Source organism: Bordetella ansorpii (assembly GCF_900078315.1).
GTDB classification, from domain to species: domain Bacteria; phylum Pseudomonadota; class Gammaproteobacteria; order Burkholderiales; family Burkholderiaceae_B; genus Bordetella; species Bordetella ansorpii.
In genome coordinates this window covers 41460-99130 of sequence record NZ_FKBS01000012.1, presented here as the reverse complement: position 1 = coordinate 99130, position 57671 = coordinate 41460, and the positions used below count along the sequence as shown (strand labels likewise).

Below are 57671 nucleotides of genomic sequence, written 5' to 3'. Positions count from 1 at the left end.
GGGTCTGATAGTTATAGCTCTGCACGTCCTTGCCGGTGCGCAGGACCACCTTGATGAGATACGGCTCGAGTATCGGCCCGCCGGCCCGGTTGATGGCATCGAGCAACGTCAGCGGCCCCTGCAACGCGGAAAACCGGCCAGGCGCCTTCACGGCGCCCGCCACCAGCACCGAACCGGAAAGATCACCGACCATCTCGATATGCACCTGAGGGGCAGCCGCCCAGCCCTTGACCCCCTGGCGGATCGTGGCCTCAACCTCGCGCAACGTGGCGCCCTTCACCGCCTTGATGCCGACATAAGGCAGCGAAATCGTGCCATCGGCCATGACTCGGACCTGCTCGAACACCGTGCCCCCCTGCGCCAGCGGCGAAAACACCGTTTTCTCGCCATTGCTGTCATCGGAGATCATGACCTTGAGCACATCCCCGGGCACCAGCCGAATCTCGGGAATCTCAGGTTGAGCGACCTTCTTGAGCAACGCCGCGTCGGCGGGCCTCATGTAAGGCGCGATGTTGGATGGCGACAGATCGATGAGGTCGTACGGATAGTCAGGATTCGCCGTGCTGCTTTCCGAAGTGATCGCGGAAATGCCGGGTCCACTACCCGACAGCAAGGCGCAACCGCTCAGCGAGAGCGCCCCACTGAGCATCATTGCGAGCCGCAGCGGGCGGAGAAATTCCATCGTGGCGGAGCCGGAAGAATATTTATTCTGCATGGTCGTGCTCTGAATGTCTTCTTAGTCCTGGTGGTCCCTGACCGTCGCAATGGCGAAACGGGCAATGCCATAAATCAACAGCAGGATGATCAGCGTCGTTGCCAGACTGTATCCACGGCGGGGATACAGCGCCTCGTCCGGCTCATTCGCGCTGACGATGACGGAAAGACTGCGCATCTTCTTGGTCGCCTCGATCCGCGCAGACTCCAATGAATTGACCGTCGACTTGTAGCTGGCCTCGGCGATTCCGGCGTCCACTTCGAGGGCACGATACTTCGATGCAATGACGTTCAACTGACTGCTGCTGCTCGCCGCGACCAACTTTTTCTCTTCGACCGCGATCTGGTTCTCCAGGGCGCGGATGGTCCGCTCCTGCTGCTGGACCTGCGGACTATTCTTGTTGAGCGTCTCTTTCATGGCGCGCAGGCTGGCGTGGGCCGTGACCAGATTCGACTGCAACGTCGCGATGACCTCGTTGCGAGCGGCCGCGCTCTGCTCGGCGTCCAGAAGGTTGTGAACCGCCTGGAAATCGAGCATAGCCGTACGCTTCTCCTCGTAGTTATGACGGGCACGCTCAAGCTCACCTTGCGCGAAATCAACCTGGTCTCGAGCAAGCTTGTGGGACAGTTCGTTCACGAAGCGATCGCTTTCGGCAACGATCGTATCGAGCGTGCGCTTGGCGAACTCCTTGTCAAAGGACTGCACCTGGATCGTCAGCAATCCGTTGGTTTCATCGAACGTCGTCGTGACCATGCGCTGGTAGAACTTCAGGATATCTTCCTGCGTGGCATCTTCCGGCAGATAAAACCAGAAATCATGCCAGTTACCTGCATACTGCTCGCTCCAACGCAATTTCGACTGCAGAATGTTCAGCATGTCCTGCGAAGACACATACGTACTGACGTAGAGCGTTTCCTCCAGCGACGAGGCGTTGCCCGCGCCCAGCAGCATCGACAGGCCCTGCATCTGCTGCGCCGCCGCGGCGCTGCCGCCCTGCCCGCCCAGAGAGCGGACCACCACGGTGGACCGGCTGACGTATCGGTCCATCGACAGCGATACGAAATAGGCGATGGCCACGATCATGGGCACCACTACGATGCCGAGAAAAAGCCCGTGTTTCTTTAGAATTTTGACCATCATCTTGTCGTGGTGTAAGGATTCCGTCGCGTCTGGCGAACCTGAGCCATAACTGCCTGTCCCAGAACCCGACTCGCTCAGCCAGTCCGCCGGTGCACGGACGCGACATGGGCGCCTCGCCAGGGACAGCAGACGGAAGGGGTGGAACTCAGGGAAAAGTCGGCCTGCAGATAATTGAGGTTGGGATTGTAGAAGGGGTCATGCAGCATTTCACGCCGCCAACGCTTGCGCATATAGCGGATCTCGGATTTGGCGCGACGCAATTGTGCCGGAGTTTCGTCTTTGCCTCTCGTGGCGGACTCATGGTGGTACAGCAACGCGTGGGGCGTCCAGACGACCCTCAGGCCTGCTTCCCTGACCCGCAGGCAGTAGTCGACATCGTTGAACGCCACCGGCAGCCTCTTTTCCTCGAGCCCGCCCAGCGCCTGATAGAGCGATTTTCTGGTCAGCAGGCAGGCGGCGGTCACCGCCGACAGATCCTGGGCCACCAGCGCCCTGCCCGCATAGCCCGGGTCATCGCGGCCGATACCCACATGCAGATGGTTCGCGCACCCACCGGGGCCTACAGTATCGCCGGCATGTTGCACGCGGCCATCACCATACAGCAGTTTCGCGCCCACCACCCCAATATCGCTGCGGGAAATCTGGCCCACCATCTCGTCCAGCCAGTCGGGCGAGATGACTTCCGTATCATTGTTCAGCAGGCAGACCAGTTCGCCCTGGGCGTGCCCGACCGCCATATTGTTGATGCTCGAGTAGTTGAAGGCTCGATCGAAAGGCAGGACCCGCACGTTGGGCAATTGCCGGATCTGGCCGAGATAGGCCAGCGTCTGCGGCTCCATGCTCTGGTTGTCGATGACAAGGATCTCGTAGAACGCATAGGCGGTCCTGCCGATCAGGCTGTCGATGCAGCGCCTCAGGTGGTGCAAGCCGTCCCGCGTCGGGATGACGATGCTGACCAGAGGCCGCGCGGATGGCAGCGTGTATCGAACCCGGCAACGGCCGGCCCCGGCATCGACCACGTCGGCAACCACGCCGAGGCGTTGAAGATGCGCGCGCACGATCTCGGACGTGCCGGTGGCCGGCGCGGAATCGGGGACGTGCCAAAGCGGCGCGGCCACATGCAGGACTGGCAGGTCCAGTGCGCCCAGTTCCAGCAGGAGCGCATGGCGGGAAGACGCGGCGAGGCCGGCCAGTCTCGCCGTGTACTGCGCGTTGCAGGCGAAGGCCTCGCCTATATAGTTTGTCGCGCGCAGCATCTCCGGCGACCAGTCAGGCTTGAAAACCGGCGAATGAAGCCGCCCATCCGGATCCAGCTGGTCATGATCCGCATAGACCAGCGCGGCGCCGGGCGTCTTGACGATGGCCTCGGCCAGGCAGAATAGCGCCTGCTCGGCCAGACGCACACCTGCGCGCACCGTGACCTGCCATATCCCCTGGGTCTGCTCGCCGGAAGGCGTCGGTGCGGCCGCGAACGCACCCTCCTCCACCTTGACCTGAAAATGGGGATAGATCTGGGCTTGCAAACTCGCCGATGTTGTATCGATATCTGCCTGCATGCTGTCGCCCTTCCGCAGCAACACGATATGGAAGACAGGAGGATGGGACCAGTTGGCAGCCATGGCCGCCATAAGCGGACGATCATCCGCGGCCAAGCCATAGAACTCGTGGTACCAGTCGCAGTACTGCCCCGTGCGTACGTTCGCCCGGAGCCGGCACGCAATGTCGTAGGCATGATCCAGGTCGAACAACACTGCCTTGAGGGTCAAGCCTGTGCGCGTACGATTCTCGGCAGGTTGGCGCAGCAACGCCTGGGATGCCCGCCAGAACTGACGCAACTTGTGCTCGGCCGCGCCCAGCCGCCTGGCCGCCAGGCGCACTACGGCGAAAAGTTCGCCATCTCCCTGACTCAGCCGAAGGGTACGCACGCCGACCGGCAGGCGGACCATTTCCTGGATACGTCCTTTGCGGCTGACCAGTACTTTCAGTGGATGCGTACGGCCGTCCTGCAACTCAAGCAGCAGATCGGTCACGCAGGCCCGTGCGTTGTTCAGCACCAGGCCTTCTATCAAGTAGTCCATGCCAACCTGATCGACGCCAAAAGCGCTATCGGATGCCATGCCGGAACGCTCATGGCCGATCCATCGACCACACTTCCGGAACGAGCGCGCGATGCGCAGGTGATGAAAGTGATTATTTTCCACTCCTGGAATGACAGCGGCATGCGTTTACACCATCGCCTCGTCATGCTTCGCGGAACAACCGGGCAATCCAGTGCCGCCAGCGCGGCACTCCGGGCGTGGCTCGCCACTCTATCAGTTCCCGCAGGACCTGCTCCGCAGTCGTGTAACGATTTGTCACGCGACTGACATAAGTGGGGTAGAGGATCAAGGCAGCAGCCACCAGTTCGTCCAGTGCAAGGGTACGTCCCCGGCGCTGCCGCACCGCCGCTTCCAGGCGTGTATCGCAGCTCAAGCCCCAACCCGCGTAAAACGGCTGACCGTAGGTGACCACGGGCACGTTGCGCAACATGGCCTCGAATCCCGCCAGGGAGGTCAGGACATGGACTTCATCCACGCATGCCAGCAGTCGAGAAAACGGCACCGCCCCCAGCATCTCGTCGCACCACTCGAATGCGTGGCACTCGCCACGGCCGGCTTTCCTGAGACCGGCAAGCACGTCCGGGTGCGGTTTGTACACCAAGTATGCGCCAGGGTTTTCGCGCCGCACGGCCCGCAACAATTCCAGATTGCAGCGGATATCCGCTGCGCCGTACCTTATGGAAGCATCGCTTTCAACCTGCCCCGGCACCAAGATCACATGGCGTCCCGGCGGCGCGGACCAATCGGCGCCGCCCTCGAGGTTGTATTTGGTGATGCCAGCCGAGCAGATCGCCTGGCGCAGCAAAGCCGCTCGCGCCACCAACGCTTCGGAAAATGCCGTCTCGCGCAATAACTGCTCGAGGCGGGAGGGCCGGGTCGCATCGTAATAGATGCCGATGTCGTCCTGCACCCACGACAAAGGGCGGGTCAGGTCAGCGCCCAGTCCCACCGACCGCAGAAAACCATCTTCCACGCGAACGACCGCCCCATGTCCAGGAGTTCTCTCAACGCGCTCGTCCTGATTGCATCCCCACACAGCGATCAGCCCTTCTCGAACACGGCGGGGACGACGCAGGAACCGGACCGATGTCCCGGCGAAGTAATCCCGAACATAGCCGCGTTTCCAGCCCGAAAACCCCACGGCATCGACAACCGGAGCGAAGCGTTCGCGCATGCGGCGCTGCAGCCCCATCCAGGCCAGCACGGTTTCGACTTCACAACGCAGTCCCGTCTCAGGGTTCACGTAGCGGCAGTAATCGATCAGGACGCCGTGCACCAACTGCAGCAAGGACAAGGCGCACCGCCGCGCGGGAGCTGCAAGCTCATCGAGCGTCAGGCCCCAGCCCGCATAGAACGGCATGCCGAACACGCGGACAGGCACGTCCCATAGCAACGCCTCAAAACCCAGCTGCGAGGTCACCGTGTATACGGCACGCACCCTTTCCAGCAGACTGACGGGATGTGCGTCCGAATCCAGTATGTGCACCCGCGGCATCGACCGAAGTGTGGCAAGATCGTAATGGCCTTGCTTGCGTCCGGCGATAACGTCGGGGTGCACTTTCAGCAGGATCGTGCTTTGGGGATACTCGCGCAGCGCGGCATCGAGCATGCGCGTGAAGCTGGCGGCGTCAGCCCCCCCATACTCGATGGACGCATCGCCCCTGGTCTGATCGACCACCAGAACACTGTCATGCGGCAACTCGCCTGAAAAGTCGCGGCTGTGGTTGTACTTGGAAACCCTGGCATGGCGCCAGGAGCGCACCAGCGCGCACGCCCGGCGCTGTTCCGCGCCATTCAGACACTGGCGAATCAACGCCTCGAGGCGCGATGGCCTGCCGGCATCCAGATAAAGGCCCTGGTCGTCCAGCACGATCGACAAGGGAGGATCGTCCCTGCCCAGCCCAACCGAACGCAAAAAGCCGTCTTCGATATGAAGCACCCGCAGGCCGCGCTGCTTTGCGTAACGCTGCGCCCGCAGCGCGCTGGGGCGCATGCCCCACGCCAGGACGGATTCGTGCGATGCCGGCCTGCCTGCGGGACGGTACAGCACGTCGTAGTCGTCCAGCAACGCACGCAGGGTGGCAATGCGATTGACGCCCGGCGCAAGCGCGTAGACCCGGCGCGACGGCAATGCCATCAACGAATCGCCGCAGCCTTGGGTTCGCCGGTCAGTCAAGTCATTCGAAGACATCTGCCTGGGCGAACGAGCCGGCCTGAGCATCCTTTTCGGACAGGACAGGCTCGATGTCCGCTGGCCATTCGATGTTCAATTGGGGGTCGTCCCATTTGATGGAACGCTCCAGGTCCTTGAACCAGTAGTCGGTGGTCTTATAGAGGAAATCGGCCGTTTCGGACAACACGACGAACGCGTGAGCAAAGCCTTCCGGCACCCAGAACTGTCGTTTATTTTCAGCCGTCAGCAAAACGCCGACGGACTTTCCGAACGTGGGCGAGCTGCGGCGGATGTCCACCGCAACGTCATAGACCTCGCCGCTGGTGACGCGCACCAGCTTGCCCTGCGGATGCGGCGGCAACTGGTAATGCAGGCCGCGCAGCACCCCGCGCGATGAGCGCGAGTGGTTGTCCTGCACGAAATGCACGCTGCGGCCGACAGCCTGGTCGAATTTCTGCTGGTTGAAGCTCTCGAAGAAAAAACCGCGCGCGTCGCCGAAGACGGCCGGCTCGATGATCTTCACGTCGGGAATTGCGGTGTCCACGATCTTCACTACCGCGGCTCCTCGGCAAGAATGCGTTTCAGGTATTGGCCGTAGCCGTTCTTCAGCATGGGATCGGCGAGCTGCGCGATCCTGGCGGCGTCGATGTAACCCAGCCGGTAGGCGATCTCTTCCAGGCACGCGACCTTCAGGCCCTGGCGGGCCTCGATAGTGGCAATGAACTGCCCAGCCTCCAGCATGGACTCATGCGTACCCGTGTCGAGCCAGGCGTAGCCACGGCTCATGGTGACGACATTCAGCCCGCCCCGATCGAGATAGAGGCGATTCAGATCGGTGATCTCGAGCTCGCCGCGCGCCGACGGCCGAACGGACTTGGCGAAATCGACAACGCGGTCGTCGTAGAAGTACAGCCCGGTGACAGCGTAATGCGAACGCGGAGTGGTAGGTTTTTCTTCCAGGCTCAGGACCCGGCCGTTGGCATCGAACTCCACGACACCGTAGCGTTCGGGATCCTGCACATGGTAGGCGAACACCGTAGCGCCACGGTCTTGTTGGGACGCGCCGGCAACCAGCTTGGCCAAGTCGTGCCCGTAGAAGATGTTGTCGCCAAGGATCAATGCCGCCGGAGCGCCATCCAGGAACTGCTCGCCGATGAGGAAAGCCTGGGCCAGACCGTCGGGACTGGGTTGCACTGCGTATTGCAGATTGATGCCCCAGGCGCTTCCGTCCCCCAGCAATTGTTCGAATCGCGGCGTATCCTGGGGGGTGGAGATGATCAGGACGTCCCGGATGCCCGCCAGCATCAGCACGCTGAGCGGATAATAAATCATCGGTTTGTCGTAGACCGGCAGCAACTGTTTGGATACCGCCAGTGTCGCGGGATAGAGGCGTGTTCCCGACCCTCCGGCCAGGATAATACCCTTGCGATTTTTCAAATTAGCCTTCCTTGGACGCTTTCAATAAAGCGATACGCCGTTGATGCATATGGCCTATTCAAATGCTGCGGAGCAGCATGCAATATCGGCAACAAATACCCGCTTTAACCAGCGAAATCGCGACATATGCAAACCTGCAATATCTGGAATTTTTTGTGCAGCAACGTCGCGCATTTGCCGCAAAGCTGCCGTGTCTGCAGGATCTCCACACACGCACGAAGTGTAGCAATGGAAGGTAAAATCTACAAACGGGAATTATTCGCAACAAGCTGAAAATCTTTACGTTTCGATAAAATACTCATGCTGCGCGGCAGCACATGCACCGTAATTGGTGAAGCGATTCTAGCCTGATGCTACGAAAATTATTACGCCTGAAACCTTTGGTTGTGCCTGCAACATTCCAACAAACTACGCAACGTTGGTTGGTGCTGCATCAGGGCGGGGACAGCCCCTCCACGGATTATTATGTCCGGCCATATCTTCAAGGGCTCGGCCAACCCGTGGCTTATCGGAATCTGGATACCGTCCGCCCAAGCCTGCAAGACCTGGCGCCGGGCACCGGCGTCGTCATCGTCCGCTATCTGAATCCCGCCTGGGCGCGCTTCCTGGCCGCGCATCGGGCACAGTTGACGTGTGTCGCCTACTTCATGGACGACGACCTGCTGCACCGCCAGGCTTGGCAGGGCCTGCCGCGCCCTTACGTGAAAAAGCTGAACAAGTACTGCCACGCCCGCGCTTCGGACATCCGCGCCCTGGCCTCGCATTACTGGTTCTCGACGGACGCCCTACGCGACCGCTACCCCCATTTATCGGCTGAACTGATGCCAGCGCGCCCGCTCCTGGCGGACCTGGCCGCTGGCTCTCGCCCACTGCAGCCGCTATTGCCCAACGCACCGCTCCAGGTGTTCTACCACGGCACCTCGGCCCATCAGACGGAGTTGGCATGGCTGCATCCCGTGATGTCGCAGGTGCTGGAACGCTGCCCGAACGTGCATTTCGAGGTCATCGGTGGGCATGACGTCAACAGCCGGTACCGCAGCCTGCCGCGCACGCGCGTGCTGCATCCCATGAGCTGGGCCAACTACCAGGCCCATTGCCGTACCCTGAACGGCCATATCGGCCTGGTCCCGCTACTACCTTCTGTGTTCAACACAGGCCGCTCTTACGTCAAGGCGTATGACATCGCTCGCTGCGGTGCGGCCGGACTGTATTCGGCGCAAGGGCCGTACCGGCAGGTGATTCAGCATGGGCACAACGGTCTGCTGCTGGACAATGACCCGCAGGCCTGGGTGACTGAACTGTGCCGCCTGGCCGCCGACCCGGCACGGGTCGACAACCTGCGCCTGACCGCCGCGCGGCTACTGGAGCCATTGAGCGCCGAGCCGCCCACTATTCATACCCCAGCCGGCGCAGGAACCACCCTGATACTGCCGGATGGATACCGGCCAACAGGAAGCAGCCCAGATTCAACGGAAACGGAAAGCTGATCCGCGCCCGATTGGCACGCAAGCCCATGCGGATGACGCGCGCGGCTTTCGGCGCCTTCCAGAGAAACGGCTTGGGGCCCGGCATGTCCGCGCACATCTGCGATTCCACATACCCAGGCATCACGACGTTGATACGCACGCCCTCGCCCGCCAGCCCGTCGCGCATGGCCTCTCCATAAGCCTTGACCGCCGCCTTGCTGGCGCTGTAGCTGGGCGTCTCGGGCAGGCCGCGCCAGGCCGCCAGCGAACTGATCAGGGCGATCTGCCCGCTGCGCCGCGCCCGCATGGCCGGCAGCGATGCCTGAACCGTGGCCATGACCGCCTTGACGTTGACGTCGAACAGGCGGTGCATGTCGTCCCACTGCTCTCCTTCATGCGCCGGGCCGGTGTTGATGTTGACGCCCGCATTGGCGATGACCAGGTCGGGCGCCTCTTCTTCGCCCATGCGTCGCAGCCAGTCCATCAGAAGCTGATGATCCCGCACGTCGAACGCCGCGGTGACCACGCGCGCACCCAGGCCGCCGCACAGGGCTGCCAGCTCATCCAGGCGCTGCGTGTTGCGGCCCTGCAGGATCAGCGTGGCCGTGCCGGCGTGGGCATACTCTTCAGCCAGCGCCCCGCCGATACCGCCGGAGGCGCCGGTGATCAGCACGCAGCGCGGAACGCCGGTGACACGTTTATCGAGGGGATTCATGCGGACGACCTCTCTGCCCAGGCCCGCGCTGCGGCCCGAGGCACGATAAAAAAGACGGCCTCCGCGCAGGGAGGCCGCCATCAGAACGCACTCAGGCCACCGCGGCGGCCCGGGCAGGATTTACTGCAGCAGGCTGCGCAGCATCCACGCATTCTTTTCGTGCACGTCCAGGCGCTGCGTGAGCAGGTCGGCCGTGGGCTGGTCGTTGGCGGCGTCAGCCTTGTCGAAGGCGGCGCGCGCGGTCTTGGCGACGGCTTCATTGCCTTCGACCAGGATGCGGACCATTTCCAGGGCCTCGGGCACGGTCTTGGGCTCTTCGATGGACGTGAGCTTGCCGTATTCGCGATACGTGCCCGGCGCGTAGTGGCCCAGGGCGCGGATGCGTTCGGCGATGCTGTCCAGCGCGGTCCACTCTTCGGTGTACTGCGTCATGAACATGTTGTGCAGCGTGTTGAACAGCGGGCCGGTGACGTTCCAGTGGAAGTTGTGGGTCGTCAGGTACAGCGTGTACGAGTCGGCCAGCAGCTTGGAGAGTTCACCCGCGACCGCGGCGCGATCCTTGTCGGAAATGCCGATGTTGATGCGCGGCGCCGTGGTGGCGGCGGTGCTCTTGGAAGTCTTTGCCATGTGAATGCTCCTTCTTAGCGGGACGGAAACAGGGGAAGGATACCACCGCTGGGGGACAGATTCGGCGAAATAAATGCATCGCCATGATAGGCAAAAACAAGCGTTCGGCGCCCCCGGAATTGCAAAGATCACCCGTCTTGGGCAAAGATCACGCAAATCTGTTGCAATATAGGCCGTTCCAACAGGAACAACCCTGGGCACGACCCGGGATTTTCCCTTCAAAAATTCCTCTTTCAGGAGAACCCCCAAGATGAAGAAGACGCTGCTCGCTGCCTCCCTAGCCATGATTTGCGCGGGTGTGGCACATGCAGATACGTCGGTCACGCTTTATGGACTTATCGACACCGGTATCGGCTACAACAAGGTCAAGGGTGCGGGCTACGACGCCAGCCGCTTGGGTATGATCAACGGCATCGAAGGCGGCTCGCGCTGGGGCCTGCGCGGCGCGGAAGACCTGGGCGACGGCCTGCGCGCGGAGTTCGTGCTGGAAAGCGGCTTCGACTCCAGCACCGGCGACCGCTCGCAGGGCGGACGCCTGTTCGGCCGCCAGGCCACGATCGGGCTGGCGAACGACGCCTGGGGCCGCGTCAACTTCGGGCGCCAGGTGGGCGTCTCGTCGAAGTGGCTCGCGGACATCGACCCGTTCTACACCAGCTACACCCAGTCCAACCTGGGCCTGGGCTTCAGCGCCTCGAACACGAACCGCTGGGACAACGTGGTCATGTACGAGACCCCCACCGTCGCCGGCTTCCAGGCCGCCGTGGGCTACTCGTTCAACGTGGACGCCAACGATGCCTCGCAAAGCGGCTTCGCCACGGCGGACAATGCGCGCGGCATCACCGCCGGCGTGCGCTACCTGAACGGCCCGCTGAACGTCACCCTGACTTTCGACCAACTGAACCCCAGCAACGCCTCGGACGCGGGCGGCGCCAAGCCGCGCCAGTACGCCATCGGCGCCAGCTACGACTTCGAAGTGCTGAAGGTTGCGGCGGCCTACGGACGTACGACCGACGGCTGGTTCATCGGCCAGGACCTGCCCGCGGGTACGCCCTTCAGCTCCGCGCTGGGCACCAACCGTTATGTCGACGGGTTCAAGGCCAATGCCTACATGGTGGGCGCGACCGTCCCCGTGAGCGCGGCCTCCAGCGTCTTCTTCTCGTGGCAGAACGTCAACCCGAACAACGACCAGTTGACCGGTGACGACGAGACCATGAACTCGTACAGCGTGGGCTATACCTACGACCTGTCCAAGCGCACCAACGTGTACGCCTACGGTTCTTATGCGACGGACTATGCGTTCGTCGACGGGCTGAAGAGCACGGCGGGCGGCGTGGGCATCATGCACCGCTTCTGATCGTGACCCCGGCATACGGGGCGGCGCTTGCCTGGCCGCCCCGTATGTTTTTTGCGCTTGCGCATCCGGCCCCTTAATTGGATGCGCATAAGTCACACCTTGACGGGCAAATAGCGCCCGTGCGCCAGTAGAATTCCTGAGTCGCGTTGCATCCAGGGAGTTTCTCATGGTCGACACATCGCCCGCCTTGCAAGAAACCGTGCGCCCCTGGCGTAGCGGCGACGTCACCGTCATCGACAACACCAAGCTCAAGAAAGCCGTGACGGCCGCCGCCCTGGGCAACGCGATGGAGTGGTTCGATTTCGGCGTCTACGGCTTCGTGGCCCACGCCTTGGGCAAAGTGTTCTTCCCCGACGCATCGCCGGCCGTGCAGACCATCGCCGCGCTGGGCACGTTCTCGGTGCCCTTCCTGGTGCGGCCCCTGGGCGGCGTATTCTTCGGCCTGATGGGCGACAAGTTCGGGCGGCAGAAAGTGCTGTCGCTGACCATCATCATCATGGCCATCAGCACGTTCTGCATCGGGCTGATTCCCTCTTATGAAACCATCGGCCTGTGGGCGCCGCTGTTGCTGCTGCTGTGCAAGCTGGCGCAGGGCTTCTCGGTGGGCGGCGAATACACCGGCGCGGCCATCTTCGTGGCCGAGTACGCGCCCGACCGCCAACGCGGGTTCCTGGGCAGTTGGCTGGATTTCGGCTCGATCGCGGGCTTCGTGCTGGGCGCCGGACTGGTGGTGCTGCTGCAGGCGGTGATGAGCGACCAGAGCTTCCTGGACTGGGGCTGGCGTGCGCCGTTCTTCATCGCCGGCCCGCTGGGCCTGCTGGGCCTGTACCTGCGGCACGCCGCGGAGGAAACGCCGGCCTTCACGCAGCAGTTGGAGAAGATGGAGCAGGAAGACCGCGACGCCGTGCAGGAGCGGCCCACCGTGTCGGTACGCGAGATCTTCGCCAAGTACCGGCGCGCCCTGCTGGTCTGCATCGGCATGGTGCTGACGACCAACATCACGTATTACATGCAGCTGACCTACATGCCGACGTACCTGTCGGGCAGCCTGAACTACTCGGAGCAGCACGGCGTGCTGATCATCGTGGTGGTCATGGTAGGCATGCTGTTCGTGCAGCCAGTGGTGGGGTTCATCAGCGACAAGATCGGCCGCAAGCCGTTCTTCACGGCGGGCTGCATCGGACTGTTCCTGGTTGCCATCCCGGCCTACAAGCTGGTGGGCATCGACAACATCGGACTGATCTTCCTGGGGCTGCTGCTGATCGCGATCGTGCTGAACTGCATGATCGGGGTGATGGCGGCCACCCTGCCCGCGCTGTTTCCCACCCGCATCCGCTACAGCGCGCTGGCGGCGTCCTTCAATGTGGCCATCATCGTCGCGGGCCTGACGCCTACCGTGGCGGCGTGGATCGTGGAAGAGACCGACAACCTGATGATGCCCGCGTACTACCTGATGGCCGCGGCGGTGGTGGGGCTGATCACGGCGATCTTCATGCCCGAGACCGCCAACCGGCCGCTGCGTGGCGACACGCCCAACGCCTCCAGCAAGGCGGAAGTGAAGGCCCTGCTGCAACAGGCCTATGACCGGATCGAACAGAGCGTGCAGGACATGGACGCCGAGATTGCCGACATGGAAGAGAAGCTGGAGGCGCTGAAGCAGAAGCGGCAGCGGCTGGCGGATCGGCATCCGGATATCGACTGATCGCAGGTCCTAGACGGCAGCGTCGCCGAACAGGCCCTGGAGCGACTCGGCGATCAGGATGCGGCGGCCCAGGGCGCGTAGCTGTTCGGGATCGGCCTGGTCCAGGCGTTGGCCCACCCAGTCGGGGCTGGGGCCGAATTTTTGCTCGATCATGTCCTGCAGCAGGGCCGCCTGGCCACGCTTCAGGCCGATGGCAATGCCTTGCTTGGTAAAAACACGTTCATGGGTCATGACAAAGGCCATGCGGGACTCCTGTTCGATCTGCACCAGCATGCGTGCGTAGGATTCTTGCTGAGCGGCTGGCAACGCGAGCAGCCAATCGATCAGTCTCAGCAAGCTTATAGATTCTTCCGGCGCATAACCTTTCGCGATCAATTTTCGGACCAGTCCGACCTTGCATGACAGCCGATCAGCTCGAGGATGCCGATGCGCCAGCAGTTGAGCCATGTTGACCATGGCGAACGGATTGGCCTGCGCGAGCGTTTCCAGGTCCCGCCAGCGCGCGAGCCACCGTCCCAGATATACCGCCTGATATCGCAATGGCTGCGCGTTCTGCAACGCCTGGTGCTCGGCCGTCAGCCAATCGGGACCGCTTGCGCCCCGGGTGAATATGACCAGGGAGTAGACCGTTGTCGACGGCGGCTCGATGCTCTGCATGCCCGGCTGCAGCACGTAGCGATCATGAATTCGATAGTCGTACTGCTGCAATCGCAAGGAGGCCAGGCGCCGCATGGCCACGGACGGATGGCGGCTTTCCACTTCCACATGCAGCAGCAGCGCGACATAGCGGCCGCAGGCAAGCTTCAGGCGCGCCAGCTTGTCGACCTGGCGCCGGTGCCGCACGCCCGGCGCGATGCCCTGGAATTCCTTGTCGAGAAAAACCGGCGGCTGGCTCCAGTCGACACGGTCGTGCAGCTCGGGCGCGAATATCGCCAGCGACTGCGGCAAGAATCGCTCGAGCGCCTCTTTCCACGGAGAGTCGAAGTCCTCGCGGAGCGGCTTTCCTGATGAGCGATGCGGCATGATGCGGTTTCCGAAACAGCGGGAAATCGCACTGTGGCGCAGACGGGCATGGCTCGCCAGATCGGAGAATACGGACGGACGAAAGCATCACCCCGCTCGGGAACCGTCCATTCGAGCAGCCATCCGGATGGCCCGCGGGACGCCTACGCGTCGCTGCGCGCCTCGTCCGCCAGCATCGCCACGCCCGGCAGGCCGCACGCATACACCGCATCGGCCAGCGCCTCGATGGCGGCCAGGCGCGGAAAGCTGCGGCGCCAGGCCAGCACCACGCGGCGTTCGGGCGGCTTGCCGGTGAACGGCACGTAGCTCAGCAGGCTGCGGGCCGGCGGATGTTCGGGCACCGCCGTGACCGGCAGGACCGTCACCCCGATGCCGGCGGCCACCATGTGCCGGATGGTTTCCAGCGACGAGCCCTCGAACGTGCGCTGGATGCCGTCGCTGGCCGCCGAGAAACGCGACAGCTCGGGACAGACCTCCAGCACCTGATCCCGGAAGCAATGGCCGCTGCCCAGCAGCAGCATGGTCTGCTGCTTCAGGTCCTGGGCGTCGACGGACTCGGCGTTCGCCCATTCGTGATCCTGGGGCACGGCGACCAGGAAGGGTTCGTCGTACAGCGGCTGCGTGACCAGGCCGGCCTCGGGCAGCGGCAGCGCCATGATGGCGCAGTCGATCTCGCCCTGGCGCAGCAGCTCGACCAGGCGCACGGTGAAGTTCTCCTGCAGCAACAGCGGCATCTGCGGCGTGCGTTCGATCTGCGTGGGCACCAGGCGCGGCAGCAGATAGGGGCCGATGGTGTGGATGATGCCCACGCGCAGCGGCCCGGCCAGCGGGTCATGGCCCTGGCGCGCGATTTCCTTGATGCTGGCGCTTTCCTCCAGCACCTTCTGCGCCTGCGCGACGATGCGCTGGCCGATGGGCGTCACGCCCACCTCGTTGCCGCCGCGTTCGAACAGCGTCACGCCCAGTTCGTCCTCGAGCTTGCGGATGGCCACCGACAGCGTCGGCTGGCTGACGAAACAGGCCTCGGCCGCACGGCCGAAATGGCGCTCGCGGGCCACGGCGACGATGTACTTGAGTTCGGTGAGGGTCATGGCAAGGTCCGCCAGGGAAAAAGAGTGGAACGACAACACCCGCCAACGCGGCGGACGGCAGAAGGATTACCTTTCGGACTGCGCGGATGGGATGGGGTCGGCATGGTCAGGTCCGCAGGAAGTCTTCACGGCCACGCATCCAGCGCGCCAGATGGGCCTCGACCACGTCGGGATGGTCGCGCCGCAGCACCGCGGCGGCGTCGCGCGCCTGCTCGGCCAGCTCGGCGTCGGCATCCAGGTCGGCGAAGCGCAGCAGCGCCATGCCCGACTGGCGCTTGCCCAGGAATTCGCCCGGGCCGCGCTGCTCCAGGTCGCGGCGCGCGATCTCGAAGCCGTCGTTGGTCTCGAACATGGCGCGCAAGCGCTCGCGCGCCACCTGCGACAGCGGCATCTGGTAGAGCAGCACGCAAACGGATTCGGCGCTGCCCCGCCCGACCCGCCCGCGCAACTGATGCAACTGCGCCAGGCCGAAGCGCTCGGCATGCTCGATCACCATCAACGAGGCGTTGGGCACGTCCACGCCGACTTCGATGACGGTGGTGGCCACCAGCAGATCGATCTGCCCGTCGCGGAAGGCCTGCATCACCGCGGCCTTATCGGCCTGCGGCAGCCGGCCGTGAACCAGGCCGATACGCAGATCGGGCAGGTCGGCCTGCATGCCTTCGTAGGTGTCCACGGCGGTCTGCAATTCCAGCGCCTCGCTCTCCTCCACCAGCGGACAGACCCAGTAGGCCTGCTGCCCCTGGCGCGCGGCCTGCGCGATGTGGCCGATGATTTCCTCGCGCCGCGCGTCGGAGAACAGCTTGGTGACCACGGGCGTGCGGCCCGGCGGCAACTCGTCGATGACGGACACGTCCAGGTCGGCGAAGAACGTCATGGCCAGGGTGCGCGGAATGGGCGTCGCGCTCATGTGCAGTTGATGCGGGGCCAGCTCGTCCTCGATCTCGCCCTTGCGGCTGAGCGCCAGACGCTGGCCCACGCCGAAGCGGTGCTGCTCGTCGACGATGGACAGGCCCAGGCGATGAAAGGAGACGTGGTCCTGCACCAGCGCCTGCGTGCCCACCACCAGATCCACCGAGCCCTCGGCCGCGGCGGCGGCGGCTTCGCGGCGGGCCTTCGCGGGCAGGCTACCGCTGAGCCAGGCCACGCCCACGCCCAGCGGTTCGAGCCAGGACACCAGCTTGCGGAAATGCTGCTCGGCCAGCAGTTCGGTGGGCGCCATCATGGCGACCTGCGCCCCACAGGAAATGGCCTGGGCGGCCGCCACGGCGGCCACCACGGTCTTGCCGCTGCCCACGTCGCCCTGCAGCAGGCGGTGCATGGGATACGGTTGGTCGAGATCGATGGCGATCTCGTCGACCACGCGTTGCTGCGCGCCGGTCAGCGCGAACGGCAAGGCGGCGTACAGACGTTCGACCAGATTGCCCGGTTGGGTAGGCTTGGGCAGCCTGTCGGCGCGCTTGCTGCGCCGCCCCGCGCGGGCCGCGGCCAGCGACAGTTGCTGGGCCAGCAGTTCGTCGAACTTGATGCGGCGCCAGGCGGGATGCGCACGTTCGGCCAGTTCGTGGCCGGACACGCCCGGCGGCGGCGCGTGCAGCAGGCGGATGGCCGGCTCGAACGGCATCAGGTCGTAGCGCCCGCGCACGCTGTCGGGCAGCGTGTCGCCCAGATCCGCCTGTTCGAGCGCCTGGGTGACGGCGCGGCGCAAGGTGGGCTGCGGCAGGCCATCGGTACTGGGGTAGACAGGCGTGAGGGCCTCGGGCAGCGCGGTGTCCGCGTTGCTCATGCGCGGATGCACCATTTCGCGGCCGAACAAGCCGCCGCGCACGTCGCCGCGCGCGCGCAGGCGGCGGCCCTTCTCAAGCTGTTTTTGCTGGCTGGGGTAGAAATTGAGCCAGCGCAACTGCAACTCGCCACTGTCGTCGGCCAGCACGGCCGTCAGTTGGCGGCGTGGGCGATACATGACTTCGGAGCGCAGCACCTCGCCTTCGACCTGTGCGGGGTAGCCGGGCCGCAGGCTGCCGATGGGCACGACGCGGGTTTCGTCCTCGTAGCGCAGGGGCAGATGCAGCAGGAAATCTTCGGGGCCGTAGAGACCCAGCGACTGGAGCTTGCGCTCGACCAGGCTGGCCGCGCTGCGGACTTCCTTGGGGCGTGACTCGACCGGCGCCTTGCGGCGCGGCCGGGTTGCCGCGACGGGTTTGTCGGCCGCGGCTTGGCGGGATGCCATGGGCGTGTCTGAAGTAGACAGAACCGTACTGCCGCGAGGCCTTACAGCACCAGGATGGCTTCCACTTCGAACTGCGCGCCCTTGGGCAGGCTGGACACGCCGACGGTGGAACGCGCCGGGAACGGCTGCGGGATGATCTCGGCCATGATCGCGTTGGCGGCGGTGAACTTGCTGAGATCGGTCAGGAACAGCGTGAGCTTGACGATGCTGTCCAGCGTGCCGCCGGCCGCCGTGATGACGGCCTGCATGTTGGCGAAGGCCTGACGCACCTGGGCGTCGAAATTCTCGGACACCAGTTCGCCGGTGCCGGGCTCCAGGCCGATCTGGCCGGACAGGAACACGGTCTTGCCGGTGGCGGCCACTGCTTGCGAGTACGGGCCGACCGCGGCGGGGGCGTCGTCGGTATGGATGATCTGCTTGCTCATGGCGGGAATCCTGGGGAAATTACGGCGGTTAGGACTATCGGAGTGTAGCCAGCAATAGTCCTTCGTGAAAGGGATATTTGGCGCATCGCCGGGCGTCGGCGCACGGCATGGATCAGGCCAGGCCGGCGCGATGCGCCATCAGCAGATCATAGAAGGTCTGCGCGGCCACCGACAGGCCGCGCCCCTTGCGCCTGACCAGGAACAGCGGCCGCGTCAGCGCACGCCCCTGCAAGGGCTTGATGACCAGTTCGGGCCGCTGGAAATGGAACAGGGTCATGGCAGGCACCACGCTGACGCCCATGCCCGCCAGCACCAGGCCGGTGACGGTGGCCAGGTGCTCGACCTCGAGCACGGGGGTGAAGGCTTCGGCGCCCAGGGCCTCGTCCAGCCGCTGGCGCACGCTGCTGCCGCGCGCCAGTTGGATGACGGGCCACTGCGCCACGTCGCGCAGCCGCACCTGGCGCTGCGATGCCAGCGCATGGTCTTCGCGGCACACCAGGAAGTAGCGGTCGGCATGCAGGAAGGTGCTGTCCAGCCCGCTCATGTCAGCGCGGCGCGCGGCCACGGCGAAGTCGACCTCGCCGTTCTGAACCATGTCCAGGCAGGGATCGAGCAAGGCATCGCGCAGTTGCAGGACGATGCCCGGGTAGTCGGCATGGAACTGCGCCAGCAGGCCCGGCAACCAGCCCGCGGCCAGCGAGGGCAACGCCGCCACCGACACCCGGCCGCGGCGCCGTTCGGCGTGGTCGCGCAGGTCTTCCATGGCCAGTTCGAGCTCTCCCAGCAGGCGCTGCGCCGTGCTTTCCAGCACGCGGCCCTCGATGGTGAGTTCGACCCGGCGCGTATTGCGGTCGAACAGGCGCACGCCGGCGGCCTCTTCCAGCGTACGGATCAGGGCGCTGAATGCAGGCTGCGTCAGGTGGCAGCGCTGGGCGGCGCGGGTGAAGTGCTTCTCTTCGGCCAGGGCCACGAAAGCGCGCAATTGCCGGGTGGACAGATTCATACAAACCTTGGATAAATCAATCTCATATTTCTATTTTACGTATGAAGCCGGCATGCCTATAGTGGCCGTCATCAATCGCGACATCGGGCGCATCGCACGCCCTGGAGACAACGCAATGCCTGCCCAGCCCTCCCCCTGCCTGGTCGGATGCGCGACCGGCTTTTCCGGAGACCGCACCGATGGCGCGCTACCCGTGGTGCGCACGCTGGCGCGCCAGGGCGGCGGCACCCTGATCTTCGAAACCCTGGCCGAACGCACGCTGGCGCTGGCGCAACTGGCGCGCAACCAGGACCCGGACGCCGGCTACGAGCCGCTGCTGGACGATCTGGTCGGACCGGTGCTGCAGGACTGCCTGCGGCATGGCATCGACATCGTCAGCAACTTCGGCGCGGCCAATCCCCCGGCGGCGGCACGGCGCATCGCCGCGCTGGCGGCCGCGCAGGGCCTGCCCGCACCGCGCATCGCCACCGTGCATGGCGACGAACTGAACCGCCCCGAACAGCGCGCGCTGCTGCGCGAAAAGCTCGGCCCCGTGCTGGACACGCTGGACGTGGTCAGCGCCAATGCCTATCTGGGCGCCACCGAGATCGCCGAGGCCTTGCGCGCCGGCGCGCAGATCGTGGTGGCCGGCCGCGTGGCCGATCCCTCGCTGACGGTCGGCCCCGCGCTGGCCCACTACGGCTGGGCGCCGGACGACTGGGCGCGCATCGGCCGCGCCACCATCGCCGGCCACCTGCTGGAATGCGGCACGCAGGTCACGGGCGGCTATTTCAGCGTGCCGGGCCTGAAGGACGTGCCCGGCGGCCTGGCCGACACGGGCTTTCCGATCGCCGAGATCGACGCGGACGGCGGCTTCGTGGTGGGCAAGGCGGACGGCACCGGCGGCATGGTCGATGCCCGCACGGTGAAGGAACAACTGCTGTACGAAGTGCATGATCCCGCGCGCTACCTGACCCCCGACGTGATTGCCGATCTGAGCGGCGCCACGGTGCGGGAACTGGGCGGCGACCGCGTGGCGGTGCACGGCGTGACCGGCCATGTGCGGCCGGACGAGCTGAAGGTCAACGTCTGCTATCGCGGCGGCTGGCTGGCCGAGGCCGAGATCTCGTACGCCGGGGTGCAGGCGGAAGCCCGCGCGCGCCTGGCGGGCGAGACCGTGGCGCGCCGCATCGGCTCGGCGCTGAAACTGCGCATCGACCTGATCGGCGCGCTGAGCATCCTGGCCGACGATGGCGGCGCCATGCGCGACGCTCGCGCACCCGGCCACGGCCGCGACGTGCGCCTGCGCGTGGCGGGGGAACACGCCGACCGCGCCGTGGCCGAACGCGTGCTGCGCGAAGTGATGGCGCTGTACTGCTGCGGCCCGGCGGGCGGCGGCGGGGTGCGCACCTCGCTGCGTCCACGCCTGAACATGCTGTCCTGCACCGTGCCGCGCGAGGCCGTGGCGGCGGGCTGGAGCATGCACGATACCGGCGCTCGCCAATAAGGATCGCAACCATGACGAACACCGTGGAAGTACCGCTGTACCGGCTGGCGCACAGCCGCTCGGGCGACAAGGGCGACATCTCGAACCTGAGCCTGATCGCCTGGGACGCCGAGTGCCATGCCGTCCTGCTGGACCAGGTGACCGAGGCGCGCGTCGCCGAATGGTTCGCCTACCGCCGGCCGGCGCGCGTGACGCGCTATGTGCTGACCGGCCTGCAAGCCATGAATTTCGTGCTGGAAGGCGTGCTGGATGGCGGCGTCAACGACGCGCTGAACCTGGACGCGCACGGCAAGGGCCTGTCTTTCCATCTGCTGGACCTGCCTGTCGCCGTGCCCGCGGCGCTGGCGGCGCGCCTGCCCGACGTGCCGGGCTGAGGGGCGCTTTTTTCCTTCTTTACCTTCGCGTTCATAACGACATCCCACAGGAGACAACCATGCGATTTTTCACCCTGACCCGACTGGCCGCCTGGTGTGCCGTCGCCGCGCTGCCGCTGGCCGCCAATGCGCAAGACTTCCCGAACAAGCCCATCACCTTCGTCGTACCGTTCGCGGCCGGCAGCGCCACCGACCAGATCGGCCGCGCCATCGCGCAAGGCGTCACCGAGCAGACGGGCCAGGCCGTAGTCATCGAGAACAAGCCGGGCGCCAGCGCCATGATCGGCGCGCAGGACGTGGCCCGCGCCGCGCCGGACGGCTACCGCGTGCTGATCACCACCAACACCACGCATGCGGCCAACGAGCACCTGTACAAGACGCTGCAGTACAACCCCGTGAAGGACTACGCCCCCATCACCCTGCTGGGCAAGGGCGGCCAGATCATGGTGGTGAATCCGGCCTCGCAGGCCAGGAGCGTGGGCGATTTCCTGGAAATGGCCAAGAAAAATCCGGGCAAGATGAGTTTCGGCAGCGGCAGCTCCAGCAGCCGCATCGCGGGCGAACTGCTGCAGCAGATGGCCGGCGTGCAATTGCTGCACGTGCCGTACAAGAGCAATCCGCCGGCCGTGACCGACCTGATGGGCGGCCAGATCGACATGATGATCACCGATACGGCCACCGGCCTGCCCCAGGTGAAGGCCGGCAAGCTGCGCGCCCTGGGCGTGACAGGCCTGAAGCGCTCGCCGCTGGCCCCGGACGTGCCCACCATCGACGAGGCCGGCGTGAAGGGCTATGAGATGGGCTACTGGTTCGCGGCCTATGCGCCGGCCGGCACGCCTCCGGCGGTGGTCAAGCGCCTGAACGAGCTGATGGTGAAGGCCACCGAAAGCAACGCCGCCAAGCAGTTCTATGCCAACACGGGCACCGCCCCCGCCACCTCCACGCCCGACGAACTGACGCAATTCCAGGCGGCCGAATCGACCAAGTGGGGCGAGATCATCAAGAAGGCCGGCATCCAGCCGGAATAAGGACCCGGCGGACGCCTCGCATGGCGTCCGCCTTCGAGGCCCGACCGGCGCATCCCCGCGCCGGATAAATAAAAACCAGACGTACCCCCCTGCCCTCGGCGCACCCCGCCGCGGGTGCGGGACGTCGCCCGTACGGGACGCTCGCTCCGGGGGTCAACCCAAGAGGAGACGAAGATGAGACCTGTACGTTTCAGTGCCTTTCCGCGCGCCTGCGCAGTGTCCGTTCTGGCGGCCATGTTGGCTGCCTGCGGCGGCAATGGCGACGACGATGACGAGAGTAGCCCTCCGCCCACGCCGCCCACCCAACCCACCCCGCGGGCATGCAGCACGGACGCGTTCGCCGACGTTCAACTGGCGGGCGCCCGCATCTCGTCGGCCGAGCCGGTCGCCGCGGGGGACTACACCCCGCCCGGTACCCGCCAGACGTTGCCGGATCTGCCCGCCTTCTGCCGCATCGATGCCGTGGCCACGCCGTCGGCCAGCTCGCTTATCAACTTCCAGGTGTGGGTGCCGGAAGGCTCTGCCTGGAACGGCAAGCTGGTCGCCACCGGCAACGGCGGCTACAGCCCCGCGCTGAGCTACACCGACATGGCCTACGCCCTGCGCCAGGGCTATGCGACGCTGGGCGGAGATACCGGCCACCAGACCGAGGACATGCTCTGGGGCGTGAACAACACGGAAAAAATCATCGACTGGGGCACGCGATCGATCAATGCGATCACCGTCGCGGGCAAGCAGATGATCGACGAACTGCGTGCGCAACCAGCCAGCCGCGCGTACTACCTGGGGTGCTCGACAGGCGGCCATCAGGGCTTCGCCGAAGCGCAGCGCTATCCCACGGATTTCGACGGCATCATCGCCGGCGCGCCGGGCAACAACCGCACGGCGCTGAACATCGAGTTCATGTGGCGGTTCCGTTCGAACCGGCCCGTCGACGACAATCTGACGCAGTACCTGACCGGTGCCAAGCTGAACCTGCTGACCAGCAAGGCCACCGCGGCCTGCGACGCCCTGGACGGCGTGGCGGATGGCGTGATCGACGATCCGCGGCAATGCACGGCGGCGCGCTTCGACGTGGACACCTTGCTGTGCACCGGCGCCGACGCGGCGGACTGCCTGACCATCGACCAGATAAGCGCCGCGAAGAAGATCTACCAGGGTCCGCGCAACCCGCGCACCGACGCACAGTGGTATCCCGGCTGGCCGGTCGGCAGTGAATCGGGCTGGTCCGGCTACATGGGAACGACCGAACCGGTGCGCGCCGACTTCTGGCGTTACTGGGTGTTCGATGATCCCCACTGGAACTGGTGGACGTTCGATTTCGACCGTGACGTCTCGTACGCGTACGCCAAGGTCGCGCCATGGGTCGACCAGACCAGCACGGACCTGTCCGCCTTCAAGGCCAACGGCGGCAAGATGATCGTCTATCACGGCTGGAGCGATCCGGTGGTCAGCGCCCACGACAGCATCGACTACTACGGCCGCGTGCGCCAGGCGCAGGGGTCGCAGGACGCCATGGACGCGTTCTACCGCATGTTCCTGGTGCCCGGCATGGGCCATTGCGGCGGCGGGCCGGGCGTTACGGGTCTGCGCAGCGATGCGGCCTCGCCCGCGGCCAGCAGCGACATCCTCGCCGCGCTGGACCGCTGGGTGGAACAGGGCCGTGCGCCTGATGATCTGGTGGCCACGCGCATGAGCGGGGCATCGGTTTCGCGTACGCGGCCATTGTGCGCCTATCCCACGCAAGCCACCTATCGGGGCAGCGGCGATCCCGACGTGGCCACGAACTACACCTGCCAATAAAACCGCCATCGCCGGGCCCACCTGACGGGCGGCCCGGCAAATACCCATATCGGAGCAGACATGAGAACGAAACGCCTGTTGCCCTGGCTGGCGCTGCTGCTGGCCGCCTGCCATTCCGCGGACTCTGACGACCCGGCGCCCGTGCCGCCGCCCGAAGCCGCCGCGCCGCGGATCTGGATGGATGTCGACAATGTCGAACGCATTGCCGCGGCCGATGGCGCGCCCGAGTACGAGAAGCTGACGGGACGCATCCGTGGCGAAGTGGATCCGGCGGATCCCGCCAACGCCATCATCACCGATCTGGACCTTGCACAGCCCCGCACCGCGTCGGGCATGGTGGAGTATGTATCGGAGTTCGTGCTGTTCCGGCCGCGCAATGCCGCCGATGGCAACGGCATCCTGCGCTACGACGCGCCGAACCGCGGCAATCTGCTGACGCTGGTCGGCGGCCAGCCCGAAGCGCTGTTGCGGCGGCGCGGCTACAGCGTGCTGTACTCGGCCTGGCAGGGCGACGTGCCCAAGAGCGCCGCCGAGCGCCTGACGCTGCAGGTGCCGGTCGCCCGCGCAGCCGACGGCGGCAGCATCACCGGCCCCTACCGCGCCGAACTGATCGCGCGTACGGCCTCGCCGCGCCTGACGCTGCCCGGCGGCGTGTTCAACGGCACCATGATTCCGTACGCGCCCACCAGCCTGGACAACACCCTGCCCGGCTATCAACTGACGCGCCGGCTGCGCGAGACGGATCCGCGCCAGAGCATCCCGGCCTCGCAATGGAAATTCGCCGCCTGCGACGCCAGCGGCAATCCCTTCCCGGGCACGCCGGACCCGGCCTCGATCTGCCTGCAAGGCGGCTTCGATCCGCAGTATCTGTACGAACTGACCTATGTCGCCAAGGATCCGAAGGTGATGGGCATCGGGCTGGCCGCGCTGCGCGATACGGTCTCCTTTCTGCGGCATGGTCAGGAAGACGCCGGCGGACGCGCCAATCCGCTGGCGGGCCGCGTGCTGCACACCCTGGGCCAGGGCACCTCGCAAAGCGGCAATTTCATGAAGACCTTCCTGCATCTGGGCTTCAATGCCGACCGGCAGGGACGCAAGGTGTTCGACGGCATCTACGCCCACGTGGCCGCCCGGCAGACCAACCTGAACACGCGCTTCGCGGTGCCGGGCGGCGGCGGGGGGCTGCGCACGGACCACACTGCCTTCGGCCAGACGGCGCCGCGTGGACTGGCGCCCGACTACGTGGACACGCTGAGCGGCCGGCAAGGCGGCGTGATGACCCGCTGCGCCCGCACCGACACCTGCCCCAAGTTCTTCCTCGGCCTGAGCGGCACCGAGTTCTGGGTGCTGCAGGGCTCGCCCGTGCTGACCGATGCCTACGGCCAGCAAGACCTGCGGCAGCCGGACAACGCGCGCATCTACTACTACGCCGGCACCCAGCACGGCGATGGCGTGCCCAACTATGCCCCCGCGCAAGGCCGCTATCCCATCGGCACCGAGGCCACCTTCGGCACGACGTTCCGCGCCCTGTGGGTGGCGCTGGAGGAATGGGTGGTCAGCGGCGCCGAGCCGCCCGCCACGCGTACGCCGCGCCTGGACGACGGCACACTGGTGCGCGCCGATACGTTGAGCTACCCCACGATGCAAGGGCTGCGCTGGCAAGGCGGCACGGCACTGCCCGCCTTCTCGTATCTGGGCCTGTACAACGGCTTTCCGCTGCTGGATTTCGGTCCCCAGTACGTGCACGACGACGAATCGGGCATCGCCACGCGCCTGCCGCCGTACTACACCGGGCGCGACTATGCGATCCTGGTGCCCAGGCCGGACAGCGACGGCATGGACGCCGCGGGCATACGCAGCGTCAACGCCCTGGCGCCCACGGGCACCAGCCTGGGCTACAACTACACGCCCGAGGGCCCCTGGACCGATCTGCTGGGCCTGTCCGGCAGCTTCATCCCCTTCCACGCCACGCGGGCCGAACGGCTGGCCGCCGGCGATCAGCGGCTGTCATTGGAGGAGCGCTACGGCGACCACGACGGCTATGTGCGCGCGGTCGAGAGCGGCGCCCAGGCGTTGATGCGCGATCGCCTGCTGCTGCGTGAGGATGCGGATGCGGCGATCGAGGCGGCGCGGGCGTCCACCGTGCTGCGCGCCCCCTGAAGGCGACAGCCTCGACCGCCTTGCCTTGCGGGGATGCCGGATCTGCCCGCGCCTGGAGGGGGCGGATCCAGCTCGCTAGGCACGGGCATCCCCGCCCCACGAGGCGTTCACCGGCTCGCGCTTGGCGTACTCCGCCTGCGCCGTGCGCAGAAAGGCCCGCACCAGGCTGATGCGCGGCGACGCGCGCGACCAGATCAGGCCGAAGCGGCGCGGCTCGCAATAGGCCGGCAGGGGAATCTGCGCCAGGCCCAGCCGCATCATCACGTCATTGGTCGACAAGGGCAGGATGGCCACGCCCAGCCCACGGCTGACCATCACTGCAATGGACTCGATCGCATTCACCTCGAAGCGTTCGTTGGGGCGGATGCCGGCGGCGCGCAGGTAGTTCTCGACCTGCCGGCCGCCCCATTCGCTGCGCTTGTAGCGGATGAAGGGCTGCGTGGCCAGCAAGTGATGCGGATCGTCGCCGGCATGGCGCGACGCGGCCGCCAGCACGTAAGGCTCCTCGCGCAGCAACTCCCAGCCCAGGCTTTTCGGCACGGGATACGGCGCCTGCAGCGCGATGGCCGCGTCCAGTTCGCCATGTTCGATGGCGGTGTAGAACGCGGGCGACAAGCCGGGCCGGATGTCGACGTTGATCATGGGATGGTCCTTGACCAACTGTTCCAGGATCACCGGCAGCATGCTGTTCAACACGGTATTGCCGGCGCCCAGCCGCAACTCGCCCACCATCTCGCTGGTGCGCGCCAGGTAGCGGATGCGGTCCACCTCGGCCAGCACCTGCTGCATCGGGGCCAGCAATTGCACGGCCTTTTCGGTCAGGTGCACCGTGCGGCCCGCGCGGGCCACCAGGGCCACGCCCAGCGATTCTTCCAGCGCGCGCACCTGCTGCGCGACGGCCCCATGCGTGAGGTTCAGTTGCCGGGCCGCCGCGGCCATCGAGCCGTGCTGCGCCACGGCTACCAGCGTTTCCAGGGCACGAAGGTTCATGATGATAGGTTTTCTATCGTTTGATCGTATCCCCAGCATACTCCTGGGCATCGGCTTGTTTGCCAGAATCCGGAAAAATACCTGGAGACATTGCATGAAAAGCAAGCTGTTCGTGCCGGCCAGCCGGCCGGAACTGTTCCCCAAGGCCGACTCCAGCCGCGCGGACGCCCTGTCCTTCGACCTGGAAGACGCGGTCGCGGCCGATGACCGCCCCGCCGCGCGGCGCAACCTGGCGCAGTGGCTGAAGACGGCCGAGCGCCGTCCGGGCCGCAGGATCATCGTCCGGGTGAATGCTCCCGACACGACAGATTTTCTGCAGGATCTGCAAGGGCTGGCGGGTGCGCCCATCGACATCATCAACCTGCCCAAGGTGGACCACCCCGACGCGGTGCGCCAGGCTGTCGAGGCCATCACGGCACAGGGCTGGCAATGCCCGGTGCTGGTGAACATCGAGACCGCGCAGGGGCTGCGCCACGCGGCGGAACTGGCCGCGGCGCATCCGCGCGTATGCGGCCTGCAACTGGGACTGGGCGACCTGCTGGAGCCGCTGGGCATCGCCCGCTACGAATCCGACACGCTGCACGGCATCATGCTGTCGGTGCGGCTGGCGGCCGGCGCCAGCGGCAAGTACGTGATGGACGCGGCCTATCCCGACGTGGGCAACGCGGATGGCTTTCGGGCCGAGGCGGCGCTGTCGCGCCGGCTGGGTTTCCTGGGCAAGTCTTGCATCCATCCCAGCCAGGTCGATATCGCCAATGCCGTGTACGCGCCGGGAGAAGCCGAGGTGGCGCAGGCGGAACGCATCGTGGCAGCGGCCCGCCAGGCGGGACGCGCGGCGTTCCTGCTGGATGGCAAGATGATCGATCCGCCTTTCGTGCGCCGGGCCGAGGATATCCTGCTGGCGGCGGGCCGGGGCTGAAGCGCGGCGGCGGATCCACCGCTCGCGCCGCCATTGCGCCGAGATCCGCGCCGGCCCTGGCCCTCGGTGGACGGAGCACGTCCTGCCGGATGCGGACGCAACAACGCCGGCATCGAGCCGGCGTCATCGTTGAAACGGCAACCAGGCGAACCAGCGCCGCCCGGCGCTTCCAGCGTGGTTTACTTCTCGACGAACGCGCGTTCGAACACGTAGTCGCCCGGCTCGCCCACACCCGGCGAGACTTCGAAGCCGCGGGCATCCAGCAGTTCGCGGATGTCGGCCAGCATGTGCGGACTGCCGCAGATCATGGCGCGGTCGACGGCCGGATCCAGGGGCGGCAGGCCCACGTCCTCGCATAGTTTGCCGCTTTCGATCAGGGCCGTGATGCGGCCTTGATTGCGGAAGGGCTCGCGCGTGACGGTGGGGTAGTACACCAGCTTGTTGCGGACCACGTCGCCGAAGAACTCGTTGTCGGGCAGTTCGCGCTCGATGAAGTCGGCGTAGGCCAGTTCGTTGACCCAGCGCACACCGTGCACCAGCACCACTTTTTCGTAGCGCTCGTAGATGTCCGGGTCTTTGATGATGCTCATGAACGGCGCCAGGCCGGTGCCCGTGCCGAACAGGTACAGGTGCTTGCCCGGCCTCAGGTCGTCGGCGACCAGCGTGCCGACCGGCTTGCGGCTGACCAGGATGGTGTCGCCTTCCTTCAGGTGCTGCAGGCGCGAGGTGAGCGGACCGTCCTGCACCTTGATGCTGAAGAATTCGAGGTTTTCTTCATAATTCGCGCTGGCGATGCTATAGGCGCGCATCAGGGGCTTGCCATTGACTTCCAGGCCGATCATGACAAAGTGGCCGTTATGGAAACGCAGGGCGGCGTCGCGGGTGGTGGTAAACGAGAAAAGCGTGTCGTTCCAGTGGCGCACGCTGAGCACGCGCTCGGTATTGAAAGCTGCCATGTCGATCTGAAGAATGCGGCGCGAAAATGCGCCTTTTAAGGCCGGAAGCGCGCTGCGAAAAAGGAACGCGCAAGGCAAGGATGTCCCGAGTTTACCCGATCCAGTCGAGAACCGCTCTCATCTTTCAGTTATACCCTTATGCCTTTCATCAGGGGTTTCAGGGCAGCTGTACCGCTTATGAAGCATATGCCCCTCGCCTCCCGGCGCGTCAGTGCGCCAGTTTCAGGGTGACCACGCCGGCCACGATCAGGAACACGCCGGCAAACCGCGCCAGCGTGGCGGCATCGCCGTAGAACAGTACACCGACCAGGAATGTGCCCGCGCCGCCGATGCCGGTCCACACGGCATAGGCCGTCCCCATGGGAATATGGCGCTGCGCCATCCACAGCAAGGTGCCGCTGATGGCCATGCAGACCAGCGCCAGCACGATGCCGGGCCAGCGCCCGTCCTGCGATTGGGCCATTTTCAACCCGACGGGCCAGCCGATCTCGAATCCACCGGCAAGAATGAGGTATATCCAGCTCATGATTTTCCTGTCGCGGATCGCTGATCCGCCATTAAAATACGATCGTATGTTAACTCATGGAGAGAAGGCATGGCAAGACCGCGCACCATAGATCGCGAGCACCTGCTGGATGTGGCGCAGGCGCTGGTGGCCGATGCCGGGACGGGGGCGCTCACGTTCGGCGCGCTGGCCCGCGCCGCTGGCCTGGCCAAGGCCAGCGTGCAGTCGGTGTTCGGCACCCGCGAGGCGTTGATCGAGGCCATCCTCGACCGCTGGATGCAGTTCGACGAGACACGCTTCGCCGCCGCGGTCGCCCCTGACGCGGACAAACGCACGCGCATCCGCGCGCACGTCCGGCTGCTGGGGGCCGAGAAAGCCGAGGATTCACGCCGTGTCGCCGCGTTGATGGTGGCGCTGGCCAGTGCGGACCATCGGGCCGGCAGTGTCGTGCAGTGGTATCGGCAACGCATCGACGCGTTCTCGGTGGACAGCGCCGAGGACCGCCTGCTGCGCATCGCGTTCCTGGCCGCGGATGGGGCGTTCTTCGTGCGGCACCTGGCCAACTACCCCATGAACGACGCCCTGTGGAACGACATCCACCGCGACATCGACGCTTTGCTGCAAGGGGAACTGCCCGAGGCAGGCGCAACGGCCTGAAGGGGGACCCTGGCGGGTTGCTCCGCCGGGGCATTGGCGCACGCGCCGCCTGCGCGCCCCAAACCTGTCAGATAGTTGAACGGCAGCGCTCTTCCTGCTATCTTCCCGCATTCCCATCGAGTTGTTGATAATCATTTTCGTTGATGTGGCGCGGCGCCAGCCGCGTCTGTCGCACTACCGGAGTTCCCCATGCCCTCCTCCATCAAGCTCCTGCCCCTGCTGCGCACCGTGGCGCTGGCCGGCGCCGCCGCCCTGTCCCTGCCGGTCTCGGCCGCCGAGGAGGTCAGTCTCTACACCACCCGTGAACCCAAGCTGATCCAGCCGCTGCTGGACGCGTTCACGAAGGACAGCGGCATCAAGGTCAACACGGTGTTCGTCAAGGACGGCCTGCTGGAGCGCGTGAAGGCGGAAGGCAACAAGTCGCCCGCCGACGTGCTGATGACCGTGGACATCGGGAACCTGATCGACCTGGTGGACGGCGGCATCACCCAACCGATCCAGTCGAAGACGCTCGATGAAGTGCTGCCCGCCAACCTGCGCGGCGCGGACGGCAGCTGGTACGTGCTGTCGCTGCGCGACCGCGTGCTGTACGTCGAGAAAGACCTGCCGCTCACCCGCTTCCGCTATGAAGACCTGGCCGATCCCAAGTGGAAGGGCAAGGTCTGCATCCGTTCGGGCCAGCATCCCTACAACACCGGCCTGGTGGCGGCGATGATCGCCCATGACGGCGTCGAGGCCACCGAGAAGTGGTTGCGCGGCGTGAAGGACAACCTGGGCCGCAAGGCCACCGGCGGCGACCGCGACGTGGCCCGCGACATCCTGGGCGGCATCTGCGACATCGGCCTGGCGAACGCCTACTACGTCGGCCACATGAAGAACGCCGAGCCGGGCACCGATGCCCGCAAGTGGGGCGACGCCATCAAGGTGATCCGCCCGACCTTCGCCAACGACAAGAGCGGCGGCACGCACGTCAACGTCAGCGGCGCCTCGGTGGCCAAGTACGCGCCCAACAAGGCCAATGCCGTGAAGTTGCTGGAGTTCCTGGTGTCCGAACCGGCCCAGACGCTGTACGCCCAGGCCAACTACGAGTATCCGATCCGCAAGGGGGTGAAGCTGGACCCGGTGGTGGCCAGCTTCGGCGAACTGAAGGTCGATCCCCTGCCCGTGGCCGAGATAGCCAAGTACCGCAAGCAGGCCAGCGAACTGGTCGACAAGGTGGGCTTCGACAACTGACGCCGCCACGGCTCGTGCCTGTCATCAGCGAAAAGCGGCCCCCGGCCGCTTTGCGCTTTTTTGCCGTCCCCGCATTGCCGGGTGCAATCCGCCCTTTCCCGACGCGGCAAGCCACGAGGGCCGCGAATCTTCCCACGCCGCAATCGGCGCCGTATTCGATGTTGCTGCATGCATAAACAGACATTGCCGCGGGCCATGCGCCCGCGCGCCGAACGCGGCGCGGGCTGGCTGACCGGCGCCGTGCTGATCGCCCTGGCCGTCCTGGCGCCCCTGGCCGCGCTGGCCTGGTGGGCGCTGCAGGCCGACCTGGAACACTGGCGCCACCTGGCGCAGAACGTGCTGCCCAGCGCGCTGACCAACACCGCCCTCCTGCTGCTGGGCGTGGGCGTGCTGGTGACCCTGCTGGGCACGGGATCGGCCTGGCTGGTGACGGCCTATGACTTTCCCAGCCGCCACATGCTGACCTGGGCGCTGCTGCTGCCGCTGGCGGTGCCGACCTACATCATCGCGTTCGCCTACCTGGACCTGCTGCATCCCATCGGGCCCATCCAGGGCGCCATCCGCGCCATGCTGGGCTACGACAGCCCGCGCCAGTTCCGCCTGCCCGACCTGCGCTCGATCTACGGCGCGATCTTCGTGCTGGGCTTCGTGCTGTATCCCTACGTGTACCTCAGCACCCGCGTGATGTTCATGACGCAGGCGGCCAGCCTGCTGGAAGCCGCCCGCACGCTGGGCGCCGGCCGCGCCGAGGTATTCCTGCGCGTGGCGCTGCCGCTGGCGCGCCCGGCCATCGTGGTGGGCGTCAGCCTGGCCTTGCTGGAAACGCTGAACGACATCGGCGCCTCGGAATTCCTGGGCGTGCAGACGCTGACGGTGTCCATCTACAGCACCTGGGTCACGCGTTCGGATCTGGCCGGCGCGGCGCAGATCGCCCTGTCGATGCTGGCGCTGGTGGTCGCGCTGATCCTGCTGGAGCGCCACGGCCGCAAGCGCCAGCGCTATGCCAACACGCAGCGCATGCGGCCGATGCAGGCGCGCCGGCTGCATGGCGCCGGCGCCTTGCTGGCGATCGCGCTGGGCTGGATGCCGGTGCTGCTGGGTTTCGTGGCGCCGGCACTGTACCTGGTTGCCGAGACCTGGAAGCGCCTGCATCTGGTGGGCGGCGTCTCGCATCAGTTGCTGGCCGGGCTGGGCAATACGCTCGTTCTGGCCGGCTCGGCAACGGTGGTCACCGTGCTGTGCGGCCTGGTCGTGGCCTGGGCCGGCCGCACCCTGCGCGAGAGCTCACGCTTCAATCCCGGCCGCGCCTGCCTGCGCATCGCCAGCCTGGGCTATGCCTTGCCGGGCACAGTGTTGGCGATCGGCCTGCTGACGCCCTTCACGCTGATCGACCACGCTCTGGCGGACGCGCTGAACCTGGACGGACTGCTGCTGATGGGCTCGATGGGCGCGCTGGTGGTGGCCTACACGCTGCGCTTCCTGGCCATGCCCGCGGGCGGCATCGAGGCCGGGCTGTCGCGCATTCCGCCGTCGCTGGAACAGGCCTCGCGCCTGCTGGGCGAGAACGCCGCGGGCACGCTGCGCCGCGTGCACCTGCCGCTGCTGCGCCCGGCGATTGCCGCCAGCGCGCTGCTGGTGTTCGTGGACGCCATGAAGGAACTGCCCGCCACCCTGCTGCTGCGCCCCATGAATTTCGACACGCTGGCCACCTGGCTGTACGCCGAGGCCGCGCGCGGCACGTACGAGGAAGGCGCGGTCGCCGCGCTGGCCATCGTGCTGGCCGGCCTCTTGCCGGTGATCCTGCTGGCGCGCACCAATCTGAAGATAGGACATTGAGACCATGGCCGACTTGCTGGAACTCGACCATATCCTGCTGGGCTATGAAACGCCGCAAGGCGACAAGGTGGTGGTGAACGACCTGTCGCTGGGCCTGCCCGCCGGCCACATCGGCTGCCTGCTGGGCCAGTCCGGCTGCGGCAAGACCACGGTGCTGCGCGCCGTGGCGGGCTTCGAGCCGGTGCGCGCCGGCGCCATCCGCCTGGATGGCGCGGTGATCTCGTCGCCGCAGGTGCAAGTGGCGCCGGAACGCCGCCGCGTCGGCATGATGTTCCAGGACTACGCGCTGTTTCCGCACCTGACGGTGGCGCAGAACGTGGGGTTCGGCCTGCGCCGCGCGGCTCGCGCGCAACGCGAGGCGCGCGTGGCCGAAATGCTCGAACTGGTGGGGCTGGCCCATGCGGCCGACAGCTATCCGCATGAACTGTCCGGCGGACAGCAGCAGCGCGTGGCGCTGGCGCGTGCGCTGGCGCCCTCGCCCGAGTTGCTGCTGCTGGACGAGCCGTTCTCCAACCTGGACGTGGACACGCGCGAGAAACTGGCCTTCGAGGTGCGCGACATCCTGAAGACCACGGGCCATACGGCCATCCTGGTCACGCACAACCAGGCCGAGGCCTTCGCCATCGCCGATCGCATCGGCATCATGTCCGAAGGCCGGCTGGCGCAATGGGATACGCCGCACAACCTGCTGCATCAGCCGGTGGATGATTTCGTGCGCGGCTTCGTGCGGCGCGAGGACCTGCACGAGCAACGCCAGCAGGCGTACGCGCGCGGGGCGTAAGCGGCGCTCGTCCGGTGCCGCCTCAGAACCGCACGCTCACCTGGGCTTTCACCCCGTGCTGGCGTGCGCCATCTCCTAACTGGCCCTGGTAGGCCACGCCCACGGTGGTGTTGCGGCCAACCCGCAGATCCAGCCCGGCTTCCACCAAGGCGGCATCGCGCGCGATGGGCGTACCGGCCACCGTGAAGTCGTTTCCGCCGTCGAAGGCCTGTGTGACCGTGGGCCGCACCGAGCCATAGGCGTGGCGCCAGCCCAGCGCGCCATGCGCCGTGGCATCCGCGCCGCCCAGCGTGAACTGGCCCGACACCCGGGCGCCCAGGGTGCTGAACAGCGTGCCGTCGCTGTCCTTCTTGCCCTTCAGCCCGGCCGTACCGTCTTCGTCGTAGCCGCGCATGCGCTGATTGGCATAGGCCAGACCAGCGAACGGTTCGACCGACACCGGGCCCGTCTGCAAGGCATAACTGGCCTCGCCGAACACCTGCGCGGTGCTGCCGCGATACGACGCCTTCGCGCCGTCGGTCAGCCCGGCCACATCGATGCCGCGGCGCGTATCGACGTGGTGCCAGGTCTGCGTGGCGCCCAGCCGCAGGCCCAGCCTGTCGGCCTGCGTGCCGGCGTACACGCCCACGGTGTAGTTGTCGACATTGGCCTTGGCGCCCAGCGACTCGGCTTTCAGCGAGGAACTGCCATAGCCCGCCATCGCGCCCACGCGCCAGTTGCCGCCCACCGAGGCGTCGGCGCCCATGAACACGCCACCCGCCGAACGGTCCAGTTTGGAGGAACCCTGGCCGGCCTGCCCGTCCAGCGAACCCCAGCCGCCGTAGGCCTGCGCCCAGCCCACCAGGCCGCGCGCGTCGGCGGGTGCGGCCTGGGCATTGCCGTCGCCATACGCGGTGACCGGCGCGGTGGCCGCGCCCGGCAATCCGAAGGCTGTACGCAGGCGGTCGTTGACGGCGCCGCGCGCGAACTGGGTTTCGTCCAGCAAGGCCGAACGCAGCGAGGCGTGGATCTCGCCGGACAGTTGGTCGTAGGCGCGCCGGATGCTGGCCGCGTCGCCGGTCTGCGTGACGATGGCGTCGTACACCGGCGATCCGATGCCCGTGCTCTCGGCGCCGCGGGCAACCGCGCGCTGGTTGCCCGTCTGGGCCAGCCGGTCGAAGGCCACGTCGTTGCGCACCAGGCGCAGATAGGCATTGCTTGCGTCGTAGCTCAGGCTGGGCGCCAGGAAGGCGTAGTCGGAACTGACGCTGCCGAAAGTGCCGCTCAGCCCGCCATCGGCCGACACGATGGTGTAGGTGGCGTCCGGCCGGTAGCTGCCGTTCAGGCCCACGTGCTGCACGGCGGCGCCGTTGAGCGCCACGGCGCCGGTGGCGCGCAGCAGGTCGCTGTCGGTGCCGCCGGGATCGACCTCGACCTCGTAGCGCGAGGCCGGATCGAAGGTGAAGTCGCCGGCCACGCTGAGCGTGCCGATGGAGTTGCCCGGCGCCACCGTGGCGCCGGCAGCCAGCGTGGTGCTGCCGATACGGCCGCTGCCGCCCAGCGTGGCGCCGCTCATGACCTGCAGGGTGCCGCCCAGCACGGCGCCGGACCCGGCCGAGCCCACGCTGAAGCGGCCCGCCTGCACGACGGTGTTGCCGGTGAACGCCGAGCCATCGCCGTTGTACAGCACGTTGCCCGTGCCGCTCTTGAGCAGGCTGCCGGCGCCGGACACGGCAGCGGTCAACGTCTGGCTGTCCGGGGATTGCAGCTCCAGCGTAGCGCCCGAGCCTACGGCCACGCTGCCCGCCAGGGAACCTGCCGCGATGAACCGGCCCGCCGCGATGTCCAGGTCCAGGCTGCTGTTGCCCTGGTGCATCAGGCTGCCCGCGCCGGTCTTGGCCAGCGTGCCCTGGCCGGCCCAGTCGCCGCGCCATTGCAGCAGCGCGCCGTCGTCCACGTCCAGCGCGCCCGTCCCCGACACGGTCAGCACGCGGCTGGTCTGCAGGCTGTCGCTGACGGACAGCGTGCCGCCCGCCAGGCGCACTTCGCCCGTCGAGGCGCCGAGGTTGGCGTCGCTGCCGATACGCAACACGCCGCCCTGGACGCGCGTGCCGCCCTCATAGGTGTTCTGCCCGGACAAGACCAGCGTGCCGGCCTCGGTCTTGGTCAGCGCGCCCGCCCCCGCAATGCGCGTGGCGATGGTCGCGCCGTCGGCCAGCACGCGCACTTCGGCGCCCGCCGCCCCCACGTCCAACGCGCCGTTGCCTGCCAGCACATAGCCGTCATCGACGAACTGGATGCCGTCGATGGCGACGTTGCCCTGCACCTGCACCGTGCCCGCGGCGCTGCCGTTGCCGAATACGGCATGGCCGCCCGCCCACGCCATCGGCACCTGGCCGCCATCGTTGATCCAGACCTGGTCGCTGGTGTTCCAGACGCCGTTGCCGCCTTGCCAGGCCTGCAGGCTCTGGTCGCCGGTGGCGCCCACGAACAGGTCGACGCGGTTGTTGCCGGTCTGGATGCGATAGGTCGCGTTGCCGATGGCAGGGGTCGTGCCGATGTCCAGGCCGAGATCGGTCAGCGCGCCAGCGTATGTGGCCAGGCGGTAGTAGCCCAGCGCCGCGGTGCCGTCCGCGCTGGCGGTGCTCTGCGCAAGAGTCAGTGTGCCGTCGAGCACCAGGTCACCGTCGACCACGATGCGGCCGCTGCGGCCGGCCGACGGACTGGCCGCCGTGCCCGGGCTGCCCAGGCTGACGTCCACGATGGCGGTCTCGTTCAGCGTCAGGTCGCCCGCCACGCGCAGTACGCCCACCTGCGCGCCCGGGGCCAGATGCGCGCCGGCGCCGATGACGACCTCGCTGTTGGCGCTGCCGACCGTGCCCACCCCGCCCAGCGTGGCGCCGGACGCCACGTTCATGGTGCCGCCCCAACGCACGCCGTCGCTGCCCAGGATCAGGGCGCCGGCCTGCACGGCAGTGCTGCCCGAGAAGCCGCTGGCATCCCCGGTATAGGTGAGGCTGCCCGCGCCAGTCTTGGTGAAGCTGCCCGCACCGCTCAAAGTGCCGGCATAGCTGCGATTCACGGCGGTCTGCTGCGCGACGAAGGCCGCGCCGGCATCGATGTCCAGCGCGCCGCCATGCAGGGCCAGCGGTGCCGCGCCACCGCCCGGCTGCGTGCCGAGTTGGCTGGCCAGCGTGCCGGCTTCGACGGTCCAATCCAGGGTGCTGCCGCCCAGCAGGCTCAGTATGCCCGCGCCGCGCTTGACCATGTGGCCGGCCGTGCTGCCGAACGCACCGATGTTGCGGGCAAAATCGGCATCGGATGCCTGGTCGAACACCACGGTCGCGCCGTTGCCGATGTCTCCGGAAATCGAGGCCGCGTTGCCGATCAGGGTGCCGTCGGCGACCAGGGTGCCGAGGTAGCTGTTCGGCCCCGTCAGCCGCAGCGTGCCGGCGCCGATCTTGATCAGGTTCTGGCCAGTGACCATGCCGGACAAGGTCAGCGTGGTGTTCTCGGCCTGGGCCAGCATGCCGTTGGAGGTCAAGTTCACGGCGCGCGCGCTGTCGATATCGGCGGTCGTGGACAGGATGCTCGCGCCCAGCGCCACCGAGCCTGTGGCCGCGCCCAGGTTGGCATCGCTGCTGATCTGCAGCACGCCGACGTCGATACGCGTGCCGCCGGTGTAGGTATTGGCTCCGGACAGGGTCAACGTACCGCCTCCGGTCAGGGACACGGCGCCCGGGCCGGTGATCGGCGCGGAGATCTCGGCGCTTGCGCCATAGAGCACGCGCAATTCGCTGCCTGCGGCCACCGTATCCAAGGCGCCGGTCCCGACCGGTGCGGCCAGGATATAGTCGCCGTTGCGGAACTGCAGGCTCTTGAAGGACTGGGTGCCCGCGACGGTGACCGTGCCGCCCGTCCCGTCGAACACCGCATGATTGCCGGCCCAGGCCTGGGGCAATTCACCCGCGTCGTTCAGCCAGGACAGGTCGGAGGCGTTCCAGGCGCCGCTGCCGCCCTGCCACGTCTGCAGGGTGTCGTCGCCCAGCGCGCCGACACGCAGATCCACGTTGCCGCCTTCGGCCAGCACCGCCAGGTTGGCGTTCGATCCCACGGGTCGCGTACCGATGGACACGCCGTTGTCGACCAACGTGCCGCCATAGGTCATCAGGCGGTAGTAGCCCACGTTGTAGGTGCCGTCGGCGGGTGCGCCGCTTTGCGCGATATTCAGCGTGCCATCCAGCGTCAGGTTGCCCGTGACCGCCACGCGGTCGTTGGTGGCGGACGCTGCGTTGCCGCTGGCGCCGGGCCGGCCGAACTCGAAGTCCAGGATCGCGCCTGGGTTCAGGTCGAGGTTGCCCGCCACGTTCAGGGTGCCGATGGAATTGCCCGGCGCCAGATGGCCGCCGCTTTCGATGATGACCGTGCCGCCCTGGCCCACCGTGCCCGAGCCCGCCAGCGTGGCGCCGCTGGAAACATTCAGATTGCCCAGGACGCTGCCCGTGCCCAGGTATCCCACGCTCAGGGTGCCCTGCGCCACGCGCGTACCGCCGGTGTAAAGGTTCTCTCCCAGCAGGGTCAGCGTGTCGATGCCGCTCTTGATGAGTGAACCGGCTCCGGTCAGCACACCGCTGTAGGCGCCGCCGCCCGAGATGTTCAGGTTGCCGGTGCCCAAGTCAATGGTGCCGCCAGTCATGCCGTCCAGCGAGGTGACCGTCAACTCGGTGGCACCCAGCGACAGGCGACCGCCGTTGACAGTCAGTTCGCCAAGACCGAGCGACTGCGCATTGCCGACCGTCAGCGTGCCGGCGTTCAGTGTGGCGCCCCCGCTGAAGGTGTTGATGCCGGACAGCGTCAACGTGGCGGCGCCGTTCTTGACCAGTGCGCCGCCGCCGGACACGACGCCGGCCAGGGTCAGGTCCTGGCTGCCGTCCAGGGTGGCCGTCGAGTCCAGGACGACGTCGTTGGCCAGCGTGACCGCCGTCGCAGCCTCCAGGCTGGCGGGGCCGCTCACGGTCAGCGCGCCGGTGCCGAGCGCACCGTTCGAGCCGACTACCAGCGTACCGTCCATCAGCGTGGTGCCGCCGGAGTAGGTGTTGTCGGCGCCCAGCGTCTGGCTGCCAGCGCCCTGCTTGACGATGCCGGCCGTGCCGGTGATCGTGCCGTTGAAGGTCTGGTCGGTGGCATCGCCGAAGCTCAGCATGTTCGCCCCGAGCGACACGGTGGTGCCGGCCACGCCCGACAGCGCGCCCAGGGTCTGGTCGGCGCCTGCGCCGCTGATGTTCAGGCTTGCACCGGACGCGCTCAGGTTGACCGCGCCGCCCGCGGCCAACGAGCCGCCCGTGCCCAGCGCCAGCGTGCCCGCGCTGATGGTGGTGCCTCCCGTATAGGTGTTGGCCCCCGTCAGCGTCTCGGTGCCGCTGCCCTGCTTGACGATGCCGCCGGTGCCGCCGATGGTGCCGCCGAAGGTGTGGCTGCCGGAACCGCCGAACGCCAGGCCGTTGGCGCCCAGCATCACGCTGGCGCCGGCCACGCCCGTCAGCGCGCCGATGGTCTGCGGCGCGTTCGCGCCGCCAAGATCGAGGGTGGCCCCCGCATTGGCGAGATCGACGGCACCCGTGCCCAACAGCGAGCCGCCCGCGCCGAGCGCCAGCGTGCCTGCGTTGATCGTGGTGCCGCCGCTGTAGGTGTTGGCGCCCGTCAGCGTCGCGGTGCCGCTACCCTGCTTGACGACGCCGCCGGTGCCCTCGATGGCGCCGCCGAAGGTCTGGTCGCTGGCACCGCCGAAGCTCAGCGTGTTCGCGCCCAGCGTGACCGTGGTGCCGGACACGCCCGACAGCGCGCCTATCGTCTGGCTTGCGCCCGAGTCGCTGATGTCGAAGCGGGCGCTGGAGGTGTCCAGATCCACCGCGCCGCCTGCCGCCAGCGCGCCGCCGGTGCCCAGCGCCAGCGTGCCCGCGCTGATGGTGGTGGTGCCGGTATATGTGCTGGCGCCGGTCAGCCTGGCGATCCCCGAGCCCTGCTTCGTGATGCCGCCCGTGCCGCTGATCGCGCCGCCAAAGGTCTGGTCGCTGGCGTCGCCGAAGCTCAGCACGTTCGCGCCCAATGCGACCGTGGTGCCGGCCACGCCCGCCAGCGCGCCTATGGTCTGGTTCGCGCCCGCGGTGCTGATATCCAGTCGTGCCCCGGGCGCCCCAAGGTTGACCGCGCCGCTGTCGCTCAGCGAGCCACCCGCGCCCAGCGCCAACGTGCCGCCGATGATGGTCGTGCCGCCCGTGTAGGTATTGGTGCCTGTCAGCGTCTCGGTGCCGCTGCCCTGCTTGACCACGCCGCCTGTTCCGCCGATGGTGCCGCCGAACGTGTGATTGCCGGCATCGCCGAATGCCAGGCCGTTCGGGCCGAGCACGACGCCGGAGCCGGTCGCGCCCGCCAGTGCGCCTATCGTCAGCGGTGCACTCGCACCGCTCAGGTCGAAGCGGGCCCCCGCGTTGGCGAGATTGACGGCTCCGATGCCCGACAGCGAGCCGCTACCGCCAATTGCCAGCGTGCCTTCATTGATGGTGGTGCCGCCGAAATAGGTGAGGGCGCCCGTCAACGTCTCGGTGCCGCTGCCCTGCTTGACGATGCCACCGGAACCGCTTATCCAGCCACCGAAGGTGTGGTTATCGGCGTCGCCGAAAGTCAGGGTATTCGCCCCCAGCGTGACCGTGGTGCCGGACACGCCGGACAGCCCGCCTATGGCTTGGTTCGCGCCCGCGCCGCTGATGTCGAAGCTGGCGCCGAACGTATCGAGAACCACCGCGCTGGCGGCCGCCAGCGAGCCGCCCACGCCCAGCGCCAGCCTGCCCGCGCTGATGGTGGTGACGCCGGTATACGTGTTGGCAGCCGTCAGCGTCTGAGTGCCGCTACCCATTTTCAAGATGCCGCCGGTGCCGCCTATCGTGCCGCCGAAGCTCTGGTCGGTGGCACCGCCGAAGCGCAGCGCGTTCGCTCCCAGCGTGATCGTGCTGCCCGCCACACCCGACAGCGAGCCTATGGTCTGGTTCGCGTTCGCGCCGCTGATGTCGAAGCCGGCCGCTCCCCCGGCAAGATTCACCGCCGCGGTGGCGGCCAGCGAGCCGCCCGCGCTCAGCGCCAGCGTGCCCGAGTTGATGGTGGTCGGGCCGGTGTAGGTGTTGGCGGCCGTCAGCGTAACGGTGGCCAGACCATTCTTGGCCACGCTGCCGTCGCCCGAAATCACGCTGCCCAATTGCAGCGCATTGCTGCCGCCCAGCGTGAGCGTGGCGCCCGTGTTGACGGCGATCTGGTTCGTCACCACAACGCTCTGGCTGCTGTCCAGCGTGGCGCTGCCGCTGACCGTCACGCTGCCGCTGCCCAGCGCGGCGTTGTTGCCGACCGTCACGGTGCCCGACTGCATATCGGTGCCGCCGGTGTAGTTATTCGCACCGCTCAGCAACAGCGTGCCGGTGCCGGCCTGCGTCAGCGCCCCGCTGCCCGACAGGGTGCCGCTCAAGCCCAGATTGGCGGTGCCGCCCACGGTCAGGCCGCTGCCGGTCAGGCTGATGGCATTGGACAGCGTAAGCCCCGACACCGAGGCCTGGATGGCTCCGCCGTTCGAGACGATGCTGCCCGTGCCCAGCGAGGCCGCGTTGTCGATCACCGCGGTCGTGCCGTTGCCCAGCGTGGCGTCGGTCGCGCCGGAGGCGCCGGACAGCGTCCAGAAGCCGCTCTGCACATCCAGGTGGTTGAAGTTGATGTAACGGCTGTTGTCGATTGACCCGGTGGCCTCGCTGCCTTGCTGAAGGCTCAGCGTGTTGTCGCCGCCGGCGCCGCCGTCCACGAAGCCGGTGGCCGCGAAAGTCAGCGTGGTCGCACCGATGCCGAGGTTGGCCTGCAAGGCGGTGCCGCCAGCCGCGGTGACCGACGAGCCGGTGGTGGCGATGAAGTGGTTGGTGCTGTTGCGCCCCATCGACACGCTGCCGTTGATCGTGCCGGAGTTGGTGAACGTGTTGCCGCCCGCGGCGCTGTCCAGCGCGATGCGTCCGTTGATGGTGCCCGAGTTGTCGATGTTGACCTGCCCGCCGCCGTAGACCACAAGCACGCCCGCATCGGGACCGACCAGCGTCGCGCCCAGGATGCCGGCGGTGGAAATGAGGCCCGTGTTGGTGATGTTGGTGGTGCCGCCGGGGCCGTTCTGTACCGCCAGCGCCATGCCGGTCAGCGCGACCGCCACGCCCGAACTGCCGCGGATGACGCCGTTGTTCACGATCGTCTGCGTGCTGGCCGAGGCATTGCCCATGACGACGCCCGAGGACAGCACGCCCAGGCCGGTGCCCAGCGTGGTCACGTCGATCTGCCCGTTGTTGGTGAGCGTGTTATTCGCGCCCGTCAGCGTCATCACATTGCCGCCGACGCCCAGCAGCACGCCCAGCGTAGCGCCGTTGTTCACGGTCACGTTCAGATTGTTGGCGCCATTGGCATAGCTGGGCGCCAGCGGGTTGGCGGCCCCCGAACACGTGACATTGCTGCCGACCGCCGAGCAGGCCGCATAAGCGGGAGCGGGAAGGATGCCCGCGCCCACCAGGGCAAGGAAGACGCCCATGGCGGGCAGGAATTTCGGCAACTCGCGGCGTTTCGAATCGCGGGCACGGGACATCGGCGTATTTCCCTGAAAATGTTCTGTAGGTATCGCGCGTTCGATCGCGAAACCGAATCGATAGCCTACGGCGCGGGCGCGCCGACACTGCTGGCGAGCTGCGTCCTCCGCGCCGTTCATCTGGCGCATTTATAACGGAACATTTCGTTTTTATTTAAGAAAATACAAAAAGACCGCGCATTGCGCGGTCCAAGACAGATTGAAACGGGATTGTCAGTGCTTCAAGCGCGGTTTTCCGGCAAGGGAATGAACTCGGTCTCGTCGCCCTGCACCACCTGATCGAACCGGTTGCGCCGCCAATCCTGCTTGGCCTGCTCGATGCGGTCCTTGCTGCTGGACACGAAGTTCCACCACAGGAAGCGCGGCGCATCCAGCGGCTCGCCGCCCACGATGGCGAAGCGGGCCGGCGTGTTGCCGGTATTGGTGACCGTGACGGTGCGGCCCGGCGCGAACACCAGCAGGCGGCCGCGATCGTGCTGGATGCCTTCCACGGTGACACAGCCTTCGGCCAGGTAGGCGGCGCGCTCTTCATGCTCGGCCGGCACGTCCACCGACGCGCCCGGCTGCAAGGTGATGTCGCCGTAGAACAACGGCGACAGCGTGCGCACGGCCGAGGTCTTGCCGAACAGCGAGCCGGCCACCACCTGCACGTGCACGCCCTCGCCTTCGACGACGGGCTGCGCGTCGCGGCCGTAATGCACGAAACCCGGATCGGTCTCTTCATGCTCGCGCGGCAATGCCACCCACATCTGCAGGCCGAACATGCGCTGCGCCACGGCGCGCGCCTCGGGCGACGAACGCTCGGAGTGCACGATGCCGCGGCCGGCCGTCATCCAGTTCACTTCGCCCGGCAGGATGGTCTTGGTGTTGTTCTGGCTGTCGCGGTGCACCAGCGAGCCGTCGAACAGATAGGTGACCGTCTCCAGGCCGATGTGCGGATGCGGACGCACGTCGATGCCGATGTCGGCCGGCATCACCGCCGGGCCCATCTCGTCCAGAAACACGAAGGGACCGACCGAGCGGCGCTGCGCCGAGGGCAGCGCGCGGCGCACCTCGAAATTGCCGATGTCGCTGGTGCGGGGGATAACGATGGTATCGACGGCGGTAGACAGGTCGGACATGGAAAACTCCTGGGTGTGCTTGCTTGGGATCGGGCCGGCGCCTCGATGGCGGGCTCGGCGCAACGAAAACGGATTCAAGGACTTGCTGCTTGCCGCCACAAAGGCGGGGACACGCGGCCGGGGCATCGTTCAGACTTGGGTCACGATACCCCGGCCGCCGGGCGGCGGGTGGTCACACGCCGCCCGGCCTCGCTCAGGGCAGATCGAAGACCAGCACTTCGGCGCCCTGGCCTTGCGACAGTTCGAGCGCCGCCTCGTCGGTCACCGCCAGGCCGTCACCGGTCTGCAGCGCCAGGCCGTTGACGGTGACCTGGCCACGGGCCACGTGCACCCAGGCGCGGCGGCCCTTCGCCAATTCGAGGCGGCTCGACTCGTCGCCATCGAACAGGCCCACGTACAGGCGTGCATCCTGGTGGATGCGCACCGCGCCCTCGGCGCCGTCCGGGGCGGCCACCAGCCGCAGTTGGCCGCGCTTCTCTTCCTCGGCGAAGCGCTTTTCCTCGTACTCGGGCACGATGCCGGTCACGTCGGGCTCGATCCAGATCTGCAGCAGGTGCGTGGGCTGGTCGGGCTGCGGGTTGAACTCGGAGTGCAGCACGCCGCGGCCGGCGCTCATGCGCTGGACGTCGCCCGGGCGGATGGTCGAGCCGTTGCCCATGCTGTCCTTGTGCGCCACGGCGCCTTCCAGCACATACGTGATGATCTCCATGTCGCGGTGGCCGTGGGTGCCGAAACCGCGGCCGGCGCCGATACGGTCATCGTTGATCACGCGCAGCGGGCCGAAACCCATGTGCTCGGGGTCGTAGTAGTTGGCGAAGGAAAACGTGTGGTGCGTATCGAGCCAGCCGTGGTTGGCGTGGCCGCGGTCGGCGCTGCGACGGATCGTGATCATGGCAAACTCCTTTGGAAATCATGAATGACTCTGGTGGGGGGAACGCAGCCGGTTGGCCTCGTCGTTCACCGCATGAAACGCATTGTGCGCGTCGCCCGTCGCCTTGAGATTGAACGGCATTGATGAGATTATTCAAATAATTTGAACGACTTTTCGGCCGCCCTTTCGCGCGATCTCTCCCCATGAGCCAACAGCCCATCACCCCCGAACTGCTGTCGATGGTCGACGCCATCGCCCGCCACGGCAGCTTCGCCCGCGCGGCGCGCGAGCTGGGCAAGGTGCCTTCGGCCGTCACCTACGCCATCCGCAAGCTGGAAGATGGGCTGGACGTGCTGCTGTTCGACCGCAGCGGCCACCGGGCGCAACTGACGCCGGCGGGCGAAACCCTGCTGCACGAAGGCCGCCACGTGCTGCAATCGCTCGATGAACTGGCCTACCGCGTCAAGCGCGTGGCCACGGGCTGGGAGGTGGAGCTGCGCATCGCCGTCAGCGCCGTGCTGCCTTGGCAGCCGCTGTACGAGATCATCGAGGACTTCCGCATCGCCGGCCCCGGCACCACGCTGCGCTTTTCCAGCGAAGTCCTCAGCGGCATCTGGGATGCGTTGGCGTCAGGACGGGCCGACCTCATCATCGGCGCGGACGCGGCGGGTTCGCCGCCGGGCAACGCCTTCCGCTCGCAGGCCATGGGCCAGACGCAGTTCGCGTTCTGCGTGGCGCCGCATCATCCGCTGGCCGCGCTGAACCGGCCGCTGCTGCCCGCGGACATCTCGGCCTATTGCGCGGTGGTGGTGGCCGATACCTCGCGCGACCTGCCCACCCGCACGCGCGGGCTGCTGAACCAGCAGCCCCTGATCGTGATGCCCAACATGCAGGGCAAGATCGAGGCGCAGATGCGCGGACTGGGCTGCGGCTACCTGCCGTTGACGCTGGCCGCGCCCTACATCACGCAAGGGCGGCTGGTGGTGTGTCCCGTCGACGGCGGCGTTTCGCTGGACGAGAACGTGGTGTACGCGTGGCAGGCGCGCCAGCCCGGCGCGGGGCTGGCGTGGTGGCTGGAACGGTTGAAGTCGCCCAAGCTCTGTGAAAGCCTGTTGGGACTCGGCGCCTGATCGCCCCAATCCTGGCCATCTGCCTGCACGAGGGGCTGCGCCGTGCTATGACGTCGAGGTCAGGCCCGGCATGCCTGTCCTGCCGTCCGGGCTTCGCGAACCGAACTCACCAGGCCCGTGGGCATTACGCCGTCATGCCGCCTTGCTCCCCTCGGGCCGGAGGGCGCCGGTCACCGGGATGCCAGGCGCGCGACCCCGCGCGGGCGGGCAGCGGCCGCGTGGGGGGACGCCGGCAGCAGGCCCGCCTCTGCCTGTCTCCGCCAGCGCCGGGGCAAGGCCCGCCGCGGACCGCTGACGCCTACCCGCACGGTCTCCCCGCAAGCCTGCGCGCAGTAATCCAGGGCCTGCCGCAACACGGTATCGACCCGGCGCAGGGACATGCCGTGCCGGTCCGCCACTTCGGTACGGGTCTGGTCTTCCAGCCGCAGCGCGGACAGCACAGTACGGTGTCCCGCCGGCAGCCGATCCATCGCGCGCTCGAGCGCCGCCAGGCCAGACCGCGCCTGCGCAACGGTTTCGGGTCCCGGCGCGGCGTCGGGCAACGCATCCATGCCGTCCTCGTCCAGGCAGTGATGCAGCCCCGGCCGCTGGGTCCGCAGCATGTCCATGGCCACGTTGCAGGCGACGCGATAGACATAGGCTTGCGGGTGCCTGATCGACGCCGGCACGCTGGCGTCTCCCAGCCGCAACCAGGCTTCGTGCAGGCAGTCGCTGGCCAGGTCCTCGCTGTCCAGGCGACGCTGCAGGCGGCGCTGCAGCAGCGCATAGTTGGAAGCCAGGACTTCACGCAACGTGGGAACAAAACCGCGGACATCCTTCGTCCCTTGCCCCTGTCCGTGCTGGCTTCGTGCCGGTAACGCCGCCTTGTGAAGGGGCTGCTGCCGGACCGGTTCCGCCGCACCGGCCGCATACCGGCAGGCGTCCCCTGCCCAGTCTCCGGTCGAAGCGATGCACCCATCGCCCCAGCCGGTATTCGGGCTGGACTCCCCGCCCCCGCTATGGATCCCGATCATGTCCATGACCTGGGTCGCCTCAACGTTCTTGCGCGAGCAGCCGGCGCTGCTCGTCGGTCAGGTGCGCCATCAGCTCGGGACGCAGCGTGTCGCCATGCCCCAGCACCCGCACCCGGCCCCCGGCATCCGCGCTGGGCTCGACCGCGCGCGGCGCCGAGCCGCCCGGCGGCTGCGCCGGCCGCGAGGCGGGCTCGTTGCCGAAGCCCAGCACCTGCACGCTGATGATGGACGGCAGCGCCTTCTGGGCCGCTGCCCGCGACCGCGCCACGGCATCCTGCGCCGAGGTCGCCGCGCTGGTGGCCGCCGCGCTGGCGTTGGTCAACGCGCCCACGTTCACCGCGGCCACCACCGGAATGCCCTTGGACTCGCCCTGCACCTGGATGTTGGCCGCGTTGACCACCTGCAAGGCCGCGATGTTGACGTTGCCCGATACGCGAATCCCCGCTTCGCCCGCGTCGATCGTGCCCAGCGGCGCGATCAGGTCCACGTCGCCCGCCGGCACCTCCGGAATCGGATTCAGCGTGGCGATGCCGGCCCCGCTGCTGGGCACGGTGGGGCTGAGCGCCACGTTGCCCACGGCATCGTAGACGCGCCTGGGTGGCGTGTAGACCACGGTGGTCTTGGCGCCCCGGCCCGCGTTGATGTCGCCTTCGGCAGACCACGCCAGCACATGCCCGCCGAAGGTGGTCATGATGCGGCTCTGGCCCAGCAGGATGCTGGACTGCGCGTACATCTCGATGTCGCCGCGGCCCTGGGTGACGACGCCGGCCGTGGCCGGCGGCGCTTCGCCCTCCAGGCCCACGAGCTGCAAGCCGCCCGGCGTCAGCACCTGGATGCCGCCGCCGAAGTCGGTGTGCAGGCCGGCGCCGCCGTACATGGTGAAGTCGCCGCCATACGACACCGCCTGCCCCTGCGCATCCATTTCCGGGAAGAACGCACTGACGGCGCGCCGGCCGCGCAGGTAGCTGCCGAAGCGCGGGCCCGCCTCGTCGTTGTACTCGCGGCCGCCCTTGCGCAGTTCGGCGAAGTACAACTGGCGTGCGTAGATCTCGCGCTGCGCGGGCGCCAGGGCCTCCAGCGCGGCGCGTGCACCGTCCGCATCGCCTTCGTAGCCTTGCACGTCGCGCAGCCAGTTCACCAGGTACAGCTGACTTTCCTGGCGATAGTCCTCGGCCAGGCTGCGGTACTGCTGTTCCGTATCGGCGTCGCGCAGCGCCTGCCGCCGGGCCAACTCGGCGGGGGCATCCTCCGTCGTGCCCGCATAGCCGTATTGGGCGCGCAGCCAGTCGGCCAGCGTCAGTTCGCCGCCGTAAGTCTGCACCACGCGGTCGGGCTGGGCGTCCAGGCCGTTGCCCGGACCGGTCGCCATCGCGTTGGCCGCATCCAGATAGCGCGCCAGGAAGCCCGTGTAATCGGGTCCCGCCGCGCCCACGCCGGCCAGCACCGCGATGCTGGCGCCCGGGCGCGTATCGCCGCGCACCAGCGGACCGATGCTGCGCACGCTGGCCACGTCGTCCTGGCGGAACTGGCGGCCGGCCTGCAGCACGACCGCGCCCGGCCCCGCCACGGTGAAGCCGGCATGCACGATGTCGCGCCCGGCCTGCACCACCGATACGTCGCTGGCATTGTTGTGCAAGGCGATCCCGTTGAAGTCCAGGATGTCGCGGCCGGCGCGCACCGCCAGCGGCGTGGCCGCCTCGAACCACTGGGCCAGGGGGACCGTCGTCCAATCCGGGTAGCCGCGATTCAACATCGAGGTCGTGCTGCCCGCCTTCACGCCCACCACGTCTCCGTCGACCGCGTAGAAGCGTGCGGGCGTGCCGTCGCCGGCATGCAAGGCCCGCTCCTGCGGCGAGTTGGGACCGAAGACGAACAGCGGGTAGGAGCCGTTCGACGCGCCGCGAATGGCGTCCTTGGACGTGTTGGACAGCGTATCCGCGGCGGACAGCAGCCCCGACGCGAAGGCCGGCCGCAGCGGGTTGGGCAGCGCCGTGTCCGCGCCCGACAGGGTCACCGCGGGGCCGCCATTGGCCAGCACCGAGCCTCCCGCCAGGAACGACAACTCTCCGGATGCGGACGGCGCCAGCATCAGGGTATAGCGCTGGCTGCTCAGATTCGTGGGAACCACGGGCAGGATGACGTTGCCGTCCGCCGCCACCGCGCGCAGGATGGAGGGATAGACGATGTAGTAATTCGCGACGGTACTGCTGCTGGCGTAATGGGTGACTTCCCAGCCGAGATTCGACCCTTTCTTGTAGTTGCCGTAAAAGCTGATCGGCACCAGATTGCCGCCCGCCGACAGCAGGTTCACCGCCGTGGCGCCAGTCCATAGCGAGAACCAGCTCTCGCCGCCGGCGGACTCGGGCTCGGCCGCGCCGATCTTGCTATAGGGCGTGGTGTTCAGGAGCTGCGTGCGGCCAGGATCGCCGGTGCCGGCCAGCACCAGGTCGCCGCGCGTCTGCAACCAGGCCGGCGCATCGCCCAGCATCAGCACAGGCCCCCCCATGCCCAGTCCGCCGGACAGCGCGAAAGGATCGCTGGCACGCAGGCCAGCCCCGTCGCCGTAGTACCGCGACACCGCGCCCACCTTGCCCGCCGACAGCGTCAGGTTGCCGCGCAGGTTGGTCAGCACGCCATTGAGATCCAGGTGGTCGATGGAGCCGCCGCCCGATCTGAAGGTCCCGCCGTTGCCTGTCGCGCCGTCGCTCTGCTGCGTGGCGCGCACGTTGGGATTGAGCGCGCCGCCGATGCGCAGGTCCAGGTCGCCGCCGCCGGTCAACACCAGCTCGCCGTCGACAACGCGCCCGCTGCTGCCCACGGCGACCACCAGGCCCTGCGAACGCGGGGTGGCGTCGGACAGGGACACCAAGGCATCGCCGCGCGCCTCGCGCACGCCGGCGTGGCGGTCGGCCGAAAGACTGAGATTGCCGCCGCCCAGGGTGCCGAACCCCGTGAAGCCCACCAGGCGCGGCTGGCCATCCACCCGTTCGAAGCGGTTGGCGTACGTACCGAAATTGATCCACCAACTGGCGTCGATATCCTGCACGCCGGGGATGTCCTGGCCGCCCTGGCGCCACAGCCAGTTGCCGACCGCCGAGCTGGCCTGCCGCGACCAGTCCTGGCCCGGATAGCTGACGCCGTTCTGGGCATTGTCGCCCCAGGCATCGCCATACACGTCGCGGCCCGCGGACACCGTCAGGTTGCCGCCCTGGTCGGGATACCAGGCGCGGTAGACCGACATGGCCCCGGCGAATTCGCTGCCCTGGTAAGGCCCCAGCGCGCTGCCTTCGGTGACGCCGCCGCGTGCCAGTTCGAAGCGCGCATCCGCGGCGCCCACCGACGTCGGCGTGCCGGCGGTGTAGACACCATAGACGGACATCATGCCCACGTCCCGCCCGGCCGCCATGGACAGATCGCCCGTGCCGGTGCGCAGCACGCTGAAGGAAGGCGTGCCGTACCGGTACGCGTATTCGGTGATGACCTCGGGCGCTTGGCCCGCATCGCCTTCGCAAAAGCCGGCCGTCGCGCAGGAGTCCTCGAACGAGATGCCGAACCAGTCCATCCAGCCCAATTGGTAGTTCGTCTGGAACCAGTTCTCGGCCTCGGCGTAGGTCATGCCCAGCAGTTCGGGCATGGCGTTGGCGTCCACCCAGGCCTGCGTCAGGCGTGGTCCGCTGCTGGCGACACAATTGCCAGCCTGCGAGCAGAAGTCCTCGAAGGATTCGCCGAACCAGTCCATCCAGCCCATACCGTAGGTTTCCTGGAACCACGCCTCCGCTTCGGCGGCCGTCTTGCCCGCCAGTTCAGGCACCCCGTATGCAATCGCCGCCGTTTCCGAAAGGCGCATGCCGCCGCCCCCGCCCACGGTACGCCGGGTAAAGCTGGCCAGGCGCCCGTAATGGGTATCGGCCAGCACGATGTCGCCCGTGCCCAGCGCATTGCGCGAGCGCACGTCGGCCGACTCCAGGTCCGACCCCGCCACCAGTGTCAGGTCCCAGGACGTGGCCCCGGCCGGCAGCATGGGCGCCACCGCCCAGTTGCGGCCCTGCGTACCGTCGGGACCGACCGGGCGCAGGCTGACCGGCGCGTCGCCCGGCAGTTCGACCTTGGTCTGCGACGGGATGATGGCGCCGCGCGCCAGCACGATCTGCCCGCTGGCCGTCAACGCCGTCGGCAGCGCGATGCCCTTGGGCCAGGTGAAGGCCTGCACGCTGGCGGCGCTGCGCAAGCGGAAGCCCGCCCCCAGTTGCGCGCCGCTGCCCAGCGTGACCGCATTTTGCAGAACGGTGCCCGCCGCCAGCACCGTGCCGTCGGCCAGCGTGACCTGGCCGGTCAGCACCAGGCCGGCCGACAGGGCCAGATCGCCCGCCAGGGTGACCCCCACGGGCAGTTCGGTGCCCGCGGGCAGCGTGGCGGCCTGCGCGGGCAGGTCGTAGTTCAGCGCGCGGCCCGCGGGGAAGACCGTACCCGTGTCCAGGGTGACGCTGTCCACCGGGATGACGAGGTCGCCGCCGAACGGCGTCTGCCCGGTCGTCGGGTTGTAGCGGCCTTCGACGAGCAGCCAGCCCTCCTTGTCGTCCGGCGTGTCGGGCGGCGGCGCGAAACCGTCGTTGATGCTGCCATGGATGTTCAGGTTGCCGCCGGCGCGCAGCACCAGCACGCCGGGCTCGCCGAAGCCGCGTCGCGAGATATCGGCGTCCGGTCCGTAGCGGTAGCCCGACAGATCCAGGTCGCCCACCACCGTGAGATCGCCGTCCGCCGTGGCGCTGGCGATCTCCACGCCGGGACGCAGCCGCGCGCCCAGGCGGGACAGCGTATCGCCCAGCGCCGCGTTGCCGCTGGCCAATTGCATGAAGTCCAGGTTCTCCTTGTGGATGCCCTGTTCCTCGTTGCCGAAATAGCCCTGCGAGATCAGTTGCGGCCGCTTGTGGTTGATGTCGAGCTCAGCCGCCAGCGGCGCATCGGTATAGCGGCGGAAGGCGTTGACCGCCACGAGGCCGGCGCCCTGGATGACGGGCGTGCCCGCCACATTCAGCGCCACGCCGTTGGCGCCGTCGCCCGATCCGGCCAGCGCGCCGCGCGCATCGTTGCCGCCCGTGCGAAGCACGTTCAGGTCCAGCGTGCCGCGCATCACGCCGTCGTGCCGCTCGGGCTGCGCGGTGCCCGCGCGCAGGTCGAAGGACGCGCCCGCGCCCAGCGTCAGAGTGCCCTGGCGCGAGGTCAGGTCGATGATGGCGCGGTTCGGGCTGTCGATGATCTTGCCGTAGCTGTCGCGGCGCAGGTACGTGCCGTGCGCGTCCAGCTGGCCGTTGATCGTCAGGTCGCGTTGCGCGGCCAGGTAGATGCTGCCCACCTGCACGCCGCTGGCGTCGATGCGGCCATTCACCGTGAGACTGCCGCCGTCGGCCACGATCTCGACGTGGCGCGCGCGCACCTCGTCGCCCACCGTCAGGTCGCCCTGCTTGACCTGGAAGCGCCGCGCGCCGACCACCCCACCGTCGTTCAAGCGGGTGTTCAGGCCCTGGAAGTCGGCCAGGGTCTGCGCGCGCAACGTGATCTCGGCGGCGTCGTAGGGCACATAGGTGCCGCCCGCGTCGTACAGGCCGCTGGCGCTGCCCAGCACGGCGCCGGCCAGGTCGAGGTGGCCCGCCGATGCCCCCAGCGCGGTCGCCTGCAAACGGCCGCCGCGGTTGTAGCGCGCGGACAGGTCGATCACCGAGCCGGCGGCCTGCGTGATGTCGCCCTCGGCGCTCTTCATCACCAGATCGCCGCCCCAGCTGTATTGCTTGACGTCGTGCATGGCGATCTCGCGGCCCGCCAGATCGAGATGGGCCGCGTCGCCCAGCACGATGTCCTGCTGCGCGTCCAGCGTCAACTTGCCCGAGGGCAGCGCCACGGTAGTGTCCAGCGAGATGCGCTGCGCCGCCAGGCTCAGCGAACCGCCCAGGGCATTGCTCGTGCCGGAGGCGTTGCCCGTGCCTTGCACCGTCAGGGCCCCACCCGCGCGCACCTCCAGCGTGGCGCCCGCCTCGGCGGTCAGCAAGGGGGTATGCACGACGATGTCGCCGCCGCGGTACTGCCAGCCACGGCCGTCCTCGTAGCCGTCCACCGCATGGTGCACGGCCAGGCTGCCCGTGTCCTTGGCCGTGATCCGGGTCGCGGCATCCAGCGTCAAGGCCGAGAAACCCAGCACCAGGCGGTTGGCCGGCACCAGCGAGGTCGCCGTCCGGTACGGCGCCGCGTCGAAACGGATGACGTCGGCGGTGATGGCCAGCGTGCCGTCGCCCAGGCGGTCCAGCACCGCGCCGCCAGGCGCGGCGGGTGTGTCGTAACCGGGAATGATGGTCGCCGGATCGGCCGTCAGCGATCCCGCCCACACGAACTCATTGGCGCGGATCGTCGCCGTGTCGCCCGCCGCGCCATAACCGTAGATGGCCGGCGCGCCCAGCACCAGGCGCTGCAGGGAAGACGCGCCGTTGGCGCCACGCGTATCGAACAGCATGGAGCCGAACACGTTCACGGACTCGCCCGCCGTCAGGATCAGGCTTTCCAGCGCGGGCGTGCCCAGCGCCGTATTGCCGCGCAACAGGCGGTCCAGCACGTCCTGGCTCATCGCCATGCCCGGCGGCAGCACGCCCGCCGCCTGGGCAGCCGCCAGCGACCGCGCGGATCCCAGGTTCAGCGAAGACACGCTCAGCATCAGGTTGCGCGTGCCGTATTCGACGGCCTCGCCCATCGAGAACACGCCGTTGGTGGCCACGGCGATCGAGCCCTCGGACACGATGCGCGCCATGCCCTCGCACTGCGACAGGCAGGCGCCCAGCTCGATGCGCGTGGCATTCTTGAACGAGGGCGGCAGCAACGTGACATCGCCGTTGGAGACGACCAGCGCGCCCGTTCCCTGCGTCTCGATCAGCAAGCCGTTGCGGGCATCCATCGGCATGGCGCCCTGGCCCAGGGTGTTCAGCGTGGCGCCCTGCTCGACGACGATGCGCCCTGCCGCGCCGCTGGCCAGCACGATCTCGGCGGCCTGCAGCGTGACACCGTTGCGCACGATCACGTTGCCGCCGTCGCTGTCGGTGCCCAATCCCTGGCGCCCCGAACCGTAGGTCCCATACAGGGCCCCGCCCACGACCATCCGGGTCGGCGCCAAGGCATTGAGCGCGTCGGCGGATACCGCGGCGGCGCGCTCGCCCAGGATGGGCGACTGGCCAGGCGCGAGCACCTCGATACCCGCGGCGGCGCCGCTGACCGTCAGCGTGCCGCCATAGCCGGCGCTGCCCGCCGCGGGCGCGAAGCGGGCCTCGCCGTCCACACGCAAGGCTTGCCTGCCGTTCATGCCCGCGCCGGCACCCAGCGTCAGCGTCAGCGTGGCAGCGTCCACCGGCAGCATGGCGCGCGGAATACCGCGACGCGCCGCGTCGGCCAGCAGGAACTGCGCGTACGAGGTCTCGTTGTACTGCGCATGACGCCGCACCACGCCGGCCGGCGTGACCAGCAGCGTGTTGGCCAGCGCGTTGCGTTGGCCCGTATGGGCCGTGCCCAGGAAGCCCTGGGTGGCCAGCGAGCCGCCCCGCGTGCGCGCGGTGACGGCGGAAGCATGGGGCGTGGCCGCACCGATCTCGACGCGGAAGGCGCCGGGCAACAGCGCATAGGAAGACGGCAGCAGCGTGTAGGTGCCGGCCGCCAGGCCGGGCAGCGCGTGCTCGATCGTCACCTGGCGGCCCACGGCCGGCAAGCCCGCGCCGGACTCCGCCACCACCGGCGCATACGCACCTTGGAAGGACGGCACGATGGCATAGACGCCGTTACCGGAGGATGCGAATCCCATGGCCGGATTGCTGTCGGCCATTGCGTGCGCGAGGATGTCGATGGAGCCGCCGCGGCCGCTGACGAAGGCCGCGCCGCGCAGCTCTCCCCCACCCGAGAGATCCAGGATCGCGCCTGGCTCCACCGCGATCTCGACGCCCTCGATCTCCACTCGGCGAGAGATTCGGCCATCACTGGCTCGCCCGCCTGCCGGGGTGGGGTCGATCGCGGCGCCGGCATAGCGATAGTTGATGCCGTCGGCGGTGCCCCCATAGGGCATGTCCAGGCCCACCGCGCTGACGGAGGTCACGCTGCCCGGCAGGAAGCTGACCTTCGACGGACCGATGTCGGTGCCGCTGACGGTGATCAGGCCCAGCGGCGCGCGCAGCACGCCGCCCTGCTCGATGGTGGGCGCCTTGATGGAAAGCACGCCGAACGCCGAGTACGGCTGGTCGGGCAAGGCGCCCTCGGCGCGGCGCAGGGTGAGCACCGCATCCGGATTGCGCACGTTGTCCAGGCGGAATCCGTAGCCCACCGTGATCCCGCCCGCCGCGCCGGTCACCGGATAGAGCTGCGCGGCAATGACGGTCAAGGTATTCGGCGCGGACAACAGCGTGCCATCGCCCGTTCCGACGGGAATGTTCTTGTGCATCCGGATATCGCCCCGGCTGGCGATCAGCACGTCGTCGTAGTGGTTGAAGTTCAGCGCGCCGCGCAGGTCGATCAGATCCGCGTCCAGGCGGGCCTGGTGGCCGCGCTTGAGCCAGCCCGTGGTCAGGCCCGGAATCGTCTCGCTCGGATAGGTGTACGAATCGCCGCCCTCCACGATCTGGAAGCCCGCCGCGTCCAGGAAAAGATGCGGCGCGGCCAGGCGCAGCGTGGTTCCGGCCGGCGCGTCGTCGTGCACGGACGGCACGCCGACCAGGCGCAGGCTTTGCGGCAGGGAGATATCCACGTCGCCCTGGATCAGGGTCGTGGCGTACAGCGAGAAGCTGCCGAAGCCGCCGGCCTGGATGCGGTCCACGCCCAGCGCGGCCGTGCCATAGGCCAGCGCCGGATCGCTTTCGCCCGCGCGCAACCCTGCGCCCAGCACGCTGGCGCCCTGCACCTGCGACAGCGTCAGCGAACGCGGCACCAGCACTTCGGGAGTCACCGTGTTCTTGAAATAGAACGCGCCGCCCAGCGCCACGCCCAGCAGGCCGCCCGCCGCTTGCGCACCGCCCGCGGCCGCGCGCAGTTGGCCATCGAGATACAGGCTGTTGGACGACGCCAGGATGATGCTGCCGCCATTGGAGGCCACCGTCGTGGCGCCCCGGCCCGGCAGGTCCAGCACGGCCTGCGCGCCCGAGGCGTCCAGCAAGGCGCCGGGACGCAGGATCAGGTGGCGGTCCATGTAGCGTCCGCCATGCGGGATGAGCGACCCCGTCTCCCAGTTCAGCGTGCCGCCGATCTCGATGCTGCCGCCGTCCTGCACGATGCCATAGCGCTGGCCCAGGCGGTCCAGCGCCACATGGCTGCGGCCGGCCACGTCCAGCACGGCGTGCTCGCCGATCCAGACCGATTTCGCATTGGCCACGCCGTCGAACGCGGCAGTGTCGGGGCGCGTGTCATCGATCGAGATCCGGCCGCCCGGCGCCACCAGGCTGCCCAGCACGGTCATCTGGTCCGCGCCGCGCAGCGTGATCGACTGCCCAGGATCCACGGCGACCCGCGCGCCCTCGCTCACTTCGATGGCGCCGCCCTGCCCGTTGCGCTCCGAGCGCAGCGTCAGGCTGGCGCCCTTGCGTTGCGTGAGCATCGCCTTCGCGGGATCTTCGTCGTAAAGCGGCGGCGTCCACAGCGACAGCGCCGCGTCGCGCGCAGCGCCCGGCTCGCGCGTTTCGCCAGGCGTCTTGCGATAGACCGGCATCGCCACGTCGATGGCCGCGCCTTCGGCCACCGTCACCCCGCCGTGGCCATTCACGGTGTATTGGGCGAAGCCGGTCTGGAACAGACCGGCGTCCAGCCACAGCGCATCGGCATCCTGGGCGGCCTGCCGCTCGCCTCCCAGCACGATGACGCCCGCGCTGGCCACCGACAACGTGCCGCCACCAGCGATGCCGAAACCTTGCACCTGGCCGTCGAAGGCCAGCCGTCCGCCCACGGGCAGGGTCTTGTCGCTGAGCACATCGGCCGCCAGCGTGACGCTGCCGCCGCGCCCACCCAGAAGCTCGCCATCGGGCTGCAGCACACCGCCCGCCGACACGTCGATCACGCTGCCTTCGGCGATGACGACATCGCCTGTGCCTTGCAGCGACACGCTGCCACCGTGGCGATGCACGCGCGCCGCCAGGGCCTGCGCGCCGTCCAGACCGTCGCTCCACAGGCCGCTGGCATCCAGGCGTACGCCTTCGGCCACGTTCAGGTGCGTCGTCTGACCTGCCAGCGGCGCCAGCGCCACGTTCTCGATACGCTGGCCATTGGGCTGGTTCAGCACGTTGCCGGCCTGGATACTGCCGCCACGGCTGACCACGTCGGCGCGGATGTCCACCTGGGGGGCATATAGCGTGATGCTGCCGCCCGCCGCCGTGTTCAGCGTAGCGTCGATGGCGATGTGCTCGCGCGCCGCCAGCCGGATGGCGCCCAGCGGCGATTGATCCAGCAGCGCCGTGTCCAGGCGCAGCACGCCTTTGCGGTCGTCGGGCAACGCGGCAGACAGATCCAGTTCCTGCGCGATCGAAGCGACATCCTGCTCGACGACGATCCGACCGATGTTCTGGCTGGTCGCGCCCAGCGTGGGGACGAGGGTGCGATTGCGAGCGTCGTAGTAATAGCGCCAGTCGCCCACCACGAGTTGCCCGCGGCGCGACTGCGCGCTGTGGGACTGCCCGTAGCCCTCGGCCTCGGGCAACGGCGCTTCCGTCTGCCGCGTGCCCTGGAACGTCTCGCCCACCAGCCGGCCTTCCAGCACCGCGCTGGCCGTGGACACCACCAGCGTGCCCGCATCGCGGCCCACCGTATAGCCCGGCTCGAAACGCGAGGTCGGCGCGATCAGCGGGTTGTAGTAGTAGCGCGTGGCATCCTCGCCCCAGCGCGCCGACGCGGCCTCGTAGCCACGATAGACGCCCTTGTAGAGCAGGTCGCCCGGCGCGCGGTCCACGCTGTACAGGCGGCCATCCTCGCCG

Annotated in this window: 35 protein-coding genes (1 of these 35 only partly in view); 14 read left to right on the top strand and 21 right to left on the bottom strand. The window is 67.7% G+C overall.

Annotated features, from left to right (window positions below; genetic code table 11):
- The 6 genes from A7W11_RS05535 to rfbA all read right to left on the bottom strand — a co-directional run.
- Positions 1-715: the 5' portion of a polysaccharide biosynthesis/export family protein gene (locus tag A7W11_RS05535; RefSeq protein WP_235816805.1), read on the bottom strand. Its footprint begins 419 nt before the window's first position; 715 of the gene's 1134 nt are visible here — the first part of the coding sequence; it begins with the start codon at positions 713-715; its stop codon lies beyond the left edge, outside the window.
- A gap of 21 nt (positions 716-736) precedes the next feature.
- A complete protein-coding gene (locus A7W11_RS05530) occupies positions 737-1855 on the bottom strand; it encodes an ABC transporter permease (protein WP_066409767.1) in 1119 nt (372 codons plus the stop codon).
- 74 nt (positions 1856-1929) lie between these two features.
- Positions 1930-3972 (bottom strand): glycosyltransferase family 2 protein, encoded by a 2043-nt coding sequence (locus tag A7W11_RS05525; protein ID WP_066409759.1) that lies wholly within the window; start codon positions 3970-3972, stop codon positions 1930-1932.
- Between the two features lie 124 nt (positions 3973-4096).
- Positions 4097-6091 (bottom strand): capsular polysaccharide biosynthesis protein, encoded by a 1995-nt coding sequence (locus A7W11_RS05520; RefSeq protein ID WP_066409754.1) that lies wholly within the window; start codon positions 6089-6091, stop codon positions 4097-4099.
- A gap of 40 nt (positions 6092-6131) precedes the next feature.
- On the bottom strand, positions 6132-6680 hold the full coding sequence (gene rfbC / locus A7W11_RS05515) for a dTDP-4-dehydrorhamnose 3,5-epimerase (RefSeq protein WP_066409745.1): 549 nt from the start codon (positions 6678-6680) through the stop codon (positions 6132-6134).
- Positions 6680-7564 carry a glucose-1-phosphate thymidylyltransferase RfbA gene (gene rfbA, locus A7W11_RS05510; protein ID WP_066409739.1) on the bottom strand — a complete coding sequence of 295 codons (885 nt, stop codon included), beginning with the start codon at positions 7562-7564 and terminating at the stop codon, positions 6680-6682. The genes rfbC and rfbA overlap by 1 nt, the downstream gene beginning before the upstream one ends.
- A 425-nt stretch (positions 7565-7989) precedes the next feature.
- Here rfbA and A7W11_RS27315 point away from each other — a divergent pair, with 425 nt between their 5' ends.
- The gene (locus tag A7W11_RS27315) at positions 7990-9051 is read left to right on the top strand and encodes a glycosyltransferase family protein (protein WP_235816815.1); all 1062 of its coding nucleotides are present in this window, start codon (positions 7990-7992) and stop codon (positions 9049-9051) included.
- On the opposite strand, the gene A7W11_RS05500 is transcribed toward A7W11_RS27315, so the two are convergent.
- On the bottom strand, positions 8954-9745 hold the full coding sequence (locus A7W11_RS05500) for an SDR family NAD(P)-dependent oxidoreductase (protein WP_066410136.1): 792 nt from the start codon (positions 9743-9745) through the stop codon (positions 8954-8956). The genes A7W11_RS27315 and A7W11_RS05500 overlap by 98 nt on opposite strands.
- 120 nt (positions 9746-9865) lie before the next feature.
- Positions 9866-10372: a Dps family protein gene (locus tag A7W11_RS05495; protein ID WP_066409731.1), complete on the bottom strand. Its 507-nt coding sequence runs from the start codon at positions 10370-10372 to the stop codon at positions 9866-9868.
- A gap of 250 nt (positions 10373-10622) precedes the next feature.
- Between A7W11_RS05495 and A7W11_RS05490 the strand changes: the two genes are divergently transcribed.
- Positions 10623-11726, top strand: coding sequence for a porin (locus A7W11_RS05490; RefSeq protein WP_066409725.1), 1104 nt, complete (start codon positions 10623-10625; stop codon positions 11724-11726).
- A 166-nt stretch (positions 11727-11892) separates the two neighbouring features.
- Positions 11893-13428, top strand: coding sequence for a glycine betaine/L-proline transporter ProP (gene proP, locus A7W11_RS05485; RefSeq protein WP_066409717.1), 1536 nt, complete (start codon positions 11893-11895; stop codon positions 13426-13428).
- Positions 13429-13437: 9 nt separating this feature from the next.
- Here proP and A7W11_RS05480 read toward each other — a convergent pair whose 3' ends face one another.
- The 5 genes from A7W11_RS05480 to A7W11_RS05460 all read right to left on the bottom strand — a co-directional run bounded on the left by A7W11_RS05480 (position 13438) and on the right by A7W11_RS05460 (position 19200).
- Complete coding sequence (locus A7W11_RS05480; protein ID WP_156522998.1) at positions 13438-14451, bottom strand: hypothetical protein; 1014 nt, start codon at positions 14449-14451, stop codon at positions 13438-13440.
- Between the two features lie 143 nt (positions 14452-14594).
- Positions 14595-15542, bottom strand: coding sequence for a LysR substrate-binding domain-containing protein (locus A7W11_RS05475; RefSeq protein WP_066409710.1), 948 nt, complete (start codon positions 15540-15542; stop codon positions 14595-14597).
- A 106-nt stretch (positions 15543-15648) separates the two neighbouring features.
- Positions 15649-17772 carry an ATP-dependent DNA helicase RecG gene (gene recG, locus A7W11_RS05470; RefSeq protein WP_082887107.1) on the bottom strand — a complete coding sequence of 708 codons (2124 nt, stop codon included), beginning with the start codon at positions 17770-17772 and terminating at the stop codon, positions 15649-15651.
- 41 nt (positions 17773-17813) lie between these two features.
- A complete protein-coding gene (locus A7W11_RS05465) occupies positions 17814-18197 on the bottom strand; it encodes a Rid family detoxifying hydrolase (protein ID WP_066134601.1) in 384 nt (127 codons plus the stop codon).
- 112 nt (positions 18198-18309) lie between these two features.
- Positions 18310-19200 (bottom strand): LysR family transcriptional regulator, encoded by an 891-nt coding sequence (locus A7W11_RS05460; RefSeq protein WP_066409706.1) that lies wholly within the window; start codon positions 19198-19200, stop codon positions 18310-18312.
- 115 nt (positions 19201-19315) lie between these two features.
- Between A7W11_RS05460 and A7W11_RS05455 the strand changes: the two genes are divergently transcribed.
- From A7W11_RS05455 to A7W11_RS05435, 5 genes are all read left to right on the top strand, one after another.
- Positions 19316-20686 carry an acyclic terpene utilization AtuA family protein gene (locus tag A7W11_RS05455; protein WP_066409704.1) on the top strand — a complete coding sequence of 457 codons (1371 nt, stop codon included), beginning with the start codon at positions 19316-19318 and terminating at the stop codon, positions 20684-20686.
- An 11-nt stretch (positions 20687-20697) separates the two neighbouring features.
- Positions 20698-21060 (top strand): AtuA-related protein, encoded by a 363-nt coding sequence (locus A7W11_RS05450; protein WP_066409701.1) that lies wholly within the window; start codon positions 20698-20700, stop codon positions 21058-21060.
- 59 nt (positions 21061-21119) lie between these two features.
- Complete coding sequence (locus A7W11_RS05445) at positions 21120-22088, top strand: Bug family tripartite tricarboxylate transporter substrate binding protein (RefSeq protein WP_066409698.1); 969 nt, start codon at positions 21120-21122, stop codon at positions 22086-22088.
- A 174-nt stretch (positions 22089-22262) separates the two neighbouring features.
- A complete protein-coding gene (locus A7W11_RS05440) occupies positions 22263-23891 on the top strand; it encodes a tannase/feruloyl esterase family alpha/beta hydrolase (RefSeq protein ID WP_066409696.1) in 1629 nt (542 codons plus the stop codon).
- Positions 23892-23951: 60 nt separating this feature from the next.
- Complete coding sequence (locus A7W11_RS05435) at positions 23952-26051, top strand: alpha/beta hydrolase domain-containing protein (RefSeq protein WP_066409691.1); 2100 nt, start codon at positions 23952-23954, stop codon at positions 26049-26051.
- Between the two features lie 75 nt (positions 26052-26126).
- Here the strand turns inward: A7W11_RS05435 and A7W11_RS05430 are convergent, their stop codons facing one another.
- Positions 26127-27041, bottom strand: coding sequence for a LysR substrate-binding domain-containing protein (locus A7W11_RS05430; RefSeq protein WP_066409687.1), 915 nt, complete (start codon positions 27039-27041; stop codon positions 26127-26129).
- A gap of 94 nt (positions 27042-27135) precedes the next feature.
- Between A7W11_RS05430 and A7W11_RS05425 the strand changes: the two genes are divergently transcribed.
- Positions 27136-27960, top strand: coding sequence for an HpcH/HpaI aldolase/citrate lyase family protein (locus A7W11_RS05425; RefSeq protein WP_066409683.1), 825 nt, complete (start codon positions 27136-27138; stop codon positions 27958-27960).
- Positions 27961-28139: 179 nt separating this feature from the next.
- On the opposite strand, the gene A7W11_RS05420 is transcribed toward A7W11_RS05425, so the two are convergent.
- Together A7W11_RS05420 and A7W11_RS05415 are read right to left on the bottom strand one after the other, a co-directional pair.
- Positions 28140-28916, bottom strand: coding sequence for a ferredoxin--NADP reductase (locus tag A7W11_RS05420; RefSeq protein WP_066409682.1), 777 nt, complete (start codon positions 28914-28916; stop codon positions 28140-28142).
- A gap of 208 nt (positions 28917-29124) precedes the next feature.
- Entirely contained in the window at positions 29125-29442 is a 318-nt protein-coding gene (locus A7W11_RS05415; RefSeq protein ID WP_066409680.1) for a DMT family transporter, read from the bottom strand.
- 69 nt (positions 29443-29511) lie between these two features.
- On the opposite strand from A7W11_RS05415, the gene A7W11_RS05410 reads away from it, so the two are divergent.
- The 4 genes from A7W11_RS05410 (at position 29512) to A7W11_RS05395 (ending at position 33928) form a co-directional block, all read left to right on the top strand.
- On the top strand, positions 29512-30078 hold the full coding sequence (locus A7W11_RS05410) for a TetR family transcriptional regulator (RefSeq protein ID WP_066409676.1): 567 nt from the start codon (positions 29512-29514) through the stop codon (positions 30076-30078).
- Between the two features lie 189 nt (positions 30079-30267).
- Positions 30268-31311, top strand: a complete 1044-nt coding sequence (locus A7W11_RS05405; RefSeq protein ID WP_066409673.1) for a Fe(3+) ABC transporter substrate-binding protein — start codon at positions 30268-30270, stop codon at positions 31309-31311.
- Between the two features lie 168 nt (positions 31312-31479).
- Entirely contained in the window at positions 31480-33147 is a 1668-nt protein-coding gene (locus tag A7W11_RS05400; protein ID WP_066409670.1) for an ABC transporter permease, read from the top strand.
- Between the two features lie 4 nt (positions 33148-33151).
- Entirely contained in the window at positions 33152-33928 is a 777-nt protein-coding gene (locus A7W11_RS05395; RefSeq protein ID WP_066409668.1) for an ABC transporter ATP-binding protein, read from the top strand.
- Between the two features lie 22 nt (positions 33929-33950).
- Here A7W11_RS05395 and A7W11_RS27885 read toward each other — a convergent pair whose 3' ends face one another.
- The 3 genes from A7W11_RS27885 to A7W11_RS05380 all read right to left on the bottom strand — a co-directional run bounded on the left by A7W11_RS27885 (position 33951) and on the right by A7W11_RS05380 (position 44576).
- The gene (locus A7W11_RS27885; RefSeq protein WP_066409666.1) at positions 33951-42563 is read right to left on the bottom strand and encodes an autotransporter-associated beta strand repeat-containing protein; all 8613 of its coding nucleotides are present in this window, start codon (positions 42561-42563) and stop codon (positions 33951-33953) included.
- 221 nt (positions 42564-42784) lie between these two features.
- On the bottom strand, positions 42785-43684 hold the full coding sequence (locus tag A7W11_RS05385; protein ID WP_066409664.1) for a pirin family protein: 900 nt from the start codon (positions 43682-43684) through the stop codon (positions 42785-42787).
- A 193-nt stretch (positions 43685-43877) separates the two neighbouring features.
- Positions 43878-44576 carry a pirin family protein gene (locus A7W11_RS05380; RefSeq protein WP_066409662.1) on the bottom strand — a complete coding sequence of 233 codons (699 nt, stop codon included), beginning with the start codon at positions 44574-44576 and terminating at the stop codon, positions 43878-43880.
- A gap of 182 nt (positions 44577-44758) precedes the next feature.
- Between A7W11_RS05380 and A7W11_RS05375 the strand changes: the two genes are divergently transcribed.
- Positions 44759-45685 (top strand): LysR family transcriptional regulator, encoded by a 927-nt coding sequence (locus A7W11_RS05375; RefSeq protein WP_066409659.1) that lies wholly within the window; start codon positions 44759-44761, stop codon positions 45683-45685.
- A gap of 170 nt (positions 45686-45855) precedes the next feature.
- On the opposite strand, the gene A7W11_RS05370 is transcribed toward A7W11_RS05375, so the two are convergent.
- Together A7W11_RS05370 and A7W11_RS05365 are read right to left on the bottom strand one after the other, a co-directional pair.
- A complete protein-coding gene (locus A7W11_RS05370; RefSeq protein ID WP_066134561.1) occupies positions 45856-46476 on the bottom strand; it encodes an RNA polymerase sigma factor in 621 nt (206 codons plus the stop codon).
- 241 nt (positions 46477-46717) lie between these two features.
- Positions 46718-57646, bottom strand: coding sequence for a filamentous haemagglutinin family protein (locus A7W11_RS05365; RefSeq protein ID WP_218188576.1), 10929 nt, complete (start codon positions 57644-57646; stop codon positions 46718-46720).
- Between the last annotated feature and the right edge of the window lie 25 nt (positions 57647-57671).

Coding starts and splice junctions, on each gene's coding strand:
- A7W11_RS05530 (WP_066409767.1), bottom strand. CDS start 1,855: ATGATGGTCAAAATTCTAAAGAAACACGGGCTTTTTCTCGGCATCGTA.
- A7W11_RS05525 (WP_066409759.1), bottom strand. CDS start 3,972: ATGGCATCCGATAGCGCTTTTGGCGTCGATCAGGTTGGCATGGACTAC.
- A7W11_RS05520 (WP_066409754.1), bottom strand. CDS start 6,091: ATGGCATTGCCGTCGCGCCGGGTCTACGCGCTTGCGCCGGGCGTCAAT.
- A7W11_RS05500 (WP_066410136.1), bottom strand. CDS start 9,745: ATGAATCCCCTCGATAAACGTGTCACCGGCGTTCCGCGCTGCGTGCTG.
- A7W11_RS05495 (WP_066409731.1), bottom strand. CDS start 10,372: ATGGCAAAGACTTCCAAGAGCACCGCCGCCACCACGGCGCCGCGCATC.
- A7W11_RS05490 (WP_066409725.1), top strand. CDS start 10,623: ATGAAGAAGACGCTGCTCGCTGCCTCCCTAGCCATGATTTGCGCGGGT.
- proP (WP_066409717.1), top strand. CDS start 11,893: ATGGTCGACACATCGCCCGCCTTGCAAGAAACCGTGCGCCCCTGGCGT.
- A7W11_RS05480 (WP_156522998.1), bottom strand. CDS start 14,451: ATGCCGCATCGCTCATCAGGAAAGCCGCTCCGCGAGGACTTCGACTCT.
- A7W11_RS05475 (WP_066409710.1), bottom strand. CDS start 15,542: ATGACCCTCACCGAACTCAAGTACATCGTCGCCGTGGCCCGCGAGCGC.
- recG (WP_082887107.1), bottom strand. CDS start 17,772: ATGGCATCCCGCCAAGCCGCGGCCGACAAACCCGTCGCGGCAACCCGG.
- A7W11_RS05465 (WP_066134601.1), bottom strand. CDS start 18,197: ATGAGCAAGCAGATCATCCATACCGACGACGCCCCCGCCGCGGTCGGC.
- A7W11_RS05460 (WP_066409706.1), bottom strand. CDS start 19,200: ATGAATCTGTCCACCCGGCAATTGCGCGCTTTCGTGGCCCTGGCCGAA.
- A7W11_RS05455 (WP_066409704.1), top strand. CDS start 19,316: ATGCCTGCCCAGCCCTCCCCCTGCCTGGTCGGATGCGCGACCGGCTTT.
- A7W11_RS05450 (WP_066409701.1), top strand. CDS start 20,698: ATGACGAACACCGTGGAAGTACCGCTGTACCGGCTGGCGCACAGCCGC.
- A7W11_RS05445 (WP_066409698.1), top strand. CDS start 21,120: ATGCGATTTTTCACCCTGACCCGACTGGCCGCCTGGTGTGCCGTCGCC.
- A7W11_RS05440 (WP_066409696.1), top strand. CDS start 22,263: ATGAGACCTGTACGTTTCAGTGCCTTTCCGCGCGCCTGCGCAGTGTCC.
- A7W11_RS05435 (WP_066409691.1), top strand. CDS start 23,952: ATGAGAACGAAACGCCTGTTGCCCTGGCTGGCGCTGCTGCTGGCCGCC.
- A7W11_RS05430 (WP_066409687.1), bottom strand. CDS start 27,041: ATGAACCTTCGTGCCCTGGAAACGCTGGTAGCCGTGGCGCAGCACGGC.
- A7W11_RS05425 (WP_066409683.1), top strand. CDS start 27,136: ATGAAAAGCAAGCTGTTCGTGCCGGCCAGCCGGCCGGAACTGTTCCCC.
- A7W11_RS05420 (WP_066409682.1), bottom strand. CDS start 28,916: ATGGCAGCTTTCAATACCGAGCGCGTGCTCAGCGTGCGCCACTGGAAC.
- A7W11_RS05415 (WP_066409680.1), bottom strand. CDS start 29,442: ATGAGCTGGATATACCTCATTCTTGCCGGTGGATTCGAGATCGGCTGG.
- A7W11_RS05410 (WP_066409676.1), top strand. CDS start 29,512: ATGGCAAGACCGCGCACCATAGATCGCGAGCACCTGCTGGATGTGGCG.
- A7W11_RS05405 (WP_066409673.1), top strand. CDS start 30,268: ATGCCCTCCTCCATCAAGCTCCTGCCCCTGCTGCGCACCGTGGCGCTG.
- A7W11_RS05400 (WP_066409670.1), top strand. CDS start 31,480: ATGCATAAACAGACATTGCCGCGGGCCATGCGCCCGCGCGCCGAACGC.
- A7W11_RS05395 (WP_066409668.1), top strand. CDS start 33,152: ATGGCCGACTTGCTGGAACTCGACCATATCCTGCTGGGCTATGAAACG.
- A7W11_RS27885 (WP_066409666.1), bottom strand. CDS start 42,563: ATGTCCCGTGCCCGCGATTCGAAACGCCGCGAGTTGCCGAAATTCCTG.
- A7W11_RS05385 (WP_066409664.1), bottom strand. CDS start 43,684: ATGTCCGACCTGTCTACCGCCGTCGATACCATCGTTATCCCCCGCACC.
- A7W11_RS05380 (WP_066409662.1), bottom strand. CDS start 44,576: ATGATCACGATCCGTCGCAGCGCCGACCGCGGCCACGCCAACCACGGC.
- A7W11_RS05375 (WP_066409659.1), top strand. CDS start 44,759: ATGAGCCAACAGCCCATCACCCCCGAACTGCTGTCGATGGTCGACGCC.